The 57,671-nt window shown below is 62.0% G+C and carries 45 protein-coding genes and 1 riboswitch (2 of these 46 cut by a window edge); of the genes, 25 read left to right on the top strand and 20 right to left on the bottom strand.

The window, feature by feature from the left end; all coding sequences use genetic code 11:
- The 7 genes from AB7828_RS11430 to AB7828_RS11400 all read left to right on the top strand — a co-directional run.
- Positions 1 to 942, top strand: partial view of a circularly permuted type 2 ATP-grasp protein gene (locus AB7828_RS11430; RefSeq protein ID WP_441230192.1) — the final stretch only. 1,566 nt of this gene lie to the left of the window's left edge; only the last 942 of its 2,508 coding nucleotides appear in the window; the start codon falls outside the window, past its left edge; it ends in the stop codon at positions 940 to 942.
- Positions 939 to 1,817, top strand: coding sequence for a transglutaminase family protein (locus tag AB7828_RS11425; protein WP_441230191.1), 879 nt, complete (start codon positions 939 to 941; stop codon positions 1,815 to 1,817). Before AB7828_RS11430 ends, AB7828_RS11425 begins: the two co-directional genes overlap by 4 nt.
- Positions 1,814 to 3,013: an NAD(P)/FAD-dependent oxidoreductase gene (locus AB7828_RS11420; protein WP_441230190.1), complete on the top strand. Its 1,200-nt coding sequence runs from the start codon at positions 1,814 to 1,816 to the stop codon at positions 3,011 to 3,013. The genes AB7828_RS11425 and AB7828_RS11420 overlap by 4 nt, the downstream gene beginning before the upstream one ends.
- 32 nt (positions 3,014 to 3,045) lie before the next feature.
- A complete protein-coding gene (locus AB7828_RS11415; RefSeq protein ID WP_441230189.1) occupies positions 3,046 to 4,428 on the top strand; it encodes an ethanolamine ammonia-lyase subunit EutB in 1,383 nt (460 codons plus the stop codon).
- Between the two features lie 225 nt (positions 4,429 to 4,653).
- Positions 4,654 to 6,237, top strand: a complete 1,584-nt coding sequence (locus AB7828_RS11410) for a B12-binding domain-containing radical SAM protein (RefSeq protein WP_089265078.1) — start codon at positions 4,654 to 4,656, stop codon at positions 6,235 to 6,237.
- 16 nt (positions 6,238 to 6,253) lie between these two features.
- Positions 6,254 to 7,039, top strand: coding sequence for an ethanolamine ammonia-lyase subunit EutC (gene eutC, locus AB7828_RS11405; RefSeq protein ID WP_441230188.1), 786 nt, complete (start codon positions 6,254 to 6,256; stop codon positions 7,037 to 7,039).
- 247 nt (positions 7,040 to 7,286) lie between these two features.
- Positions 7,287 to 9,626, top strand: coding sequence for an efflux RND transporter permease subunit (locus AB7828_RS11400; protein WP_231079997.1), 2,340 nt, complete (start codon positions 7,287 to 7,289; stop codon positions 9,624 to 9,626).
- Between the two features lie 23 nt (positions 9,627 to 9,649).
- Here AB7828_RS11400 and AB7828_RS11395 read toward each other — a convergent pair whose 3' ends face one another.
- Positions 9,650 to 10,549, bottom strand: a complete 900-nt coding sequence (locus AB7828_RS11395; protein WP_093756533.1) for a LysR family transcriptional regulator — start codon at positions 10,547 to 10,549, stop codon at positions 9,650 to 9,652.
- Between the two features lie 139 nt (positions 10,550 to 10,688).
- Between AB7828_RS11395 and AB7828_RS11390 the strand changes: the two genes are divergently transcribed.
- The 4 genes from AB7828_RS11390 to AB7828_RS11375 are packed head-to-tail and all read left to right on the top strand — an operon-like array spanning position 10,689 to position 14,733.
- A complete protein-coding gene (locus AB7828_RS11390; protein WP_439072398.1) occupies positions 10,689 to 11,669 on the top strand; it encodes an ABC transporter substrate-binding protein in 981 nt (326 codons plus the stop codon).
- The gene (locus AB7828_RS11385; protein WP_309948884.1) at positions 11,666 to 12,433 is read left to right on the top strand and encodes an ABC transporter ATP-binding protein; all 768 of its coding nucleotides are present in this window, start codon (positions 11,666 to 11,668) and stop codon (positions 12,431 to 12,433) included. Before AB7828_RS11390 ends, AB7828_RS11385 begins: the two co-directional genes overlap by 4 nt.
- The gene (locus tag AB7828_RS11380) at positions 12,423 to 13,214 is read left to right on the top strand and encodes an ABC transporter permease (RefSeq protein WP_309948883.1); all 792 of its coding nucleotides are present in this window, start codon (positions 12,423 to 12,425) and stop codon (positions 13,212 to 13,214) included. Before AB7828_RS11385 ends, AB7828_RS11380 begins: the two co-directional genes overlap by 11 nt.
- Before the next feature lie 10 nt (positions 13,215 to 13,224).
- On the top strand, positions 13,225 to 14,733 hold the full coding sequence (locus tag AB7828_RS11375; RefSeq protein WP_439072395.1) for an amidohydrolase family protein: 1,509 nt from the start codon (positions 13,225 to 13,227) through the stop codon (positions 14,731 to 14,733).
- 51 nt (positions 14,734 to 14,784) lie between these two features.
- Here AB7828_RS11375 and AB7828_RS11370 read toward each other — a convergent pair whose 3' ends face one another.
- Positions 14,785 to 15,285: a hypothetical protein gene (locus tag AB7828_RS11370; RefSeq protein WP_184518503.1), complete on the bottom strand. Its 501-nt coding sequence runs from the start codon at positions 15,283 to 15,285 to the stop codon at positions 14,785 to 14,787.
- Positions 15,286 to 15,724: 439 nt separating this feature from the next.
- Here AB7828_RS11370 and AB7828_RS11365 point away from each other — a divergent pair, with 439 nt between their 5' ends.
- The 6 genes from AB7828_RS11365 (at position 15,725) to AB7828_RS11340 (ending at position 21,928) form a co-directional block, all read left to right on the top strand.
- Positions 15,725 to 15,967, top strand: a complete 243-nt coding sequence (locus tag AB7828_RS11365; protein ID WP_068735855.1) for a cysteine rich repeat-containing protein — start codon at positions 15,725 to 15,727, stop codon at positions 15,965 to 15,967.
- Between the two features lie 231 nt (positions 15,968 to 16,198).
- Complete coding sequence (gene hpnC / locus AB7828_RS11360; RefSeq protein WP_441230187.1) at positions 16,199 to 17,080, top strand: squalene synthase HpnC; 882 nt, start codon at positions 16,199 to 16,201, stop codon at positions 17,078 to 17,080.
- Positions 17,077 to 17,931 carry a presqualene diphosphate synthase HpnD gene (gene hpnD, locus AB7828_RS11355; RefSeq protein WP_441230186.1) on the top strand — a complete coding sequence of 285 codons (855 nt, stop codon included), beginning with the start codon at positions 17,077 to 17,079 and terminating at the stop codon, positions 17,929 to 17,931. Before hpnC ends, hpnD begins: the two co-directional genes overlap by 4 nt.
- Entirely contained in the window at positions 17,931 to 19,181 is a 1,251-nt protein-coding gene (hpnE, locus tag AB7828_RS11350; protein WP_439077754.1) for a hydroxysqualene dehydroxylase HpnE, read from the top strand. Before hpnD ends, hpnE begins: the two co-directional genes overlap by 1 nt.
- Positions 19,182 to 19,235: 54 nt before the next feature.
- Complete coding sequence (shc, locus tag AB7828_RS11345; protein WP_441232230.1) at positions 19,236 to 21,197, top strand: squalene--hopene cyclase; 1,962 nt, start codon at positions 19,236 to 19,238, stop codon at positions 21,195 to 21,197.
- Positions 21,194 to 21,928, top strand: coding sequence for a phosphorylase (locus AB7828_RS11340; protein ID WP_175367948.1), 735 nt, complete (start codon positions 21,194 to 21,196; stop codon positions 21,926 to 21,928). Before shc ends, AB7828_RS11340 begins: the two co-directional genes overlap by 4 nt.
- Positions 21,929 to 22,032: 104 nt before the next feature.
- On the opposite strand, the gene hpnH is transcribed toward AB7828_RS11340, so the two are convergent.
- Both hpnH and ispH read right to left on the bottom strand, forming a co-directional pair.
- Positions 22,033 to 23,202, bottom strand: a complete 1,170-nt coding sequence (hpnH, locus tag AB7828_RS11335; protein WP_068735862.1) for an adenosyl-hopene transferase HpnH — start codon at positions 23,200 to 23,202, stop codon at positions 22,033 to 22,035.
- A gap of 21 nt (positions 23,203 to 23,223) precedes the next feature.
- A complete protein-coding gene (gene ispH / locus AB7828_RS11330) occupies positions 23,224 to 24,189 on the bottom strand; it encodes a 4-hydroxy-3-methylbut-2-enyl diphosphate reductase (protein WP_441230185.1) in 966 nt (321 codons plus the stop codon).
- Positions 24,190 to 24,583: 394 nt separating this feature from the next.
- Between ispH and AB7828_RS11325 the strand changes: the two genes are divergently transcribed.
- Positions 24,584 to 27,172, top strand: a complete 2,589-nt coding sequence (locus AB7828_RS11325) for an MMPL family transporter (RefSeq protein ID WP_441230184.1) — start codon at positions 24,584 to 24,586, stop codon at positions 27,170 to 27,172.
- Here the strand turns inward: AB7828_RS11325 and AB7828_RS11320 are convergent.
- Complete coding sequence (locus tag AB7828_RS11320; protein ID WP_441230183.1) at positions 27,162 to 27,872, bottom strand: DUF2147 domain-containing protein; 711 nt, start codon at positions 27,870 to 27,872, stop codon at positions 27,162 to 27,164. The genes AB7828_RS11325 and AB7828_RS11320 overlap by 11 nt on opposite strands.
- Before the next feature lie 99 nt (positions 27,873 to 27,971).
- Between AB7828_RS11320 and hpnO the strand changes: the two genes are divergently transcribed.
- Positions 27,972 to 29,363, top strand: a complete 1,392-nt coding sequence (gene hpnO, locus AB7828_RS11315; RefSeq protein WP_089265067.1) for an aminobacteriohopanetriol synthase HpnO — start codon at positions 27,972 to 27,974, stop codon at positions 29,361 to 29,363.
- A gap of 3 nt (positions 29,364 to 29,366) precedes the next feature.
- Here hpnO and AB7828_RS11310 read toward each other — a convergent pair whose 3' ends face one another.
- The 5 genes from AB7828_RS11310 to AB7828_RS11290 form a co-directional block, all read right to left on the bottom strand.
- Positions 29,367 to 30,119: an anti-sigma factor family protein gene (locus AB7828_RS11310; protein ID WP_441230182.1), complete on the bottom strand. Its 753-nt coding sequence runs from the start codon at positions 30,117 to 30,119 to the stop codon at positions 29,367 to 29,369.
- Positions 30,116 to 30,679, bottom strand: a complete 564-nt coding sequence (locus tag AB7828_RS11305) for a sigma-70 family RNA polymerase sigma factor (RefSeq protein WP_441230181.1) — start codon at positions 30,677 to 30,679, stop codon at positions 30,116 to 30,118. The genes AB7828_RS11310 and AB7828_RS11305 overlap by 4 nt, the downstream gene beginning before the upstream one ends.
- Before the next feature lie 79 nt (positions 30,680 to 30,758).
- A complete protein-coding gene (locus tag AB7828_RS11300) occupies positions 30,759 to 31,088 on the bottom strand; it encodes a cupredoxin domain-containing protein (RefSeq protein WP_441230180.1) in 330 nt (109 codons plus the stop codon).
- A 12-nt stretch (positions 31,089 to 31,100) separates the two neighbouring features.
- Complete coding sequence (locus AB7828_RS11295; protein WP_441230179.1) at positions 31,101 to 32,051, bottom strand: metallophosphoesterase family protein; 951 nt, start codon at positions 32,049 to 32,051, stop codon at positions 31,101 to 31,103.
- A 77-nt stretch (positions 32,052 to 32,128) separates the two neighbouring features.
- The gene (locus AB7828_RS11290) at positions 32,129 to 33,748 is read right to left on the bottom strand and encodes a GMC family oxidoreductase (protein ID WP_441230178.1); all 1,620 of its coding nucleotides are present in this window, start codon (positions 33,746 to 33,748) and stop codon (positions 32,129 to 32,131) included.
- 165 nt (positions 33,749 to 33,913) lie between these two features.
- On the opposite strand from AB7828_RS11290, the gene AB7828_RS11285 reads away from it, so the two are divergent.
- Positions 33,914 to 35,086: a M20 aminoacylase family protein gene (locus tag AB7828_RS11285; RefSeq protein ID WP_093756520.1), complete on the top strand. Its 1,173-nt coding sequence runs from the start codon at positions 33,914 to 33,916 to the stop codon at positions 35,084 to 35,086.
- Positions 35,087 to 35,199: 113 nt separating this feature from the next.
- Entirely contained in the window at positions 35,200 to 35,697 is a 498-nt protein-coding gene (locus tag AB7828_RS11280; RefSeq protein WP_184518476.1) for a YciE/YciF ferroxidase family protein, read from the top strand.
- 201 nt (positions 35,698 to 35,898) lie between these two features.
- Here the strand turns inward: AB7828_RS11280 and gcvP are convergent, their stop codons facing one another.
- From gcvP to gcvT, 3 genes are all read right to left on the bottom strand, one after another.
- A complete protein-coding gene (gene gcvP, locus AB7828_RS11275; RefSeq protein ID WP_441230177.1) occupies positions 35,899 to 38,763 on the bottom strand; it encodes an aminomethyl-transferring glycine dehydrogenase in 2,865 nt (954 codons plus the stop codon).
- Positions 38,764 to 38,824: 61 nt separating this feature from the next.
- On the bottom strand, positions 38,825 to 39,190 hold the full coding sequence (gene gcvH / locus AB7828_RS11270) for a glycine cleavage system protein GcvH (protein WP_116663020.1): 366 nt from the start codon (positions 39,188 to 39,190) through the stop codon (positions 38,825 to 38,827).
- An 11-nt stretch (positions 39,191 to 39,201) separates the two neighbouring features.
- The gene (gene gcvT, locus AB7828_RS11265) at positions 39,202 to 40,350 is read right to left on the bottom strand and encodes a glycine cleavage system aminomethyltransferase GcvT (RefSeq protein WP_441230176.1); all 1,149 of its coding nucleotides are present in this window, start codon (positions 40,348 to 40,350) and stop codon (positions 39,202 to 39,204) included.
- 141 nt (positions 40,351 to 40,491) lie between these two features.
- A riboswitch (glycine riboswitch) is annotated at positions 40,492 to 40,586 on the bottom strand.
- A 272-nt stretch (positions 40,587 to 40,858) separates the two neighbouring features.
- On the opposite strand from gcvT, the gene alaS reads away from it, so the two are divergent.
- Entirely contained in the window at positions 40,859 to 43,537 is a 2,679-nt protein-coding gene (alaS, locus tag AB7828_RS11260; RefSeq protein ID WP_441230175.1) for an alanine--tRNA ligase, read from the top strand.
- Positions 43,538 to 43,796: 259 nt separating this feature from the next.
- Complete coding sequence (ybaL, locus tag AB7828_RS11255) at positions 43,797 to 45,488, top strand: YbaL family putative K(+) efflux transporter (RefSeq protein WP_439059152.1); 1,692 nt, start codon at positions 43,797 to 43,799, stop codon at positions 45,486 to 45,488.
- Between the two features lie 22 nt (positions 45,489 to 45,510).
- On the opposite strand, the gene AB7828_RS11250 is transcribed toward ybaL, so the two are convergent.
- The 6 genes from AB7828_RS11250 to AB7828_RS11225 form a co-directional block, all read right to left on the bottom strand.
- On the bottom strand, positions 45,511 to 46,215 hold the full coding sequence (locus tag AB7828_RS11250; protein ID WP_309948854.1) for an SDR family oxidoreductase: 705 nt from the start codon (positions 46,213 to 46,215) through the stop codon (positions 45,511 to 45,513).
- A 139-nt stretch (positions 46,216 to 46,354) separates the two neighbouring features.
- Positions 46,355 to 46,837, bottom strand: coding sequence for a DUF3455 domain-containing protein (locus AB7828_RS11245; protein ID WP_441232229.1), 483 nt, complete (start codon positions 46,835 to 46,837; stop codon positions 46,355 to 46,357).
- A gap of 90 nt (positions 46,838 to 46,927) precedes the next feature.
- A complete protein-coding gene (locus AB7828_RS11240) occupies positions 46,928 to 48,994 on the bottom strand; it encodes a prolyl oligopeptidase family serine peptidase (RefSeq protein ID WP_441230174.1) in 2,067 nt (688 codons plus the stop codon).
- 94 nt (positions 48,995 to 49,088) lie between these two features.
- Positions 49,089 to 50,303, bottom strand: a complete 1,215-nt coding sequence (locus AB7828_RS11235) for an NADP-dependent isocitrate dehydrogenase (protein ID WP_068735892.1) — start codon at positions 50,301 to 50,303, stop codon at positions 49,089 to 49,091.
- A gap of 206 nt (positions 50,304 to 50,509) precedes the next feature.
- Positions 50,510 to 52,234 (bottom strand): carbamoyltransferase C-terminal domain-containing protein, encoded by a 1,725-nt coding sequence (locus AB7828_RS11230; protein WP_441230173.1) that lies wholly within the window; start codon positions 52,232 to 52,234, stop codon positions 50,510 to 50,512.
- Between the two features lie 248 nt (positions 52,235 to 52,482).
- A complete protein-coding gene (locus AB7828_RS11225) occupies positions 52,483 to 54,213 on the bottom strand; it encodes an alpha/beta hydrolase family protein (protein WP_441230172.1) in 1,731 nt (576 codons plus the stop codon).
- Between the two features lie 290 nt (positions 54,214 to 54,503).
- On the opposite strand from AB7828_RS11225, the gene AB7828_RS11220 reads away from it, so the two are divergent.
- The gene (locus AB7828_RS11220) at positions 54,504 to 55,718 is read left to right on the top strand and encodes a TrmJ/YjtD family RNA methyltransferase (protein ID WP_441232228.1); all 1,215 of its coding nucleotides are present in this window, start codon (positions 54,504 to 54,506) and stop codon (positions 55,716 to 55,718) included.
- A gap of 203 nt (positions 55,719 to 55,921) precedes the next feature.
- Complete coding sequence (locus AB7828_RS11215) at positions 55,922 to 56,740, top strand: isocitrate lyase/PEP mutase family protein (protein ID WP_441230171.1); 819 nt, start codon at positions 55,922 to 55,924, stop codon at positions 56,738 to 56,740.
- Positions 56,741 to 56,779: 39 nt separating this feature from the next.
- Here the strand turns inward: AB7828_RS11215 and AB7828_RS11210 are convergent, their stop codons facing one another.
- Positions 56,780 to 57,671: the 3' portion of a DUF2971 domain-containing protein gene (locus AB7828_RS11210; RefSeq protein WP_441230170.1), read on the bottom strand. It continues 224 nt past the right edge of the window; only the last 892 of its 1,116 coding nucleotides appear in the window; its start codon lies off the right edge, out of view; its stop codon occupies positions 56,780 to 56,782.

Below are 57,671 nucleotides of genomic sequence, written 5' to 3'. Positions count from 1 at the left end.
GTGCCGAGCCGTGCCGCCGACAATCTGTTCTGGCTCGGGCGCTATCTCGAACGCGCCGAATCCACACTGCGTCTGATCCGTGCACTCAGCGTGCCGCAGCGCGATCCCGGCAAGGGCGGCGCCACTGGGCAGCAATCGATCGAGCGCATCCAGCGCATGCTGATGACCTGGGGCGCGACATCGCTGACATCACGTTCGCAACCGGCGAAGGTCGCCGCGCAAGCCTTGCAGAGCGAGGAGCAGTTTGGCTCGGCGCTATCGCTGGTGCGCGCTGCATTGCGGACCGCCACCTCGCTGCGCGAACGGCTGTCCCCCGACGCCTGGCAGGTCATCACCGAAATGGCCGAGCGGCTTGCGCATGAAGTCGAAGATGACGATGACGTCGTCAGTGCGGCCGAGCTGACCTTGCAGGAACTGGCGAGCTTCGCCGGTCTCGCGCAGGAAAACATGAACCGTGCCGCCGGCTGGCGTTTCCTCGAAATGGGGCGCCGTGCCGAACGCGCCATCAATACCACGCGCTTTGCGCGGCAATTCGCATCCGACGAGGCGACGAGTGACGATCTCGATATCCTGCTGACGCTGGTGGATTGCCAGATCACCTATCGCTCGCGCTATCTGGTCGGCCCGCTACTCGCGCCGGTGCGCGATCTCGTGGTGCTCGATCCCTATAATCCGCGCTCGGTGGCATTCCAGGTCTCGGCACTGAACGATCACATCGCCAGCCTGCCGACGCTGAAGGAGAACGGCCTGATGGAACGGCCGCAGCGGCTGGCAGTGGCGCTGCGCTCGTCGCTCGTCACCGGCGAGGCATCCGAAATCCACACCAAGTCACTGTTTGCGCTGGAGCAGGATCTGCTGACGCTGGCGGATTCGATCGGCCTGCATTACTTCCCGCACGGCGCCAGCGCATCGCGTCCTGAAAAGCTCACGGGGCTGGCGTGATCTACGAAATCCGCCATGTCACGACCTATAGCTATGAAAGCTCGGTGAGCTATGCGCGCTGCTCGCTGCGGCTGCAACCCAATAGCAGCGCTGGTCAGCAACTGGTCTCGCATAGCGTCGATATCAAGCCGCTGCCGGCGGCCCGCGCCATGCGGACGGATTTCTTCGGCACGCCGACGGAAAGCGTGTTGATCGAAACCCCGCACAAGATGCTGCGCATCGATAGCCGGTCGAGGGTCTATGTCGAGCGTTTCGCACCGGGGCGCGGCGACGTTAGCCCTTCCTGGGAGAGCGTCCGCGAGGCGTCGTTCGATTCCAGCGATCTCAGCGGTGCGTCGCCGATCGGCTACGTCTTCGCCAGCCCGCTCGTGCCGATCATCGATGCCGTCACGGACTATGCAGCGGTGAGCTTTACCGAAGGCCGCGGCATTCTCGCCGGGGCCGTCGATCTGATGCATCGCATTCGCACCGAGTTCAAATATGATCCGAAGGCCACGGTGATTTCGACCCCGTTGCAGGAGGTGCTGGATAAGCGCCACGGCGTCTGTCAGGATTTTGCGCATATCATGATTGCGGGCATGCGCGGCATCGGTCTGCCTGCCGCTTATGTCAGCGGATATCTGCGCACCATTCCCCCGCCGGGCAAGGAACGCCTGCAGGGCGCCGACGCGACCCATGCCTGGGTGTCGGTCTGGTGCGGCGAGGAACTCGGCTGGATCGGCTTCGATCCGACCAACGATATCCTGGTCGAGAACGATCACATCGTGCTGGCGATCGGCCGCGACTTCTCCGACGTGTCGCCGGTCGATGGTGTGATCGTCGGGGCGCGCAAGCAGAAGCTCGCCGTTGCCGTCGATGTGCTGCTGCTGGAATGACCATCGTTCGTCGCGCGCATAACACGGCCGACATCGTCATTCTCGGTGCCGGTGCGGCCGGCCTGATGTGCGCCGGTATTGCGGGGCAACGCGGTCGCTCGGTGATGCTGCTTGAGCAGGCGAGGGCGCCGGGCGAGAAGATCCGCATCTCGGGCGGTGGCCGCTGCAATTTCACCAACCTGCATACGACGCCGGCGAATTTCCTGTCGCAGAATCCGCAATTCTGCAAATCCGCACTGAAGGGGTTTACTCAGCAGGACTTCATCGCGCTGGTCGAAAAATATCGCATCGCCTATCACGAAAAGACGCGCGGGCAATTGTTCTGCGATGGTTCGTCCCAGCAGATCATCGACATGCTGCTGGACGAAAACCGCCGGGGCGATGCGCAGATGCGGCTTGGCGTCGGCATTCTCGGCGTGACGAAGAACGACAGCGGCTTTGTCGTCGCCACCGATCAGGGCGAGTACCGGTGTCAGTCGCTGGTTGTCGCCACCGGCGGGCCCTCGATCCCTAAAATGGGCGCCAGTGCCTTCGGCTACAAACTGGCGCAACAATTCGGGCTGAGGATGATCGCGCCGCGGGCCGCGCTGGTGCCGCTGACCTTCGACGTTGCGGCGCTTGCGCAATTCAAGGATCTGGCGGGAGTGGCTGTCGATGCCGTGGTCAGCGTCGGCAAGACCAAATTCGACGAGGCGCTGCTGTTTACCCATCGCGGTCTCAGCGGTCCGGCGATCCTGCAGATTTCATCCTATTGGCGCGACGGGCTCGATGTCGTCATCGACATGGCACCGACGCGCGATGTGCTCGTCGCCTTGAAGGAGGCACGCCGCGAACGTCCGCGGCAGGAACTGGCGACCGTGCTTGGCGACCTCCTGCCCAAGCGACTGGCCCAGATGATCGCCGACAAGATCGCCGGCCCGCCGCGGCTGGCGGATTTTTCGGACAAGCTTCTGGGGACGGTGGCGGCGGCGGTGAAGGAGTGGCGCGTGCGGCCGAACGGCACCGAAGGTTATCGCACGGCCGAGGTAACCCTTGGCGGTGTGGACACCACAGAACTGTCATCGAAAACGTTCGAAGCGACATCGGTGCCGGGGCTGTATTTCATCGGCGAGGTCGTCGACGTCACCGGCCATCTCGGCGGCTTCAATTTCCAATGGGCGTGGTCCTCCGGCGTTGCCGCGGGGCGGCACGTCTAGACAGCCTCCGGCGAATATCCAACAATCCGGCCATGATCTATCGCCATGCCATCGGTGACCATACGCATGTCTTCGCGGATCTGCGCGACCTCATGGCCAAGGCGACGCCGCCGCGATCCGGTGATCGGCTGGCCGGGATTGTAGCCGAGACCGCCGAGCAGATGATCGCGGCGCGGATGGCGCTCGCCGACGTGCCGCTCAGGCAATTCCTGCAGGAAATGGTCGTGCCCTACGAGGACGATGAGGTGACGCGTCTTATCGTCGATACGCATGATGCCGCCGCATTCTCCACGATCTCGTCGCTGACCGTCGGCGGCTTTCGTGACTGGTTGCTGTCAGACGCGGCCACGCCGCAAGCCCTTCAGACCGTCGCCCGCGGCATCACTCCGGAAATGGCCGCCGCGGTCTCGAAGCTGATGCGCAATCAGGACCTGATCCTGGTGGCCAGGAAGTGCGAGGTGATCACGCGCTTTCGCAACACGATCGGTATGCGCGGGTGCATGAGCGTGCGGTTGCAGCCGAACCACCCGTTCGACGATATCAGGGGCATCACGGCATCCATTCTCGACGGGCTGATGCTCGGCTCCGGCGATGCCTGCATCGGCATCAATCCGGCAAGCGACGATCCTGCGGTGCTGGGCGGGTTGGTGCGGCTGCTCGACGATGTCATCACCAAGCTGGATATTCCGACCCAGAGTTGCGTGCTCACCCATGTGACGACCAGCCTTGATCTGATCAATCAGGGTGCCCCGGTCGATCTGGTGTTTCAGTCGATCGCCGGGACCGAAGCCGCCAATAAAAGTTTCGGCATCGATCTGGCAATCTTGAAAGAAGCTCATGCCGCCGGGCTCTCGCTGAAACGTGGCTCGCTCGGCCAGAACGTCATGTATTTTGAGACCGGGCAGGGCTCGGCACTGTCGGCCAACGCCCATCACGGCGTCGATCAGCAGACTTTGGAAGCGCGGGCCTATGCCGTGGCCCGGGCGTTCGACCCATTGCTGGTGAACAGCGTCGTCGGCTTCATTGGGCCGGAATATTTGTATGACGGCAAGGAGATCATCCGCGCCGGGCTGGAGGATCATTTCTGCGGCAAGCTGCTTGGCCTGCCGCTGGGCGTCGACGTCTGTTACACCAACCATGCCGAAGCCGATCAGGACGACATGGACAATCTGCTGACGCTGCTGGCCGCGGCCGGTGTGACTTTCGTGATGGGTGTCCCCGGCGCTGACGACGTGATGCTGAACTACCAGTCGACGTCATTTCACGATGCGCTCTATATCCGCGACCTGTTTGGGCTCAAACGCGCACCGGAGTTCGACGACTGGCTGCAACGGGTCGGGCTCTCCGGAGCGGACCTTCGCATCCGCGATCAGGAAGGCCTGCTGCCCGATCTGGCCGCGCGTCTGATCGCCTGACGTCAATAAACCGTCATAAGGCTTGGCGCTTTGTGCGCACTTGTGCGGAGCTGGTCACGACCTTGTCACCGCCCGCCACAATCTTGAAGAAATTCTGGCCCAGATTCGGACGCCGTGATTAGATCGCTCAAAGTATTCGGCAGGAGTGGAACGGTTTTATCTCGGCGACGTTATTGAAGGTTCAGCGCTTATGGGGACCGCTGATGCATTCACAGAGGAATTTTGATGAGAGCTGAGGGCAGGCAGACGGTCCGGCGCATCCTGTGCGTCTTTCCGCGATACACGTCTTCATTTGGCACGTTTGAATATTCATACCCTCTGACCGACGGCGTTCAGGCCTTCATGCCTCCCCAGGGCTTGCTGCTGATTGCCGCCTACATGCCCGAGAACTGGGAAGTCCGTTTTATCGACGAGAACATTCGCGCCGCCACGCCCAATGATTTCCTGTGGGCCGAAGTGGTGCTGGTGTCAGGCATGCACATCCAGCGTACGCAGATGAACGACATCTGCTACCGCGCGCATTCCTACGATCTTCCGGTGGCGATCGGAGGGCCGTCGGTCTCGTCATGCCCCGATTACTACCCGGCTTTCGACTATCTCCATATCGGCGAACTCGGTGATGCCACCGATCAACTGATCGATATCCTGGAAAAGGATACGTCGCGCCCCGACCAGCAGGTCGTGCTGAAGACCACCGACCGTCTGGACATGACCAGGTTTCCGATTCCGGCCTATGAACTGGCCGATATTCCGCGCTACTTCCTGGGCAGCATCCAGTATTCTTCGGGCTGTCCATATCAGTGCGAGTTCTGCGATATCCCCGGTCTGTACGGTCGTAATCCGCGCCTGAAGTCGCCGGAGCAGATCACCGCCGAACTCGACAAGCTGCTCGAATGCGGCATCATGGGCTCAGTCTATTTCGTCGACGACAACTTCATCGGCAATCGCAAGGCCGCACTCGATCTGCTGCCGCATCTCGTCGAGTGGCAGAAGAGGACCGGTTTTGTCTTGCGCCTGTCCTGCGAGGCGACGCTGAACATCGCCAAGCGGCCGGAGATCCTTTCGCTGATGCGCGAAGCCTGGTTCGGCACGATCTTCTGCGGCATCGAGACGCCCGATCCCGTCGCCCTCAAGGCGATGAAGAAGGATCACAACATGATGGTCCCCATCATGGAGGCGATCGAGACGCTGAACAGCTTTGGCATGGAAGTCGTGTCCGGCATCATCCTCGGCCTCGATACCGACAAGCCCGAGACCGGCCAGCATTTGCTCGAGTTCGTGGAAACGTCGCAGATTCCGCTTCTGACCATCAACCTGCTGCAGGCGCTGCCGCAGACGCCACTGTGGGATAGGTTGAAGAAGGAAGGACGCCTGAACGAGGACGAGGGCCGCGATTCCAACGTCGACTTCCTGTTGCCGTATGAGGACGTGGTGAAAAGCTGGCGGCGCGCCATGGGCAGTGCCTATGTGCCGGAGAAGCTGCTCGAGCGCTTCGAGTACCAGATCCGCCATACCTATCCCAACCGGATCAAGCCGCCGATCGGCGCCATGCTCACCTGGAAAAGCATCCGGCTCGGGCTGGTGATGCTGCGCAACATCTTCTGGAAGGTCGGTGTGCTCGGCGATTACAAGCGGGCGTTCTGGAAATTCGCGCTCCGTCGGCTGGCCCGTGGCGAGATCGAATATCTCATCAGCGGGATCATGGTGGCGCACCACCTGATCAACTTTGCCCGCGATGCGTCCGGTGGTCAGACCAACGCGTCCTATTATTCGTTGAAGCTGCAGGACGCTGCCGTTCCGGCCGAATGAGCGATAGGCTGGCGTCATGACAGATCGGAATGATGTGACGCCGCCGGTGCCGCAGCGCTCCCTCGCGGAGTTGCGGGCGCTGACCCCGGCGCGTGTGGGGCTCGGCCGGGCCGGAGCCAGTCTGACCACGCAGGCCCTGCTTGATTTCACGCTCGACCATGCCCGCGCACGTGACGCGGTCCATGCGCCCTTCGAGGCCGAAGCCATCGCGGCCGCGCTGGCCGGGCTGGGGACGAGCGCGCTGGTGGTGACGAGCCAGGTCGCGGATCGTGCCGACTATCTCAAGCGTCCTGATCTCGGCCGCCGACTGTCTCGCGAGTCACAGGAGTTGCTTGAAGGGCGCGACAGCGCCGCGTGCGATCTGGTGATCGTGATTGCGGATGGCCTGTCTCCGGCTGCGGTCAATGCGCATGCGCTTGGCCTGCTGGGCGCGTTAATGCCCAAATTGGCGGGGGGCGGGATCGGCGCTGTCGTGGTTGCCGGCGGCGCCAGGGTCGCGCTCGGCGACGAGATCGGTGCATTATTGAGGGCCCGGATGACGATCATGCTGATCGGCGAACGTCCTGGTCTGTCCGCGCCGCAGAGTCTCGGCGCCTACCTGACCTTCGCACCGCAGCCGGGTCTGACGGACGCTGCGCGCAACTGCGTGTCGAACATCCAGGCGGCCGGCCTGTCCTTCGAGGAGGCAGCGAGCAAGATTGCCTGGCTGGCGCGCGAAGGGCTGAATCGCAACATCACCGGTGTGGCTCTGAAAGACGAAAGCGGTCTGCAACTGGTAGCACCGCTCGTTGCACCAGCATGAAACAACAGCCTCTGCGCTCCATTTTGTGACCTGAAACGCAACCTCGGCGCGCGCGCCGCCTTGCGATATGTCATACAGACCTGCTACATCTGCCCGCGGCAAATTTACCGCATGTTTTCAAGGGCTAGCGCTGTTCGGTCTCGCCGATTCCAGCCTTACTACTGCCCGCGACGCTTGCTAGGCAGACGCCGCTGACGACAGGACTGGATAGGGTATGCACGATACGGTTCCCCCCCACGACGCGGATATGAATAAATTGCGCAAGGGGCCGATCAGCATCGCCTTCGGGCTCGAGCGCATCGGTCTGATCGCGGTGAAGGCACCGGTGCTGTCTTGCGTGATCCTGCTCGCGCTGGTGATCGGTGCGATCTTTGGCATCCAGCGCATCAAGATCGACGATTCGCTGAGCCAGCTATTTCGTTCTGACAGCAAGGAATACAAGCAATACGAGGAAGTGACGAAGCGCTTCCCGTCCACCGAGTTCGACGTGCTCGTGGTGCTCGAAGGCAAGACGCTGCTTGCGCGCGACAATCTTGGAAAGATGCGCGACCTCGTCACCGACCTGCAATTGGTCGATGGCGTGCGGGGGCTGATCTCGATCTTCTCGGCGCGCCAGACGCCGGCCCCCGGCAAGTTGCCGGCAGCGCTGTTTCCCAACGATCTTCCTGAAGGCGCCGACTACGACAAGTTCATCGAGACGGTGAAGCAGAACGAGCTGATCCGCGGCAAGCTTTTGTCCGACGATGGAACTCTGGCGCTGGTGGTGCTGTCGCTCGACCCGGCCGTGGTCAGCAACAGCAAGCTCAGCACCGTGGTTGCCGATATCCGCAAGACCATGAATGAGGACCTGGCCAATAGCGGTCTGACCAAGGAATTGTCGGGCGTGCCGGTGATGCAGCTCGAAATCCGCAATGCGGTCGAGCGCGACGGCCTGATCTATAACATCGCCGGTATTCTCGCCGGCTGCGTCATTGCGATCATCTTCTTCCGCAAGATCTCGTTCATGATCATCGCGGCGTTTCCGCCGCTGCTGGCGATCCTGTTGTCGCTCGGCGCGCTCGGCTGGGCCGGCTTCAGCCTTAACATGTTCCTCAATGTGATGACGCCGCTGATCATGGTGATCAGTTTTGCCGACTCGATGCAGCTCACTTTCGCGGCGCGTGACCGGTTGATTGCAGGCGAGGACAAGTATTCAGCATTTACGAATGCCGTTCGTGTCGTGGGTCCGGCCTGCGTCCTCACCCATGGCACCGCCGGCATTTCGTTCCTGGCGTTGCAGTTCTCCGACTCGGACCTGATCCGCGCCTTCGGCGAGGCCGGTCTCACCGCGACCATCATCGCGCTGGTCGCGGTGCTGTCGCTGGTGCCGGTGTTCGGCGTGCTGCTGGTGCGTAACGAGAAGATTTTTGCTGCCAAGTTCCAGACCGCCGATGCCGGCGTGCAGGCGCTGCGCGCCTTCTGCTACTGGATTGCGGTGCGCATGGTCGGCCGTCCTGGCCTGTTCAGCCTGATCTCGCTCGTCGTCGTCGTTGGTCTCGGGATCGTTTACGCCAATCTCGAGCCGCGCTATCGGCTGGCCGATCAGGTGCCGGACAAGGAGCAGGCGGTTGCGGCCAGTGGACGGCTCGACGCCAAGCTGACCGGCGCCAATCCGATCGACGTGCTGATCGAATTTCCGAAGGGCGCGGATCTTTATTCGCCGGACACGTTGGCAACCATCGCCGAAGTCCACGCCATGGTCGAGAAGCAGGCGGGTGTCGGCAATGTCTGGTCGTTGGAAACGCTGCGGCGCTGGCTGGCGGAAAAGGCCGGTTCGTCGGATGTCGCGACGCTGAAGGAATATGTCAGCGTGATACCCGAACATCTGGTGCGCCGCTTCATCTCGGCGGATCAGACGGCGGTGGTGGTGTCCGGCCGTGTGCCCGACAGCGATTCGAGCAAGATCCTGCCGGTGGTCGACAAGCTCGACAATGCGCTGAACGCCGTTCGCACCAAGCATCCCGGCTATGAGATCGCGGTGACTGGTCTCTCGGCCATCGCGGCGCGCAACAGCGCCGGGATGATCGAGAAGCTCAATCACGGCCTGACCATTGAGTTCGGATTGGTCGCCGTCTTCATCGGCCTCGCGTTCCGCTCGTGGGTGGTGATGCTGGCCTGTATCCTGCCGGGCATCTTCCCTGTGGTGCTGGCCGGTTTTGTGTTGTGGCTGCTCGGGGAGGGGCTGCAATTCGCCAGTGTGGTGGCACTCACGGTGTCATTCGGCCTCGGCCTCAGCGCGACGATTCACTTCCTCAACCGCTTGCGTCTGGAAGACACGCCGGGCACCGATCCCGCGATCGCCGTCGAGCGTGCGACTGTGCTCGTTGGTCCCGCGCTGATCCTGACGACGGTGGTGCTGGCCTGCGGCCTCGTGGTGACGGTATTCTCAGATCTGCCGTCGCTGCGGCTGTTCGGCTGGCTCAGTGCCTTCTCGATGGTCGCGGCACTGGTGGCCGATCTGTTCATCCTGCGCCCGACCGCGATGTGGCTGATCAATCTGCAGCAGCGCCTTACGGGCAGTTCGGTTCTGGCGAAGCAAGAGAAGTAGTCAGCCGGCGCTGCATCCGCCGCTCAGCTACGTCTGACGGCGGAAAACATGTCGCGATTGCGCGCTATGAACTTGACCAGGAAGTCGGCAACCGCACGCGACCTGGCCAGCTTGCTCTGGGTCGGATGGGTGATCAGGTAGATGCCCTCGCGGGGCGCCGCAGGACCCATCTCGATACGCGTGACGCCAGGCAGGGCATCGCCCACGTAGCAGGGAAGCACTCCGACGCCCAGGCCAGAGGCCACCGCCGCGCGCAGCGAAACGGTCGAGCTGGCTTCCACCGCCGGTGCACGCCCCTTGGCGAGACTGACCATCCACTTCCGCTCCGGCATCTCGCGGCTTGCGTTGGAGAGAAGGATAAAAGGCATCTCCGCCAACGTGGCACCCTCACGCAGGCGGAGCGCCAGATCATCACGGGCGTAAAGGGCGAAGCGGTAGTCGCAGAGCCGGCGGATTCCGAGTTCGTTGGGAACCGCAAGACTGATCCGCAGTGCGACGTCGGCGTGGCCGCGCCGGAATTCGTCGAACTGCATGTCGGCGCATAGTGCGATCCGGATCGAAGGGTGCGTGTTGCGGAAATCGGCGAAGGCATCGGTCAGCGCGTGACAGATCAATGCGTGGGGCGCGGCAACGCGAACGACCCCTTCCAGCTCTGAATGAGGGCCATCGATCAGTTGCGGAAGCGCGTCGAGGGCTTCCGCAATTGATCGTGCCTTCGCGATCAGCGCGGCCGCGGGCGGGCTCACAATCAGGCGGCCCTCACTGCGCCGGAACAGTTTGGTGTCCAGCGCGAGCTCGAGCGTTGCCAGCCGGCGCAGGACCGTGCTGTGGCTGACATCCAGCTGCTTGGCAGCGCCAAGCGCCGTGCCGCTGGACTCGATGGCCAGCACCACGCGCAGGTCGTCCCATGTAAACGCGGCCATCTTTGCTGCCCCGCCACTGTCTATAATTGAAAATCATACTTTCATTTTTGGACAATGCCAGCCGGTATCTCGGCATCAGTGTTGCTTGGGAATGGAGGAGAACGGCGGCAGCCGGACTGCAACATTCACGAGGTTGTTCATGAGCATGAAGCGTTTACTGCTGGCGGTTGTATTGGCCGCAGGCCTGTCGCAAGGCGCATACGCCGAGGACAAGGCCATATTGCAGCTCGACTGGATCCCGACAGGGGAGCACGCGGCGTATTTTGCGGGCCAGCAGCGCGGATTTTTCAAGGACGCTGGTATCGATCTCACCATCGTCAGGGGTTATGGATCGGGCGACACGGTGAACAAGGTGGCGGCAGGCGCGGCCAAGTTCGGCGTTGCCGACGTCGGCGCGGTGCTCGCGGGACGCGCGCAACAGTCAGTACCGGTCAAATCGATTGTGGCGGTCTATACCTATTCGCCGCACTCGCTGTTCATTCTGAAATCGTCAGCAATCAAGGGCTTCAAGGATCTTGCCGGCAAGAAAATCGCCGTGAGCCCGGGCAACAGTCACCGGATCTATTTTCCGGAAGTCGCACGCCGGGTCGGAATCGACCCGGAGAGCGTAACCTGGGTCACGACGGACGCATCGGCAATGGCGGCGATGTTGATTGCCAAGCGCGTCGATGCGGCACCATTCTACTCCATCCATCAATACTATCAGAACAAGGCAGCCACGCAGGCCGGCGAGGAAATCGTAGCGCTGCCCTTCGTCTCCGCGGGCTTTGCGATCTATGCGTCATCGTTGATCGCCACCGATGAGACGATCAAGACCAATCCGGATCTCGTGAGGCGTTTCGTCGGTGCCGCTGTGAAGAGTTACGCGTGGGCGCGCGACAATCCGGTCGAGACCTGCAAGCTCCATGTGCAGAAAAATCCGGAAGTCCTGCAAGACGAATGCGAAGCGTCGCAGAAGGCCACCATGGGCTTCATCTTCAACGATCACCAGCGTGCAACAGGGCAGGGGCACTTCGCAAAAGATCGCCTGGCAGATACGTGGAAGGCCGTGGCCGAGAGCCTCAAACTCGATGCGTCGTGGAATCCGGCCCAGGCCATCGACGACAGTTTCGTCCCGTGATCTCGCTTGCCCGGGTCGGCAAGACCTTCAAGACCCGCCGCGGCGGCCATGTGCAGGCGCTGGACGACGTCACGATCTCCATAGGGCCGGGGGAGTTCGTTGCCATCGTCGGTGCCTCCGGCTGCGGCAAGTCGACGTTGCTGCGCATGGTGGCCGGATTGGTGCTGCCCGATATCGGGCATCTCACGCTCGACGGCAAACTGGTCACAGGGGCGACGAAAGGCACGGCGATGGTGTTCCAATCGCCGACCCTGCTGCCGTGGATGAATGTGGAGCGCAACGTTGCATTTCCATTGAGTCTGTCTGGCGGTGATGGGCCCGAAGCGCGCGAGCGCGCTCGCGTGCTGCTGCATTCGGCGGGTCTCGCGGGCTTCGAGCATCGGATGCCGCGAGAACTCTCTGGCGGTATGCAGCAACGCGTCGCGATCTGCCGCGGCCTTGTGCAACAGCCGCGCATCCTGCTCATGGATGAACCATTCGGCGCACTCGATGCTCTGACGCGCGAGGAGATGAGTCTGTCCCTGCTCGCGTTGTGGCAGGCAAATCCGATGGCGGTGCTGTTCGTGACTCATTCGATTTCCGAAGCCGTGCTGCTTGCGGATCGGGTCGTGGTGATGTCGCCGCGGCCGGGCCGTGTCGCGGAGATCGTGGAGGTCAATCTGCCTCGCCCGCGATCGTTCGACCAGGAAGCCAGCGCGGAATTCCACCGCTGCTCGAAACTGATCCGCGACCGGATCTATGGCGGAGCGGCCCATGCTCACTAATGCTGCAGACTGGGGCCGCCGCAACCTGCCGGTCATCGTGTCGACCCTGACATTCCTGCTCGGCTGGGAACTGCTCTGCCGAGGGTTTGGCATCAGGCCGTTCCTGTTGCCGTCGCCGAGCGCGATCTGGACAGCGATAGTACCGGTCTGGCCCAACATCGCCATGCATACGGTGACTACGCTGCGGACCGTTCTGCTCGGGCTCGCGGCTTCCATTGCGATCAGCCTGCCGCTTGCCATGCTGATTGCGAGCTCGCGCACGATGTCGGCGGCAATCTATCCACTGCTGGTGCTCACCCAGTCGGTGCCCAAGGTGGCACTGGCGCCGATTCTTCTGGTGGCACTCGGGGCCAACGAGTTTTCAAGGGTGATCATTACCTTCCTCGTCGCGTTCTTCCCGCTCGTGGTGAGTTCTGTCGCGGGACTCTTGGCCGCGCCGCCCGAACTGATCGAACTCGGACGTTCGTGCCGCGCTACCCGTGTCCAGGAATTGCTGCGCATCCGTCTGCCATACGCTTTGCCTTTCGTGTTCGGCGGATTGCGCGTCGCGGCTGCCCTTTGCGTAGTGGGTGCCGTGGTGGCCGAATTCGTCGGCGCGGATTCCGGCCTCGGCTATCTGATCCAGACCTCGATGGCGTTCTTCCGCACACCGGTCGCGTTCGGCGCGGTGGTGATTCTCGCCATCATGGGCATCGCGCTGTTCCAACTGGTCGAGGTCATCGAGCGCCTGCTCGTGCCGTGGTCGAGCAATCTGGACAGCAACTCCAACGACAACAACTAGGTCAGGTGCAATGGCAAAGAACTATCCGGGATATGTACTGATCCGTGACGCTTTGATCTCCGACGCGGGGTCCCGCCGCGGCGTGAAGGGCGATATTCTGATCAAAGACGGGATCATTGCGGAAATGGGGCTTGATCTTGCCGCGCCAGACGGCGCGAACATCGTGGATGCCTCCGGCATGCTGGTTCATGCCGGCCTCGTCAACGCCCATACCCATGGCCATGGTGGCCTCGGCCGCGGGCAGGGCGATCGCTGGACGCTGGAGGTACTGCTGGCTGCCGCCCCGTGGATTAGCGGTAGCCGCTCGCTGCAGGACAAGAAGCTCACGACCCAGATCTGCGCTGCCGAAATGGTGCTGAAAGGCTGCACCGCGGCCTATGATCTGTACTACGAATATCCGGCACCGAGCATCGACGGCATGGATGCCGTCGCTGAGGCCTATGCGGAAGTCGGCATGCGTGCCGTCATCGCGCCGATGGTCGCGGATCACAGTTTCTACGAAGCCATTCCCGGACTGCGCGATGCGCTTCCGGAAGATCTTCAGCACCAGGTCGATCGGCTACGGCTGGGGCCGGGCGATCGGACTATTTCGGCCATCGGATCGATTCTCGAACGCTGGAAATGGTCTTCACATGACATCCGACCTGCGGTGGCGCCGACCATTCCGATCCATTGCAGCGACAGTTTCATGTGCGGCTGCGCCAAGCTGGCACGCGACCATGGCATTCCCCTGCAGAGCCATGTCGGCGAGAGCAAGGTGCAGGCGGTGGTCGGCAAGGAACGTTACGGTAAGACGCTGATTGCGCATCTCGACGAACTAGGCCTGATCAACGAACAATTCTCCGCGGCTCATGCGGTCTGGCTCGATGATGATGATTTTCGGCTGATGGCCGACCGTGGCGCCTCGCTGGCGCATAACGCTGGCAGCAACATGCGGCTGGGCAACGGCCTGTTCAGGATGCGCCGTGCGCTCGACCTCGGCGTCAATGTCGGCATCGGGACAGACGGTGCGAACTGCTCCGACAATCAAAACATGTATGAGGCGATGCGCTACGCATCGATGGCCTCCAAGGTACAAGGGCCCGACCCACGCAAATGGGCTGCGGTCGAGGAGATTTATTATGCTGCCACGGCCGGCTCGGCGCGGGCGCTCGGGCTGTCGCATACCGGCGTATTGGCGCCGGGCTACAAGGCCGACATCGTGTTCCTGGATCTCGGGGCGATCAACTGGATCCCGCACAACTGGAGCGTCAACCAACTGGTTCATACCGAAGATGCGACCTCGGTGCGCCACGTGATGATCGGCGGCAGCTTTGTGGTTCGCGACGGCCGCTTGCTGACGCTGGACATGGCCAGACTGGCACGGGAAGCGGAGGCCGCGCGAGATCGGCTCGAGATACTCAATGCGGAATGGCGTGGTCTGTTCGAGCGCCTGGAGCCTGTGGTGGCATCGTTCTGTCCGGGACTGGCAGCGCGTCCCTACCAGATCAATCGCTATCTATGCGACGAGGTCGAATGAATTTCTGCGGCGCGAAGCCTGTGGCTTCGCACCTGATGCACGGGTCACGTCTCAGCTCTTGACCATATTGATCGAAACGCCGCGAATTTCGCCCTTGGAGCTGATCGATACCGACTGCTTGTTGCCGCGGGTCGTCAGCGTGATGTTGGCCGCAAAGCCCGCGGCCTCGACGAAGACGTCGATCTGGCCGCCGCCCGCCTTGCCGACCAGATTGCCGTAGACGTTGCGGCTGGCTTCGCTCCAGCTGCCCGAAACATTGTTGCCCTGGCTGGTGACATTGCTGGAGAGGTCGAACTTGTAGCTGTCGCTGGCGCAGCGCAGCGTCTGCGCCAGGGCGCTGCCGCCGCCATCCACCTTGTAGGTCGCCCGGCAGCGAATGCGCTCCGAGGAGCCGTCCGACATGGAGACCGTTCCGGTACCGCTCCAGGCCCCGTCGAAGCCGGCGAACGGTCCGGACTGGGCATGGCCTGCGGATACCGACAGCAGCAGGATCGCGCCAGCGCCAGCGGCCTTGAAGGCGTGCCCGAACCGCTTTGCAGAATGGAATGTCATGTAAGTTTTCCCAAAATAGCGCTGTGTAACCGAGTTATGCCGCGCCTCATCGAAGCTTAAGTGTCGCTGCACATCTTTAGGTTCAATAGAGCGATCATAATTGGACGATTGTAAAAGTAACATGTCACCGCCCACAAGCGCGAAGGTTCCCGGAGCGGAACGGGTGGAGGTGATGTGCGTCTGAACAATTGTCCTAAAACCTTATCTTGTCCTGCGGGGGTGGCATCGGCCGGTCCTGCAGCCAGTGCGGCCATGTGTGCAAGTTTTCGCCGCATTTATTCGTGCCTGTGGTGGCGGGAATGTTCTGTGTCCTGATTGCATCCATCGCCGCGAATTCGCCGATGTGCCTGAAGATAAAGCCTTCCCGGCGATGCGAATGTTTCAGTTTATGCTATGCACCACACGGGCTGTGATCTCGTCACCATACTGAAGGAAGACAATGCGTAAATTTCTCCTGGTACTGTCCGTGCTTTCCGCATCTGCCTCGACCGGCGCATTGGCCCAGCAAAACCAGCCCCGCAGCGGCACCGACGCGGAGCAGAAGGCCTGCACCCGCGACGTGCAGAAGCTCTGCCGCGCCGTCATGGATCAGGGCGACCTCGTTGTTCTGTCCTGCCTGAAGGAAAACCGCCCCAAGATCAGCAAGGCCTGCAACGACGTGCTGGTCAGCCACGGCCAATAACCCCGCCCCAATGCGAGATTCCGGGCTCGTGGCGCCGTTTTGGTCTCGCCGCGAGCCCGCCAAGACGTGATCCGGCCCGGCACTGGCTGCGGCCGAAAGTGGCATATTGGCATTGGTCTCACGGGCCAATTTGCCCTATATGGGGGCTCGCGGCCGACCCCGCCTGCCGGTATTACCGGACCTTGGCGGCCCCCGAGCCACCCTGTTCAAATCCAACGTAGCCAGTTCTGGATGACCCCTGCGAGCGAACTGCGATCCGGCAAGACCGATCGTGACGAGAATTTTCCTGTCGCGTCGTGGATTATCCATCCGCGCCACCGGGCGCTGATTCTTGCCTTCTATAATTTCGTCCGGACCGCAGACGACATTGCCGATCACGCGCTGCTCGATGCGCCTGCAAAACTGGCCCTGCTCGACGAGCTGGAGGCCGACCTGCTCGGTCAGGGTGACGGCCAGGCCGAAGCCGTTGTCCTGCGCGAGGCGCTCCAGATGCGCGAGATGCCCCCGCGTCATGCGCTCGACGTCCTGACAGCCTTCCGGATGGACGTGACCAAGCTGCGCTACGCCGACTGGGATGAGCTCATTCATTATTGTTCGTTCTCGGCGATGCCGGTCGGACGTTTCATGCTCGACGTGCACGGCGAAAGCAAAGCCACCTGGCCGGCGTCGGATGCGCTGTGCGCGGCCTTGCAGATCAACAATCACCTGCAGGATTGCGGCAACGACTATCGCGATCTCGATCGGGTCTACATTCCGCAGGACACGCTGGACCGGCACGGCGCCTCGGTGGAAGATCTCAAGCAGGCGAAGGCGTCGCCGGCGCTGCTGGCCTGTATTCGCGAGCTGGTCGCCAAGACCGAGACCCTGATGCATGAGAGCGAGACACTGACGGTCCATATCGCCGACGTCCGGCTGGGCTGTGATGTCGCCGTCATCGAGACCTTTGCCTGGCAGATCCTGAAGATGCTGAAGACGCGCGATCCGCTGAGTGAGAAGGTTCATCTCTCGAAGACCAGCATGGCAGGCTACGCGCTGGCCGGCATTGCCGGCGGACTGTGGCGCCGCGCCACCACCAGCGCGCCGATGCCTCGTTCGACGACGCCGGGCGCATGAACCAGATGACAAGCCAGGTGAATAATAGCGAATCTCAGAGCGAGGTTCAGGGCGTTGCTGCCGGCAGTTCGTTCTATGCCGCGATGCGCATTCTGCCGCGCGCCCAGCGCGATGCGATGTTCCAGATCTACAGCTTCTGCCGTCAGGTTGACGATATCGCGGATTCCGCTGGTCCGCGCGACGTCAGGCTCGCTGACATGCAGCAGTGGCGCGCAGATATCGATGCGCTCTATGCAGGTAATCCGCCGGCGCGGGTGCGCGACTATGTCGGGCCGATCAAGCAGTTCGGCATGCGCAAGGAGGATTTCATCGCCGTCATCGACGGCATGGAGATGGATATCCCTGCAGATATCCGTGCGCCCGATGACGCAACGCTCGATCTGTATTGCGATCGTGTTGCCAGTGCCGTCGGCCGCCTGTCGGTGAAGGTGTTCGGCATGCCGGACGAAGATGGCATTCTGCTTGCGCATCATCTCGGTCGTGCGCTGCAGATCACCAATATCCTGCGCGATATCGACGAAGACGCCGGTATCGGTCGTCTCTATCTGCCGCGTGAGCTGCTCTATCACGCCGGCATCACGTCGAGCGATCCCGACGTGGTGCGCGCCAGCCCGGCATTGCCGAAGGTCTGTGCGCCGCTGGTGAAGCGGGCGCAGGCGCATTTCGAAAAGTCCGACGAGATCATGGCGCGTAACAAGCGCCGCATGGTGCGCGCGCCGCGGATCATGTCGAAATATTATCACGCCATCCTGGAATTGCTGGTGGCGCGCGGCTTTGCTTTGCCGCGCGACCCCGTTCGTCTCGGCAAGGCCTCCAAGATAGCGATCCTGCTGCGATACGCGATCATCTGATGCAAAAGACCGCTCATATCATTGGTGCCGGCGTTTCCGGCCTGTCGGCCGCCGTGCGTCTCGTCAATGCCGGCTTCAAGGTCCACGTCCATGAGGCGACGCAGCAGGCCGGTGGCCGCTGCCGGTCGTATTTCGACGCGCAGACCCAGCTCCAGATCGACAACGGCAACCACCTGGTTCTGTCGGGCAACAGCCATGTCGTCGCTTATGCAAAGTCGATCGGCACCGAAGCCGGGCTCGTTGGTCCGCAGCGGGCACAATTCGCATTTGCCGATGCCAAGACTGGCAAGCGCTGGCAGCTCGATCTCGGCGATGGCAAGATCCCGACATGGTTGTTCGACAAGACGCGCCGCGTCCCGGACACATCAGTCGCCGATTATCTTGCGCTGTCGCCGCTGATCTGGTCATCGAATAGTCGCCTGGTCGGCGATGCCATTCGCTGTGAAGGCGTCCTCTACGATCGTCTGGTACAGCCACTGTTGCTGGCCGCGCTCAATGTCGATCCGCCGGAAGGTTCGGCTGGTCTGGCCGGCGCCATCGTGCGCGAAACGCTGCTGGCAGGCGGCCAAGCGTGCCGCCCGTTGATCGCGCGCGCTGGTCTTAGCGATGTTCTGGTCGAGCCTGCGATCGAATTGCTGCGCGCCAAGGGCGCCGGCGTTCATTTTGGCCATGAGCTGCGCGGTTACACCATGAGTGGTGATCGCGTCACCGAGCTGAAGTTTGGCGCTGAAGACGTCATCACGCTTAGCGCGGACGATGTCGTCGTGATGGCGGTTCCGCCATGGGCCGCGAAGTCGCTATTGCCTGGTGTGAAGACGCCGACCGAATTCCGCGCGATCGTGAATGCGCATTTCAATTATGTTCCGCCAGCAGGCCACGCGCCGCTGATTGGCGTTGTCGGCGGTGTGGTGGAATGGCTGTTTGCTTTCCACAATCGCCTGTCGATCACGATCAGCAATGGCGATCGTTTCGTGAACACACCGCGCGAACAGTTTGCGCAACAGATCTGGGACGAGATCTGCAAGATTTCGAATATCCAGGCGCCGCTGCCCGCCTGGCAGATCGTGCGCGAGCGCCGTGCTACTTTTGCGGCTACGCCTGCCCAAGATGCCCTGCGTCCGGGCACGCGCACCGATTTCAAGAACCTGTTTCTTGCAGGCGATTGGACCGATACCGGTCTGCCGGCGACTATTGAGGGATCGGTGCGGTCGGGTGACCGCGCGGCCGATCTCGTTCTGGCGATGCGCTGACCGTTGCGCAGCCAGACGATCATTCACGACGACTACGGAGATATGGCGAGCGAGATGCATTCGGTCAGTCCAGAGATCACAATTCAAAACGCGGCGCTCGAGACGAGCATCGCTTCGGCGAAGCAGGGCCTGCTGAAGTTCCGGCAGCCTGACGGCCATTGGGTATTTGAGCTCGAAGCCGACGGCACGATCCCGTCAGAATACGTGTTGTTGCGGCACTACCTCGGCGAGCCCGTCGATGCCGAGCTTGAAGGCAAGATCGCCAACTATCTGCGCCGCACCCAGGGCAAGCATGGCGGTTGGGCGCTGGTACAGGACGGCGACTTCGACATGAGCGCCAGCGTGAAAGTGTATTTCGCGCTGAAGATGATCGGCGATTCGACCGACGCGCCGCATATGGTCCGCGCCCGCGAAGCAATCCTCTCGCGCGGCGGCGCTGTCAACGTCAACGTCTTCACGCGCTTCCTGCTCGCGATGTTCGGCATCCTCTCATGGCGCGCCACTCCTGTGCTGCCGGTCGAGATCATGCTGCTGCCGATGTGGTTTCCGTTCCACCTCAACAAGATGTCCTACTGGGCGCGCACCACGATCGTGCCGCTCATGGTGCTCGCAGCGCTGAAGCCGCGTGCGCAGAACAAGAAGGGCGTCGGCATCGACGAGTTGTTCCTGGAAGATCCATCCAGGATCGGTGGCATTAAACGCGCGCCGCATCAGAGTCGCGCGATGTTCGCCTTCTTCACCGGTATCGATATTCTGCTCCGCGCCGCCGAACCGTATTTCCCAAAGAAACTCCGCGCCCATTCGATCGCGAAAGCCGTCGAGTTCTGCGAGGAGCGCCTGAACGGCGAGGATGGTCTCGGTGCGATCTATCCGCCGATGGCCAATATGGTCATGATGTATGAAGTGCTCGGCTTCCCCGCCGACTATCCGCCCCGCGCCATCCAGCGCCGCGGTATCGACAAACTTCTGATTGTCGGTGAGGTCGAAGCCTATTGCCAGCCTTGCGTATCGCCAGTGTGGGACACCGCGCTGACCGCGCATGCGATGCTGGAGACCGGCGGCGATGAAGCGTTCGGTCCGGCGAAAGAAGGGCTCGACTGGCTGGCGACGAAGCAGGTGCTCGACGTGAAGGGCGACTGGGCGGTGAAGCGGCCGGACCTGCGTCCGGGCGGCTGGGCGTTCCAGTACAACAACGCGTATTACCCGGATCTCGACGACACGGCCGTGGTGATGATGGCGATGGACCGCGCGCGCCGTCAGACCGGCGGCAAGGAATACGACGTTGCGCTCGATCGCGGCCGGGAGTGGATCCTGGGCATGCAGAGCAGCGACGGCGGCTTCGCAGCGTTCGAGGTCGATAACCTCGAATACTACCTCAACAACATCCCGTTCTCGGACCATGGCGCACTGCTCGATCCGCCGACGGAGGACGTCACCGCGCGCTGCGTCTCGATGCTGGCGCAGCTTGGCGACACGGTCGAGACCTCGAAGCCGCTGGCAGACGGTGTGGAATATCTGCGCCGTACCCAGCTCGCGGAGGGCTCCTGGTATGGCCGCTGGGGCCTGAACTACATCTACGGCACCTGGTCGGTGCTGTGTGCGCTGAATGCTGTTGGCATTGACCACCAGGACCCGGCGTTCCGCAAGGCGGTGGCCTGGCTGCTGTCGATCCAGAACGAGGACGGCGGCTGGGGCGAAGATGCGGTCAGCTACCGACTCGACTACAAGGGATTCGAGGCGGCCCCGAGCACGTCGTCGCAAACGGCATGGGCTTTGCTTGCCCTGATGGCGGCAGGCGAGGTCGATAATCCGGCTGTCGCCCGTGGAACGCGGTACCTGATGGACACACAGACGGAAAAAGGACTCTGGGACGAGGCCCGTTACACGGCTACCGGCTTCCCCCGCGTGTTTTATCTGCGTTATCATGGCTACTCGAAATTCTTCCCGCTCTGGGCGTTGGCGCGGTTCCGGAATTTGAAGAGCACCAACAGCAAGACCGTAGGGGTTGGGATGTGATTTTGGGCGATGGGGGCATTTCGACCGCGGGCGATACAACCGACCCGCGGCCGGTATTGATCGTCACGGGGCTGGTCCAGGAAGCGAAGATCGCTGCCGGGCCGGGAATGACCGTCATTTGCAGCTCAAGCGACCCCGTCCAGCTCCGCAGCCTGCTGGCTGACTTCGACCCCACGACCATCCGCGGCGTCATCAGCTTCGGCGTCGCCGGCGGCCTCGATCCCGATCTCAAATCAGGCGCTGTCGTTGTGGCCACGGAAGTGGTAGCCGGCAACAGCCGTTGGTCAGCGTCTGAGGTCCTTAGCGACGAACTGATCGCCGGTGCTGGCGTCGGCCGCCAGAAGGTGTTTCGCGGTGGTCTGGTTGGTGTCGAGAAGGTCGTGACAGGGCAGGCCGGCAAGGCCGCACTGCGCTCGGAATTCGGCGCCGCTGCCGTCGATATGGAAAGCCACATCGCCGCGGAATTTGCCGCCATGGCCGGACTGCCGTTCGCCGCACTGCGCGTCGTCAGCGATCCCGCCCATCGCGCCCTGCCGGAAATCGCCACCACTGCGATCAAACCCAATGGTGATGTCGATCTGCGCAAGGTGCTGCGCGGCATCGCCCGCAATCCGCTGGTGATTCGGGCGCTGGTTTCGACCGGGCGCGACTTCAATCGCGCGCTACGCAGCCTGCGCGACTGCCGCAGCTATCTGCTGGGTCACACCAATCTGGTTTCCGCGGACGTCTGAGCGCTGCTCTGGCGGTGTTTGCCGGGCGTCTCGCGAATTCAATCTTTCAAAGAAAAAGGGCGCGATTTGCATCGCGCCCTTTTTTATATTCAGCTCGAAATCGCTCAGGCGGCGGTCGAAGCCTTCTGGGCCTTTTCCTCGGCCTTTGCGGCAGCGGCGACAGCTTCTTCCTTGCGGATGTCCGACAGGCGCTTCTGAACTTCCGACGAGAACACGTACTGTGCCGGACGCTGCTTGGTAAGGTCGATTTCCGGCGCCATCGGACCCGACGTTTTCACGCCGCGCATCGCCACCCACATGGCCTTGAACGGGTTGCTGATGGCTTCGTCCGCGGCGGTCGGCTCGTAGCCGCAATGGGCCATACAGTCGGCGCACTTCTCGTACTTGCCGGTGCCGTAGGTGTCCCAATCGGTGGTGTCCATCAATTCCTTGAAGGTCTTGGTGTAGCCTTCACCGAGCAGGTAGCAGGGCTTCTGCCAGCCGAAGATGTTGCGCGCGGGCATGCCCCACGGCTTGCACTCGTATTCCTGGTTGCCGGCGAGGAAGTCCAGGAACAGGCCGGAATGCATGATGTTCCACTTCTTGCCCTTGCCGAGCGCAAAGACGTCGCGGAACAGTTTCTTGGTCTTGGTGCGGTTCAGGAAGTGCTCCTGATCCGGTGCACGCTCATAAGCGTAGCCCGGCGACATCGAGACGCCGACGCCGAGCTCCACGGTGTAGTCGAGGAACTTGGCGATGTCCTCGGCGGCATGGCCGTCGAAGATGGTCGCGTTGACGTTGACGGCGAAGCCCTTGGCCTTGGCGGCCTTGATCGCGGAGACGGCGCGGTCGAACACGCCTTCCTGCGACACGGCCTTGTCGTGATGATCCTTGAGGCCGTCGAGATGCACCGAGAAGAACAGGTAGGGCGATGGGGTGAACAGGTCGAGCTTCTTCTCGAGCAGCAGCGCGTTGGTGCAGAGCGAGACGAACTTCTTGCGCTCGACCAGGCCGCGCACGATCTCGCCGATTTCTTTGTGGATCAGCGGCTCGCCGCCAGGGATCGCAACCATCGGCGCGCCGCACTCATCGGCGGCATCCCAGCATTCCTGCGCCGACATGCGGCGGTTGAGGATAGCGTTCGGATAGTCGATCTTGCCACAGCCGACACAGGCCAGGTTGCAGCGGAAAAGTGGCTCCAGCATCAGCACCAGCGGATAGCGCTTCTGGCCAGTCAGCTTCTTCTTCAACAGATAGGAGCCGATCTTCATTTCTTTAAAAAACGGAATGGCCATTTCGAATTTTCTCTCTGCGCATCACATCGTGACGAAGGTGGATCGAACCGCGGTCAGTTCGGCGGGTAGCTTGAATTCGATATTCTCTTCACGTCCGGGCAACACCGACACCGCAACCGGTCCGATCCGCCGTAAGGTCTCGATCACGTCATCTACAAGCACTTCTGGCGCGGATGCGCCAGCCGTGATGCCTACGGCACGCGCATCCTTCAACCAGGCGGGGTTGAGTTCGCTGCCATCGGCAATGAGGTAACTTGCGACACCGACTTCGGTGCCGATTTCGCGTAACCGGTTCGAGTTGGAACTGTTGGTCGCCCCGACGACCAGGATGACGTCCACAAGTTTGCTGAGGTCTCTTACCGCAGATTGGCGGTTTTGTGTTGCATAGCAGATATCGCGGGTATCGGGGCCCTCAATGTCACTGAAACGCTGTTCCAGGGCCAAAATGATGTTCTTGGTGTCATCCACGCTAAGGGTCGTCTGGGTGATATAGGCGACCGGTTCCTGCGGTGGCAGCGTCAGTGCCTTGACGTCCTCAACGCTCTGAACAAGGTAAACCGGGCCGGGCACCTGTCCCATGGTACCGTCGACCTCCGGATGGCCTGCGTGGCCGATCAGGATGACCTTACGGCCCTTGGACATGTACCGCTTGCCCTGGTTGTGGACCTTGGTGACAAGCGGACAAGTTGCATCCAGAACAGGCAGGCCACGGGTTGCCGCTTCTTCCTCGACGCTTCTGGCGACACCATGGGCGCTGAAGACGGTCATGGCATTCGGAGGTACTTCGGAGAGTTCCTCGACGAAAATGGCGCCCTTGGCCTTCAGGCTCTCGACCACGTATTTGTTATGGACGATCTCATGGCGGACATAGACCGGCGCCCCGTAGCGCTCGAGAGCACGCTCGACGATCTCGATGGCACGCACGACGCCCGCGCAGAAGCCGCGCGGCTGAGCCAGAAAGATTTCAAGGGGACGACGATCAAGCACGTGGTACAAAGTCCATAATCGATTCCGGTATAATCCTTAATTCTGTACCACAATCAGGCACATATCCAGCCCAGCTGGATATTTGAGCCGTTCTGTGTGACAAAAATCACTCAGTATGCAATCACGAACCGAAAACGTGGTTTGCGACAACTGGCCGGGTTGCGGTAATATCTTGCGGTTGCGCCCCAAGAACCTGAAAACTCTCACTTGTTCGTCACTTTACGGCGCGACGAGGCGTCGCTAACACGGCCGTTGCTACGGTGATCAGCACGTTTTATGCCATCCCATCACATTGCTGAAAGCAAAGCGCATCCAATGCGAAAGTAATGGTTTGCGGAACACTCCTACGTGAACTGCATTCTTTGCGAGCCCTGCCCAAATAGAAAGAAAAAGCGTGCTGACAAGAGTTGTCGTCTCGATCGTGAACTTCTGCACCCGGTTTGCCCTGCCGGTGGTGCTCGCTTGTGTGCTTCTTTCGATTGGCGCGAGCTATTACACGGCGAAGAATTTCTCGATCAATACAGACATCAACAAGCTGATCTCGCCCAATCTCGATTGGCGTCAGCGCGACATTGCCTTCGACAAGGCGTTCGACCAGGAGCGTCTGATCATCGCGGTGGTTGAGGCGCCCACACCTGAATTCGCCAATGCCGCAGCCAATGCGATGGAAGCGAAGCTGGTGACCAACAAGACGGATTTCGACTCGGTTCGCCGATTGGATGGCGGAGCGTTCTTCGAGAAGAACGGCTTGCTGTTCCTGCCGACCAAGGAAGTTGCGCAACTGACGGGCCAGTTCCAGCAGGCTGCTCCCCTGATCGAAATCATGGCCGGCGACCCCAGTCTGCGCGGTCTCACCGGCGCGCTGGAGACCGGTCTTACCGGCATTCGCCGCGGGCAGCTTCAGCTCGACGCTGCAGCGCCGACCTTCAACGCCGTTTCGCAAACCATCGAGGACGTGCTGAAAAACGGCAAGGGCACCTTCTCATGGCGGGGGCTGGTCAGCGACAAGCCTCTGACGGATGGCGACAAGCGTGGCTTCATCGAAATCAAGCCTATCCTCGACTTCAACGCGCTTGAGCCCGGCAAGACCGCGACAGATGCGATCCGGCAGGCTGCCATCGACCTGAACATCGCCGGCGAATACGGCGCACGCGTGCGGTTGACCGGCCCGGTCCCCATCGCAAACGAGGAATTCTCCACCGTGCAGGATGGAGCCATCGTCAACGGGATCGGTACGGTTTTGATCGTGCTGGTCATCCTCTGGATGGCGCTGCACTCGGCCAAGATCATCGGTGCCGTGTTCGCAACGCTATTCGTGGGCCTCGCCACAACGACCGCCGTCGGTCTCATGATGGTGGGTTCGCTGAACCTGCTGTCGATTGCATTTGCCGTGTTGTTCGTCGGCTTGGGTGTCGATTTCGGCATCCAGTTCAGCGTGCGTTACCGCTCCGAGCGTTACAAGAACGACAACCTGCCGCTGGCTTTGACGAAGGCCGCCGAATATTGCGCCGTGCCGCTGTCGCTCGCCGCTTTCGCAACGGCTGCCGGCTTTCTGTCGTTCCTGCCGACCGATTACAAAGGCGTGTCTGAACTCGGCAAGATCGCCGGCGCCGGCATGATGATCGCGTTCCTGACCAGCATCACCGTTCTGCCGGCATTGCTCGACCTCTTGAATCCCGCGGGCGAAAAGGAGCCCGTCGGTTATGCGTTCCTGGCACCTGTCGACCGTTTCCTGGAAGAGAAGCGCTTCTGGATTATCGGCATCACATTGGCGCTCACGATCGCCGGTCTGCCGTTGCTCTACTTCCTGAAGTTCGACTTCAATCCGATCAACCTGCGCAATCCGAACGTCGAGTCGATCGCGACTTTCCTCGATCTGCGCAAGGATCCGAACACCGGGGCCAATGCCGTCAACATCATGGCGCCGAACGAGGCCGCTGCGAAACAGGTTGAAGAGCGTCTCTCGAAGGTCCCGGAAGTGGCTCGTACGATTTCGCTCGGCAGCTTCGTGCCTGAGGATCAGCCCGCCAAGCTGAAGGCGATCCAGGAGGGTGCGAAGATTCTCGAGCCGGTTTTGAACCCTGAGTCGATCGACAAGGCGCCAACCGATGCGGAAAATGTCACTTCTCTGAAGGACTCCGCGGCGAGCCTGCGCAAACTTGCGGGAACGCAGACCAGTCCCGGCGCCGTCGCCGCCAAGCGTCTGGCGGATGCATTGGCCAAGACCGCTGATGCTAGCCAGCCTGTGCGCGATCAGGTGCAGGCGACCTTTGTGGTGCCGCTTAAGCTCGCGCTGGGGCAATTGCGTAATCTGATGCAGGCGAGCCCGATCAGTTTGCAGACCTTGCCGCCCGAACTGGTGAATTCGTGGAAGACCAAGGATGGCCAGATCCGCGTCGAGGCGCAGCCCAACGGCGATCCGAATGATAACGACACGTTGCGCCAGTTCGCCGACGCCGTGCTGAAGTCCGAGCCGCTTGCCGTCGGTGGTCCAATCTCGATCCTGAAGTCGGGCGACACCATTGTGACCGCCTTCATTCATGCGGGCATCTGGGCGCTGCTTTCGATCTCGTTGTTGCTGTGGCTGGCTTTGCGGCGCATCAGCGACGTGCTGCTGACTATCGTTCCCTTGCTAGTGGCGGGAACGGTTACGCTGGAGATCTGTGTGTTGATCGGCTTGCCGCTGAACTTCGCCAACATCATCGCGCTGCCGTTGCTGCTCGGCGTCGGCGTGGCGTTCAAGATCTACTATGTGACGGCGTGGCGGGCAGGCTACAAGAACCTGCTGCAGTCATCACTGACACGCGCGATTTTCTTTAGCGCGCTGACGACTGCCACGGCGTTCGGCAGCCTGTGGCTGTCGAACCATCCAGGCACCGCGAGCATGGGTAAACTGCTCGCGATGTCCTTTGTCGTGACGCTGGCGGCCGTGCTGCTATTCCAGCCGGCTCTCATGGGTAAGCCGCGCGAGACTAGTGAGTGACCTTGTTGATCTCGGGCAGCAGGCAGATATCGCCGATATCGGCCGGCTGTCCCGGCGCCGTTGCTGCAGCGGTTTTCTGACCGGCTGGAGCGGTGGCCTTGGGTGCACCAGCCGCAGGAGCCGGTGCAGCCTTGGGTGCAGCAGCAGAAGCCGTCGGAGTAGCCGCTGGGGCCATCTTGCCGCCGGTGGCAGCGCCCGCCTTGGGCAGGGCACCCTTGGCGGTGAGGTTCGAGGGGCTCGACGGAATCGACGGGCCTACGCGCGTCCAGGTCTGACCGCCGCACAGGAAACCAAGGACGCATCCTTCGATTTCAAGTTCGTCAGCAGTATCACCGAGCCTGATCGTCGATTTATAGAATTTTCCGTCCTTGGCATTGTAGACCTGACCCGCCCATTTGTCGTTTGCGGCATTCTTTTTCATGTCCAGCAATGTCACGATGCCCAGAGTGGGGCGCGCCTTCTTGGTGGCATCGGGATTGTTCTTGTCGATCCCGCCGGGGGTCTTTTCCCAGGCTACGGCCCCCCACATACTGCCACCGCATTCAGCAACACGAATATGCGCGACGCCGTCCTCGACCTTCCAATCGCCGGTCGGATCAGCTGCAAATGCGGGAGCCAGCCCTGCCGAAAACAAGCCTGCCGAAAAAAGGATTCCGCAATATGTAAGAGTACGCGTAGTAATGCGTGGGCGCTGCAACATGTTTAGACCTATGCTTAAGTAGCGGTTCTCGGCGAAGTCAAATCGCCGCATTTACGGTTTTCAGTTGACGAAGCGACCATCAACCGACGTATGTAACTCATGGTATATCCGAATCTAGACGTTTCCGAGATGTTTGTTGAACGGGAGGCGCAGCGTAGCTCGATGCATACGCGCCATCTTAATGAACAGCTCGTTCGAGTCCTCAAGACCATCGGATATGACGTTGGCTTTCAGCGAGGCATCGGCCAGTATTTGTTCGACCGGGACGGCGCCCGTTATCTCGATCTACTGAGCGGATTTGGCGTTTTTGCGATTGGCCGGAACCATCCGGTGATGCGGAATGCGCTCAAAAGCGTGCTCGACGCCGACATGCCCAATTTGGTGCAAATGGATGTTTCCACACTCGCAGGTATCCTCTCAGAGAAGCTGCTGGAAAACGTCCCCTATATGGACAAGGTGTTTTTCGCGAACTCGGGCGCGGAAACCGTCGAGGCGGCGATCAAATTTGCTCGCAATGCGACCGGCCGCGACGGGATCGTATATTGCGATCACGCCTATCACGGACTGACCTATGGCGCGCTGTCGCTGACCGACGACACCAATTTCCGCACCGGCTTCGGTCCACTGCTCTCGGGCTGCACCACGGTGCCGTTCAACGACCTCGAAGCGCTGGAGAAGGCGCTGTCGTCGAAACAGGTCGCGGGCTTCATCGTCGAGCCGATCCAGGGCAAGGGCGTCAACCTGCCCACCGATGAATTCCTCTCGGGCGCCGCTGCGCTGTGCCGCAAATACGGCACGCTGTTCATCGCCGATGAAATCCAGACCGGCCTCGGACGCACCGGAAAATTTCTGGCGATCGAGCACTGGAATGTCGAACCCGACATGATCCTTCTCGCAAAGGCCTTGTCGGGAGGTCATGTTCCTGTTGGCGCGCTGCTGACGCGAAAAAGCATCTTCGACAAGATCTTCAACCGGATGGATCGCTCGCTGGTCCATGGTTCGACCTTCGGCAAGAACGATCTGGCGATGGCCGCCGGTATCGCCACGCTGGAGATCATGAAGCATGAGAAGCTGGTCGAGAACGCGGCCAAGCGTGGTGCCGAATTGCGGCTCGCTCTGCAGAACATGATTCCCGAATTCGAGCTTCTGAAGGAAGTACGCGGTAAGGGCCTGATGATCGGTGTCGAATTCGGCCCGCCGAAGTCGCTGCGCCTCAAGGCATCGTGGAACATCTTGGAGTCGGCCAGCAAAGGCCTGTTCTGCCAGTTGATCACCGTACCACTGTTCAAGGAGCAGAAGATCCTGACCCAGGTCTCCGGACACGGCAGTCACACGATCAAGCTGCTGCCGCCGCTGGTGGTCACCGAGGACGATGGAAAGTGGATCGAGAACTCGTTCCGTACGGTGATCGCCGATAGCCATAAGGTTCCTGGTGCGATCTGGTCGCTCGGCAAGACGCTGGTCGACAACGCCGTGCGGAAGTCAGCCTAGGTTTCAGCTCGCCCCCGTTGCAAGTTCAACCTTGCTGCCGAAATCAGCAAGTTCATCGGCGTTCAAATCGCTGACCGCCCAGTAGGTCAGGCCGCGCTCGCTCCAGTAGCGAATGTTGAAGCCCTGAACGGTCTCGATCCTGGCCGCGCGTGATTCTGCATTTGTCGTCTGTGCAACGAACAGATTGATCACATGGGTGCGCCGCCGATAGACGATGGCACCGATCGTTCGTCCATTGACATAATCAAGCCGCCCGCCGATGAGCGTGAAACCTTGCGCGGTGAGATCGACAACCGGCGGCGCCACGTCAAGCCGACCGTTGAACCAGGGCTTCACCGTGTGCTGATCGGTGGAGAGCACATCGGTGAGGTGTCCGGCCTGCAGCGCGCGCAGATGCGCCGACACCACCTCCGAAAGAATGCGCTGCTCGTCTTCATGGCGAAGTACGACGACGACGAGGCCGGTCGCAGCTAAAGCGGACAACACCGATCCCATCGCGAAGCCTTTCAGCACGGCGCGACGATTTGGCGTGTGAGCCTTGGGGAGCGCCGCCTCGATGCGCTGGCGTAGCTGTGGAGGCGCCGTAAAATGCAGATCGCTGGTGGCCATTGCGGATCGCATGTCGCGATAGGCGTTCAGTTGAGCAGCGCAGCGCTGGCACGTGGCAATGTGCGCCTCGACCTCAAGGACATGCCCGGCGTCGAGCTCGTCATCGAGCAATGCGTGAAGAAGAATCTCGGCCTCGTCGCAGGTCATTTGTGCGGCTCCTCTTCAGCGATCCATGCGATCCGGAGCATCGCGCGTGCGCGGGCGAGGCGTGACATCACGGTGCCGATGGGTGCGCCGACGATGTCGGAAATCTCGCGATAAGACAGGCTTAGCATTTCTCGCAGCACGAGGATTTCCCTGAACGGTTCGGCAAGCGTGCTCACAAGACGTTGGATCGTCGTGGCATCGCGACGTCGAAGCAATTCGGCTTCCGGTGAAGCTTCTGCCTCATGCCAGAGCGGCGGCGCTTCCTGCGACTCTGCCTCGGCGATTTCGGCGATCGCGGTTGGTGAGTTCATGCGACGGGCGAACTCCGCATGGCAGATATTGCGCAGGATGGCGAACAGCCATGGTTTGATTGCAGGGCCACGATAGCTGTCGAAATGTTTCAGCGCGCGCAGATAGCATTCCTGGACGGCGTCTTCGGCGGCGTCGGCATCGCGCAGCAGATAGCGGGCCAGCGTATAGACGTCGTCGAGGCATGGCAGCGCGGCGTCGCGAAAACGGCGCGTCCTTTCGCCATCGTCGTCAGCTCCGTGCGCTGGCATCGACTTGTCCTTGCCGGCCGATGCCCGGCTGCCGGGTTTCCAGAGGCCGGGCATCGTTGTGATGCCTTGGTTTTGGCGGTTACTCAACCTTGATCATCCCCGTCATATGCCGATGCAGCGAGCAAAAATACGCGTAGTCACCTGGTGACGTGAACGTGAAGGAATAGCTGTCGTCATTGTCGAGCGTTTTCGACCTGAATTTTCCGGCTGAGACCACGGCGTGCGGGATGTCGTCTCGGTTCTTCCAGGTGACGGTCGTGCCGACCTTGATGGTGAGCCGCGCCGGCTCGAAGGTGAAGTTGTCGATCATCACCGCGAGGTCTTCGCACCGCGCCGCTGTCATGCAAGCGGTCATGACGGCAAGAACGGCGACACGGACGCAGATGTTGCGTAAGGCGACGGATGTCATGTTGCGATGCCCTCAGCCTTGCAACGGGGTATCGATGATGGCGAGGCGTTCATCGCCGGGTTTGAAGATGATGCTGGCGATGCCCAGCGGGCCGCGTAATTTGTCGTCGGCCACCTTCATGGGGCCGGGTGAGGGCGCTGTCCCCGGTGCCGGTTGTGGAAACGCAGTAGAGCGTGCGGTGTGGAACGTGACGTTGCCTTCCACTTTCTGCATCACCTGATGGATATGGCCGTTCAGCACCGTGACCGAACCGAAGCCCTTGAGGTAGTCCAGCGCGCGCGCACCGTCTTCGGTGCCCCATCCCCAGGTCGGATAAACGGTCCAGAGTGGAATATGCGCAAACACCACGATAGGTGTCGATTTTGATCGGCCGCGAAGATCGTCTTCCAGCCACGCGAGTTGTTCGGCGCCGAGGTTTCCAAGTCCGCCCGCTTTGAGATCGACGACGTTCACAAGCCCGATGAAGTGTACGCCGCTTGCGTCGAAGGAATACCAGCCGGAGCCCTTGGTCCCACGTCCGTAGCGCTCGCGGTAGAGCTTGACCTCCTCGTCGATGAAATCATGTTCTCCCGGAACGTAATGCACATCGAGCCGCGCCTGCGAGATGATGCGGTCGGCATCGTCGAATTCGGAGGCCTTGGAGAGGTGGCTGATATCGCCGGTATGGATCATAAACGACGGCTTCACCGGCATGGCTTTGATCCGGCCGATGGCTTCCTCGAGCGTGCCGATGGCATTGGGATTGGCGGGCTTGTCGAAGCCAATATGGCTGTCGCTAATCTGCAGGAACGTCAGGCCGGTGGGCTCTGCCGCTTGTGCCGAATCAATCAGCCCAAGGGCGTGCGGAACGCCGCCGGCGATGCTCCAGAGCACACCTGTGCCAACCCACGTCATGCATTCCAATACCTTTCGACGGCTAAGTCTCGGGTCGTCCTGGGAATGATCGTGATCGAATGCACTCATCGCCAATCTCCATCGCCCTGAATTGGGCTGTAGGGACTGGATCGGAGATGGCGGATGTTTATTCCCGCGAAATGAGGTTATCGCGAATCCGTGATGATCATCGACGCGCCTTTTTCCGCGATCATTGCGGTCGGCGTGTTGGTATTGCCTGACGTGATCGTTGGCATGACCGAGGCGTCCACGACGCGCAATCCGGCGATCCCGTAAAAGCGCAGCCGTTCGTCCACCACGGCCATCCGGTCCGAGGCCGTGCCCATTTTCGCGGTCCCGACGGGATGGAAGATGGTGGTGCCAATATCGCCGGCGGCCTTGGCCAGCGATGCCGCATCGTCGCCAACCGATGGCCCCGGCAGATATTCTTCGGGACGATAAGGCGCCAGCGCGCTTTGCTTCATCAGTCTGCGCGTCACGCGGATTGCATCGGCGGCAACCTGACGGTCGTCGTCCGTCGAGAGGTAGTGAGGGGCGATGGCCGGGGCGTCATCGGGCTTCGCCGAGCGCAGTTTGATTTCGCCGCGCGATGTGGGCTGCAGATTGCAGGCAGCAATGGTGATCGCCGGAAAGCGATGCAGTGGATCGCCGAATTTGTCGAGTGAAAGCGGCTGCACGTGGAACTGGATATTGGCGCGTTCGCGATGGGCGTCGGAGCGCGTGAAGATGCCAAGCTGCGATGGCGCCATCGTCAAAGGCCCGCGGCGGCGGAACAGGTAGTCGATGCCCATCCAGCCACGGCGGAACAGATTGTAGTAGGTCTCATTCAGTGTGCGCACGCCGGAGACCTTGTAGATCGCACGCTGCTGCAGGTGGTCCTGCAGGTTGCGACCGACGCCCTGACGGTCAAGCGTGACGTCGACGCCAGCGGCGGACAGCCACTCCGCGGGTCCGATGCCGGAGCGCTGTAACAGATGCGGTGAGCCGACCGCGCCAGCACACAGGATGACTTCGCCCTTGGCACGTGCCTCCATCTCCTGGCCGTTCTGGATGAAACGCACGCCGACCGCGCGGCCGTTTTCGACGATCAGGCGATCGACCATCACCTTGGTTTCAAGCCGCAGGTTCGGGCGGTGCAGTGCGGGCTTGAGAAAGCCGCGAGCCGACGACCAGCGCCGACCGCGCTTCTGGTTGACGTGAAAATAGCCGATGCCTTCGTTGTCGCCGGTGTTGAAATCGGCGGTCTTGCGAATGCCCATTTCGGCCGCAGCATTGCCGACGGCGTCGAGCACTTCCCACGACAGCCGTGGTTCTTCGATGCGCCAGCCGCCGCCTGCGCCGTGATGTTCGCTGGCCCCAAGGAAATGATCTTCCAATGTCTTGAACGCCGGGAGCACATCGTCATAGCCCCAGCCATTGAGGCCGAGCTGGCGCCAGTGATCGTAGTCGGCCGCCTGGCCGCGCATCGAGATCATGGCATTGATCGCGGAGGAGCCACCGATCACCTTGCCGCGCGGATAGGCCAGCGCGCGGCCATTGAGGCCGGGCTCCGGCTCGGTGCGAAACATCCAGTCGGAGCGGGGATTGCCGATGGCAAAGAGGTAGCCCACCGGAATGTGAAACCAGATCCAGTTGTCGTTGCCGCCGGCCTCCAGGATGAGGACGCGCTTGCTGGGATCTGCCGAAAGGCGATTGGCGACGATGCAACCGGCGGTACCCGCACCAACTACGATATAATCGAAATCACCCTCGAACCGTGTCGTCATCGTTTCCCTGCCGCATCCGTTTCACGGTCTCACCTGCCGTGCCGAAAGGGATTAACGAGGCGGCGGGCGTCTGTACAGCGTGTGATGGGGCCGGTGGGGTGGGCCGTTGGCACGCGACATGCTAGACAAGGATATCGCCGTTCCACCGCATCGAGACCTTGACCCATGCCCATCATCAATCGTGTCGCCGATCTGCAACCGGAAATCATGGCCTGGCGCCGTGACCTGCATGCCCATCCCGAGCTGATGTATGACGTGCACCGGACCGCGGGTTTCGTGGCGGAGCGGTTGAAGGAGTTCGGTTGCGACGAAGTTGTGACGGGCTTGGGACGGACCGGTGTCGTCGGCGTCATCAGGGGCCGCAAGCCGGCCTCGGGCGAGCACAAGGTCATCGGGCTGCGCGCCGACATGGACGCGCTGCCGATCGAGGAAGAGACCAATCTGCCTTACGCCTCGAAGACCCCCGGCAAGATGCATGCCTGCGGTCACGATGGCCACACGTCCATGCTCCTGGGAGCGGCGCAATATCTCGCCGAAACACGCAATTTCGCGGGCGATGCCGTCGTCATCTTCCAGCCGGCCGAAGAGGGCGGTGCGGGCGCGGCGGCGATGATCAAGGACGGCCTGATGGACCGTTTCAAGATCGATCAGGTCTATGGCATGCACAACAATCCCGGCATGCCGGTCGGCTCCTTCGCGCTGCGTCCGGGTCCGATCATGGCGGCGATGGACCGCATCTCGATCCAGATCGAGGGCAAGGGCGGCCATGCCGCCTATCCGCACAAGACCATCGATTCCGTGCTGGTCGGCTCGCAGCTCGTGATGGCGCTGCAGACGATCGTTTCCCGTACCGTCAATCCCCTGGAATCCGCGGTGCTGTCGATCTGTGAATTCCATGCCGGGCATGCCAGCAACGTCATCCCGGCTACCGCTGAACTGCGCGGCACCGTGCGGACGTTGAACGCCGAGGTGCGTGATCTCATGGAGAAGCGCATGAACGAGGTGGTCAACGGCGTCGCGCTGCAGACCGGCGCGAAGATCGTGCTCGACTATGACCGCGGCTATCCCGTGGTGGTCAACCATCGCGCAGAGACCGACATGGCGGTGCGGGTCGCAAGCGAAATCTCCGGGGCTGAGAAGGTCAATATCGACATGCCGCCGGTGATGGGCGCCGAAGACTTCGCCTATATGCTGGAAGCGCGCCCCGGCGCCTTCATCTTCTGCGGAAACGGCGACAGCGCCGGGCTGCACCACCCCGCCTATAATTTCAACGACGACGCCATCGTCTACGGCACGTCCTATTGGGTGAAGCTGGTGGAGACCACGCTGGCGGCCTGACAGCGGGCGTCCACGCAATGATTTTTAATAGTTGCGTCACAACCTCAGGAACAAGACACAACAGGTGACGTTGAGCCGCGGGAAACAACCCCTGGCTTAACGGAGTGCGCGTCATGGCGACCAAAGACAAAGACCTCAACGATCTCTTTCTCGATACGCTCAAGGATATCTACTTCGCCGAGAAGCAGATCCTGAAAGCCCTGCCGAAGATGGCCAAGGCCGCAACCTCAGACAAACTGCGCGCCGCTTTCGAAAAGCACCACGACGAAACCGAAGGTCAGGTCGAGCGGCTGGAACAGATCTTCGAACTGCTCGACAAGCCCGCCCGCGGCAAGACCTGCGATGCCATCATGGGTATCCTCGACGAAGGCAAGGAGATCATGGACGAGTACAAGGGCACGAGTTCGCTCGATGCTGGCCTGCTTGCTGCGGCACAGGCTGTCGAACACTATGAGATCTCGCGCTATGGCACCTTGAAGACCTGGGCTACGGAACTCGGCATGAAGGACGCGGTGCGGCTACTCGACGAGACGCTCAATCAGGAAAAGAAGACCGATGAGTCATTGTCGGTGCTGGCGAAATCGGCAGTCAATCTGGCTGCTGCGGCGTAGACTAATTTGCATCGGTGGCGCTTGCTTAACCTCTCCCCGCTCTGCGCGGGGAGAGGTCGCCGCGTCTTCGCGGCGGGTGAGGGGCATGGCAAGGTGCTCACCTCGACTACACAATTCGCGGATCGCAAGAGCCCCTCACCCCAGCCCTCTCCCCGCAAGAGCGGGGCGAGGGTGCTTGAGGTCGTCGCTTGGCGTTGAACTTTACTCTGCGGCCTGTGCGTAGTCTTCCATCGGCGGACACGAACAGACGAGGTTGCGATCACCATAGACGTTGTCGACGCGGCCGACCGGGCACCAGTATTTGTCGGTGCGTGAGGTCCCAGCCGGGAAGCAGCCTTCGGCGCGTGTATAAACGCGCTTCCAGTCGTCATCCGCGATATCGTGCACTGTATGCGGTGCATGACGCAGCGGCGACGCCTCGACGTTCCAGCGGCCACTCTCGATATCCGTGATCTCCTTGCGGATCGCGATCATCGCGTCACAGAACCGATCGAGTTCGAGTTTCGATTCCGATTCCGTCGGCTCGATCATCAGCGTTCCCACGACAGGAAAGCTCATGGTCGGCGCGTGGAAACCGTAGTCGATCAGGCGCTTGGCGATGTCGTCGACGGTGACGCCGGCGGACGTCTTGAATGCGCGCGGATCGATGATGCATTCATGCGCCACGCGTCCCTTTTCGTTGCGATACAGCACCGGGAAATGCGGATGCAGCCGTGTGGCAATGTAGTTCGCATTGAGGATCGCAAGCTCGGTGGCCGAGGTGAGACCCGCGCCGCCCATCATCAGGATGTAAATGTAGGAGATGGTCAGGATCGACGCCGAACCGTAGGGCGCGGCCGAGACCGGCCCCACCGGCACATCGCCGTTGGCCGAGGGATGACCGGGCAGGTAGGGCGCCAGATGCGCCTTGACGCCGATCGGGCCCATGCCGGGGCCGCCGCCGCCATGCGGGATGCAGAACGTCTTGTGCAGGTTGAGATGGCTCACGTCTGCGCCGTAGTCACCGGGCCGCGACAGGCCGACCTGCGCATTCATGTTGGCGCCGTCGAGATAGACCTGACCGCCATTGGCGTGGACGATCTCGCAGATCTCCCGAATATGCTCCTCGAACACGCCGTGGGTCGACGGATAGGTGATCATGATTGCCGCGAGATTGGCAGCGTGTTTCTCGGCCTTGATGCGCAGGTCGTTGACGTCCACGTCACCGCGCTTGTCGCAGGCGACGACAACCACATCCATATTGACCATGCTGGCCGAGGCAGGATTGGTGCCGTGTGCCGATGACGGGATCAGGCAGATATTGCGATGGCCGTCGCCGCGCGCCGCGTGATAGGCGCGGATCGCGAGCAGGCCGGCATATTCGCCTTGCGCGCCGGAATTGGGCTGCAGCGATACAGCGTCGTAGCCGGTGATGTCGCACAGCCACTTTTCCAGTGTTGCGAAAAGCTGGTGATACCCGGCGGCCTGTTCGCGGGGCACGAACGGATGCAGCGAGCCCCAAGCGGGCCAGGTCAACGGCATCATCTCTGTGGTGGCGTTCAGCTTCATGGTGCAGGAACCGAGCGGGATCATCGCGCGGTCGAGCGCCAGGTCGCGGTCCGAGAGCTTCCGCATGTAACGGAGGAGTTCGGTCTCGGAGCGGTGGCTGTGGAAGACGGGATGAGTGAGGAAGGCCGAGCTGCGCTTCAGCGAGGCGGGCAGGGCGTCGCTGACGCCATGCTCGACGTCTGAATAGCCAAGCTTGCCGCCGAAGGCGCGCCAGATCGCTTCGACGGTTTCCGGCGTCGTGGTTTCATCGAGCGCGATGCCGATCGTGCCGTCACCGATGCGGAGATTGATCTTCTCGGCCTGGGCTGCGGCAATGATGCCGTCGCGCTTGTCACCGACGGTCACGGTCAGCGTATCGAAGAACGCTTCGCTCTCAGGCGCGAAGCCGAGCTTCTTGAGGCCGGCGGCCAGCACCAGTGTGCGGCGATGCACCGTGCGGGCGATGTGTTTGAGGCCCTCGGGGCCATGATAGACCGCATACATCGACGCGATGACGGCGAGCAGTACCTGCGCGGTGCAGATATTCGACGTCGCCTTTTCGCGGCGGATATGCTGTTCGCGGGTCTGTAGCGCCAGACGATAGGCGGGCTCGCCGCGGGAATCGATGGAGAGGCCGACGAGCCGGCCCGGGATCGAGCGCTTGATCGCGTCGCGCACCGACATGTAGCCCGCATGCGGACCGCCATAGCCCATCGGCACGCCGAAGCGCTGCGCCGAGCCGATCGCGATGTCCGCGCCGAGTTCGCCTGGCGAGGCCAAAAGCGTCAGCGCCAGCAGGTCGGCGGCGACGAGGGCGAGCGCGCCCTTCGCTTTAAGGGCGGCGATGGCCGGCTTGAAATCGCGCACGATACCCGTCGTGCCGGGATATTGCAGGATCGCGCCGAAAACATCGGCTTTGTCGAGGTCAGTGAGCGGATTGCCGATCTGAAGCTTCCAGCCGAGCGGCTCGGCGCGGGTGCGCAGCACCGCGAGGGTCTGCGGATGAACTTCATGATCGACGAAGAAGGTTTTGGTCTGAACGTTTGAGGCACGCTCGGCCAGTGCCATGGCTTCCGCAGCGGCGGTCGCTTCATCGAGTAGCGACGCATTGGCGACGTCGAGGCCGGTGAGATCGCAGATCATGGTCTGGAAATTGAACAGCGCCTCGAGTCGGCCCTGACTGATCTCCGGCTGATACGGCGTATAGGCCGTGTACCAGGCCGGGTTCTCCAGGATGTTGCGCTGGATCACCGTCGGCAGAACCGTGCCGGAATAGCCCTGGCCGATCAGCGACGTGAACACCGCGTTCTTGGCCGCCATCTCGGTCATATGCGCCAGCGCCTCGGTTTCGCTGAGCGCGCGGCCGAGATCGAGCGGCGTCTTCTGGCGAATTGAGGCAGGGAGCGTCTCGCCCATCAGTGCGGACAGGCTTTTCGCGCCGACCGTTTCAAGCATCACACGAATATCGGCTTGCGAAGGGCCGATATGGCGGCGGACGAAATCGGTAGCGACGTCGCCGGAAGATTTGTTCAGGGTCATCTGTTGTTCCTCGAACGAATTTCAGAAGCTCGTCGTGCCCGGCATTCGCCGGGCATGACGACTAGGCGGTGTGGGCTTTGTAGGCGTCGGCATCCATCAGGCCTTCGAGCTCGCTCTTGTCAGCGAGTTTGAGCTTGAAGAACCACGCCTTGCCGTCGGCATCGGAATTCACCAGCGCAGGCTCGGCGGCGAGCGCGTCGTTGATCTCGACAACCTCGCCGGTGATCGGCGCATAGACGTCGGAGGCGGCCTTGACCGATTCGACCACGGCGGCGGCTTCGGCCTTCTTCAGTGCGCGGCCGACTTTGGGCAGTTCGACGAACACGACGTCGCCGAGCTGCGACTGTGCGTAATCGGTGATGCCGACAGTGACGACGTCGCCGTCAATCAGGAGCCATTCGTGGTCTTCGGTGTACAGGGTGGTCATGGATCAGTTCCTCAACGCTTGTAGCTGTGGGGGACGAAGGGCATGGGTGACACTTTCATCGGCATGCGCTGGCCGCGAAGCTCGGCATAGACGGTGGCTCCGTCGGCTGCCTGCGCGCTGGGCAGATAGCCCATTGCAATTGGCGCGCCGAGACTGGGGCCGAAGCCGCCCGAGGTGACGCTGCCGATCGATTCGGTGGAGGTCGCATCCGCGAACAGCAGCACACCTTCGCGCACTGGCGCGCGGCCTTCCGGCAGCAGACCGATGCGCTTGCGCGGTGCGCCGCCATCGAGCTGCGTCAGGATCTTGTCGCTGCCGAGAAAACCGCCGGCGCGGGCGCCGCCGGTGCGGCGGCTCTTCTGGATCGACCAGTTCAACCCGCCTTCGATGGGCGTGGTCGTCGTGTCGATGTCATGGCCGTAGAGGCAAAGCCCGGCTTCGAGACGCAGACTGTCGCGGGCGCCGAGGCCAATCGGCAGCACGTCGGGATGGTCGAGCAGGGCAGAGGTCAGCGCTTCGGCCTGATCGTTCGGGATCGAGATCTCGTAGCCGTCTTCACCCGTATAGCCGGAGCGCGAGACGAAACAGGCGATGCCGTTCACCTGATGCGGGCCCGCATCCATGAACTTCATCGCCGGCGCTTCCGGGCAGAATTTTGCCAGCACATCCGCGGCCTTTGGCCCTTGCAGGGCGATCAGTGCACGGTCGGGCAGGGTTTCGATAATGCAGCTGTCCGAGAGATGCGCGCGCAGATGCGCCTCGTCTTCATCCTTGCAGGCAGCGTTGACCACGAGAAACAAATGATCGCCGAAATTCGCCACCATCAGGTCGTCGAGAATGCCGCCGGCCTCATTGGTGAACTGGGCATAACGCTGGCGCCCCGGTGCCAGCGCCAGAATGTCCATCGGCACCAGCTTTTCGAGCGCCAAGGCCGCATCTTCGAGTTTGCCGGACTTCGCCCGCAACGTTAGCTGGCCCATATGGGAAACATCGAAAAGGCCGGCCGCAGCACGGGTGTGGAGATGCTCCTTCAGCACGCCGGTGGCGTATTGCACCGGCATGTCATAGCCGGCGAAGGGCACCATCTTGCCGCCACGGGCGACGTGGAGGGCGTGCAGCGGCGTTTGTTTCAAAGTTGAGGGTTTATCGGTCGCTAGCATGTTGACGGGTCCTCGCGGTTCCCCGGGACCATTCCCGGAGTGCCTGTACGAGCCCCATCTGTCGCTGTGCCTGAGAGTATTATCCCGTCGGCGGACGCCATCGGCCCATTCGGGCTCAAAGGCATCTCTTTCCAGATGCTAACCTGTCACGCGGTCCTTTTGCCTGAGAGTTTCCGGGGCGGTTGCTCCTTCGGCGCCGGCCCAAATGGGGGCCGGTCTCTCCCGACGTGACGTCTTTCAACGCCGGCACAAGAGCATGCGTTCCCTGAATCTGTCAACGCGGTTCCGGCACCTATCAACGGCCCTGTGCTGCTGCGGCAAGCCCCTGATCCGCTTGAATGATCCCTTGTCATCCCCTTGCACAGTTTCTGGACAGCCCTAGTCCCGCCGGTCTAAAAGCAACCGGTTGTGGCATTGGCCGGCGGCAAATCTTCAAACAATTTGGCCGTGGGCGATTTTTAGGCGCCAAGTCTTGAACGTAACAAGTCTTGGGCGCAATGGGACTGATATGAGCGGCGTTAACGAGATCAGGTCGGCATTTCTGAATTACTTCGCGGCGAATGGTCACGACATCGTGTCGTCGTCGCCGCTGGTGCCGCGCAACGACCCCACGCTGATGTTCACCAATGCCGGCATGGTGCAGTTCAAGAACGTTTTTACCGGCGTCGAGAAGCGGCCTTATCAGCGCGCGACGACGTCGCAGAAATGCGTCCGTGCCGGCGGCAAGCATAACGACCTCGACAATGTCGGCTATACCGCGCGCCATCACACGTTCTTCGAGATGCTCGGCAACTTCTCGTTTGGCGATTATTTCAAGGAACGCGCGATCGAGCTCGCCTGGAACCTGATCACCAAGGAGTACGGCCTCGCCAAGGACCGCCTGCTGGTCACTGTCTATTCCGAGGATGATGAAGCTTTTGCACTGTGGAAGAAGATCGGCCTGCCGGATTCCAAGATCATCCGCATCCCGACTTCGGACAATTTCTGGCAGATGGGCGACACCGGCCCGTGCGGTCCGTGTTCGGAAATCTTCTTCGACCATGGCGACAAGATTCCAGGTGGCCCTCCCGGTTCCCCCGATGAAGACGGCGACCGTTTCATCGAGATCTGGAATCTCGTTTTCATGCAGTTCGACCAGCTGGCGCCGGGCAACCGCATCTCGCTGCCGAAGCCGTCCATCGACACCGGCATGGGCCTCGAGCGCATCGCTGCGGTGCTGCAGGGCAAGCACGACAATTACGACATCGATCTGTTCGTCGCGCTGATCCGTGCCATCGCCGATCTTACCGGCGCCGATCCGCAGGGCCCGATGAAGGCCTCGCTGCGCGTCATCGCCGACCATCTGCGCGCCTCGTCGTTCCTGATTGCCGATGGCGTGCTGCCGTCGAATGAAGGCCGCGGCTATGTGCTGCGCCGGATCATGCGCCGCGCCATGCGTCACGGCCAGTTGCTCGGCGCCAAGGAGCCGCTGATGTGGCGCCTGGTGTGGGCGCTGGTGCGCGAGATGGGCCAGGCTTATCCGGAGTTGGTGCGCGCCGAGAGCCTGATCGAGGAAACGCTGCGGCTCGAAGAGACGCGCTTCCGCAAGACGCTGGATCGTGGTCTCGGCATTCTCGACGACAAGAGCGCGTCGCTGAAGAAGGGCGACATGTTCGACGGCGAGACTGCGTTCACGCTGTACGACACCTACGGTTTCCCGCTCGATCTGACCCAGGATGCGCTGCGCAACCGCGGCATCTCGGTCGATATCGCGTCCTTCACCGATGCGATGGAGAAGCAGAAACAGAAGGCCCGCGCGTCGCGCTTTTCCTCCGGCGAGACCGCGACTGAGGCCATCTGGTTCGAGTTGCGTGAAAAACTCGGTGCGACGGAATTTCTCGGCTACGAGACCGAGTCTGCGGAAGGCGTCGTACAGACGATAGTGCAGGGCGGCCCCGAGGTGACCGAGATAAAGCCCGGTAAGGGCGGCCAAGTGATCTTCAACCAGACGCCGTTCTATGCGGAGTCCGGCGGCCAAGTCGGTGATACCGGGTTACTCATGCGCGCATCAGACGGTGCCATCATTGGTGAAGTTCGTGAGACTCAAAAGAAGGCCGGCGATCTCTTCGTTCATCACGTCCATATAGAAAACTATGGCCTGAAGGTCGGCGACGCAGTTCGTCTGGTTGTGAATTCAACCAGACGGGGTGAAATTCGCCGCAATCATTCTGCGACCCATCTTCTGCATGAAGCGTTGCGTCAAGTGCTCGGCGATCACATCGCTCAGCGCGGCTCGCTGGTGGCGCCTGATCGTCTACGTTTCGACTTTGTGCATCAGAAGCCGATCACGGCGGAAGAGCTCCGCCGTGTCGAAGACATTGCTAATAAAGTCGTGCTCGAAAACGACGAAGTCACCACGCGCCTCATGGCGGTGGATGATGCCCGTGAGGCTGGTGCCCGTGCACTGTTCGGAGAAAAATATGGCGATGAAGTTCGGGTCGTCATAATGGGGCAGGGTGACGGTAACGCGCTCGGCTGGTCGGTCGAACTCTGCGGCGGCACCCATGTGCGGCGCACTGGCGACATCGGCATGATCTCGGTCACCGGCGAAAGTGCAGTGTCTTCCGGCGTGCGCCGCATCGAGGCGCTGACCGGTAATCATGCGCGTCATCACGCCAACGAGACGATGCAGCTCGCCAAGACCGCTGCGAACGAGCTCCGCACGACGCTCGACGACATGCCAGCGCGCATCGCTGCGCTGATGGACGAGCGCAAGAAGCTGGAGCGTGAGCTCTCCGAGGCGAAGAAGACCATCGCCATGGGCGGCGGTGCTGCCGCTGGCGCATCGGCCGCTGGTGGCGCGTCCGCAGACGTCAAGACTGTCGGCGACGTCAAGCTTATGGCCAAGAGTGTGTCGGGCATCGAGATGAAGGATCTCAAGAGCCTCGCCGATGCCGGCAAGAAGCAGCTCGGCTCCGGCGTGGTCGCGATCATCAATGTCGGTGAAGACGGCAAGGCCGGCGTCGTGGTCGGCGTGACCGAGGATCTGACCAAGCGTTTCAGCGCTGTCGATCTGGTGAAGCTCGCCTCTGAAGCCTTGGGCGGCAAAGGCGGCGGTGGGCGGGCGGACATGGCGCAGGCCGGCGGTCCGGACGGCGCCAAGGCCGATGCGGCGCTGGCGGCGATCGAAGCGGCGATCGGCAACTAATCTCGTCATTCCGGTGTCGCGAACGCCGCCAGGCGGGCGCGAACCCGGAATCCCGCAATGTGACTCTCACATCGAGATTCCCCGCCATTCCAACTGGAATGGCTGAGGTTCACGCTCTCAGCTTCGCTGAGATCGCGTCCCGAAATGGCAGTGTGGGTCACACAACCCCATCTCGCGATGACGTGACCGCTCGCGCCTGCGACCATGAGTAGCCCTCGTTAAGGGTGGCATCCCACGCGCCCATGCGGCAAAAAGCGGCATGGAGCATAACACCCCGCTGATTTCCACCGTCGTCGTTGGCCTCGTACTGGCATTCATCCTCGGCCTGATCGCACAGCGTATTCGCGTGTCGCCGCTGGTCGGCTATCTGCTCGCCGGCGTCTTCATGGGTCCATTTACGCCCGGCTATGTGGCGGACCAGAATATCGCCAATGAACTCGCGGAAATCGGCATCATCCTGCTGATGTTTGGCGTAGGCCTGCATTTCTCGCTGAAGGATTTGCTGTCGGTCAAGAATATCGCGATCCCCGGGGCCATCGTGCAGATCGCCGTGGCTACGCTGCTCGGCATCGGTCTCGGCGAGGCGCTGGGCTGGTCGTTCGGTGGCGGCCTTGTGTTCGGCCTCGCGCTGTCGGTGGCTTCGACGGTGGTGCTGCTTCGCGCGCTGCAGGAACGACGCCTGGTGGACAGCGAACGCGGCCGCATCGCCATCGGTTGGCTGATCGTCGAGGATCTCGCAATGGTGCTGACGCTGGTGCTGCTTCCGGCGATCGCTGGCCTGCTTAAAGGCGAGGGCAATGGTGCCAGCATGTCGTCGTTGGCTATGCCGGTGCTGATCACGCTCGGTAAGGTCGCGGGCTTCGTCATCTTCATGCTGGTGGTCGGCCGCCGCGTCATCCCGATGCTGCTGCACTATGTGGCGCATACCGGATCGCGCGAGTTGTTTCGTCTTGCGGTGTTCGCGATCTCGCTCGGGGTCGCCTTCGGCGCAGCTCTCATATTCGACGTGTCATTCGCGCTCGGTGCGTTCTTTGCGGGCATGATCCTCAGCGAATCCGAACTCAGCCAGCGCGCCGCCAATGAGACGCTGCCGCTGCGCGACGCGTTTGCGGTGTTGTTTTTCGTTTCGGTCGGTATGCTCGTCGATCCGGCGATCATCCTGCGCGAACCGCTGCCGCTGCTCGCCACCGTGTTCATCATCCTGTTCGGCAAGTCGGCGGCTGCCTTCGGCATCGTCCGGCTGTTCGGGTATCCGACCTCGACGGCGCTGACGATCTCCGCCTCGCTGGCGCAGATCGGCGAGTTCTCCTTCATTCTCGTCAGCCTCGGTGTGGGCCTCGGTCTGCTGCCCGATCGCGGTCGCGATCTTGTGCTCGCCGGCGCGATCATCTCGATCATGCTCAATCCGCTGTTCTTCGCGTTGCTCGATCGCTTACTGGCCGACAAGGACGCGAAAGCAGCGGCAGCGAGTGAAGCCGCTGCTGCGGACAGCAAGGAGAAGGCGGTCCCGCGCGTCCCGTTGCCGGACACCCAGCTCAAGGACCACGTCGTGCTGGTCGGACACGGCCGCGTTGGCAGCGTCGTCAGCAGGGCGCTGCGCCTGAACAACACGCCGCTGCTGGTGATCGAGGACACGCCAGGTGTCGTCGAGCGCCTGCAGAGTCTCGGTGTCGAAGTGATCACCGGCAATGCCGCGGCGCCGGACATGTTGCAGGCTGCGAATGTGATGGGCGCCAGGGGATTGCTCGTCGCCATCCCGGACGCCTTCGAAGGCGGTCAGATCGTCGCCAAGGCCCGTGCGCTCAACCCTACGCTTCCAATCATCGCCCGCGCCCATTCCGAAGAAGAGATCGCGCATCTCAAGCATCACGGCGCCAATGTCGTGATCATGGGCGAGCAGGAAATCGCCAAGGCGATGCTGCTGCAGATCGGCGCGACGGCGGCCGTTTAGTCGCGCCGTTGCGATCAGGTCATCACACCGACCGCGTCATGCCGCCATCGACGCGAATGTTCTGGCCGGTGATATAGCCAGCGCCATCCGATGCGAGGAATGCGACCGTGGCCGCGATCTCCTCGCTTTTGCCATAGCGTTGCATCGGGACGCTCTGGCGGCGTTCTTCGGTGGCGGGCAGGCTGTCGATCCAGCCGGGCAGCACATTGTTCATCCGTACATTGTCGGCGGCAAAACTATCTGCGAACAATTTTGTGTAAGAGGCGAGACCGGCGCGGAACACGGCGGAAGTCGGAAACATCGCTGAGGGCTCGAATGCCCATGCGGTGGAGATGTTGATGATCGCACCGGATTTTTGCTTCTGCATGATCGGCGTCACCAGTCGCGTTGGCCGGATCACGTTCATCAGGTAGACATCCATGCCGGTGTGCCACTGCTCGTCGGTGATATCGAGCAGCGGCGCACGCGGGCCATGACCGGCGCTGTTTACCAGCGCGTCGATCCGGCCCCATTTCTCCAGCGTGCCATCCACCAACCGCTTCAAATCGTCGCTCGACTGGTTGGAGCCGGTGACGCCAATGCCGCCGAGCTCTTGCGCGAGCGCTTCACCTTTGCCGGACGACGACAGGATCGCAACCTTGAACCCGTCAGCGGCAAGGCGGCGCGCCGATGCGGCGCCCATGCCGCTTCCACCGGCCGTGATGATGGCGACTTTGCTAGATGACATGAGGCGGTCTCCCTGAATGTTTTTCTGGTCGTCTTGCTCTAGCGGCAAATCGTTCGGCGTAGAAACGCAAACCCAGCGCCTGGCTCTGTGCCTGCTTGGTATTCTCCACCGCGCCGGAGTGTCCGCCGGCGAAATGTCCTTAGCCCTTGCGCAGGAACACGTAGTCGGCCGAATAGGGCTCGCTCTGTAAAGTGCCGGCGCCGCTGCAGGTGCCGCCGAGCGTGCCGCCAACGGTGTTGATGCGCTGTACCGTGGTCACGCCGCTCAACATGCCGCTGCCGCGATGCGAGGCGGCTTCGAGACGGAGCCACGGAATGTCCTTGGCAGTGGTGCCTGGTGCGTTGCCGGTCACCTTACCGACCACGGCGCTGCCATCGCTGTATTCCCAGTTCGGTCCGGCATAGTGCCGCCCCACGGTCTTGCCATCGGCCATCAGCGTGGCGATCGGCTCGCGGAACGTCCATGTCAGCTTTCCTGAAGCGTCGGCGTTGCACTCATAGACCTGCGCGCCTTCAGCATGCAGCTTGGCGATCTGCGTCTCGCCGGGGGCTGCAATCGCATCCGGCACCTGCGCCGAAGCAGAGAATAGGCCCGCGTCACTGAGCGAGAGCGCGACAATCATGGTCAGGATCGGGCGTTTGAAAACATGGGGCGTATTGCAGGTCATGTGAACCCTCTCTTGCTCTGGTTGGTAGTTGCTCTGTCGTTCGTTTTACGCAGCTCCAATCGTCCGCCGTAGAAACGCAAATCCCAGAGCCTGGCTCTGTGCCTGCTTGGTATTGTCGACGGCGCCGGAGTGTCCGCCCGCCACCGTCTCGTTGAACCAGACGGGATAGCCAAGCTCTTCGAGCTTCGCCGCCATCTTGCGGGCGTGGCCGGGATGGACGCGGTCGTCGGTGCGGTTGGTGGTGATGAAGATCGGTGGATAGGTCTGGCCTGCAGCGGCGAGATGATAGGGCGAGTATTTCTGCAGATAGGCCCACTCATCGGGGATTTCCGGATCGCCATATTCGGCGATCCAGCTCGCGCCGGCGAGCAGTTTGGTATAGCGCGCCATGTCGAGCAGCGGCACGCTGCACCAGATGGCGCCGAACAGTTCCGGATAGCGCGTCAGCATGTTGCCGACGAGCAGGCCGCCATTACTGCCGCCGTGGCAGGCGAGTTTCTGCGCCGTTGTGATACCTGATGCAGCGAGATCTCGCGCCACAGTCGCGAAGTCGTCATGGGCCACATGCTTGGTGATCTTGCGCGAAGCCAGATGCCACGCCGGGCCGAACTCACCACCACCGCGGATATTGGCGATGGCGTAGAGATGACCTTGTTCGAGCCATAGCTTGCCGGCGATGCCCATATAGGCGGGTGTCAGCGATATCTCGAAGCCGCCATAGCCATAGAGAATCGTCGGCCGGGGCGGGGCGTCGGCAGAAAGATTCTTGCCGATCAGGAAGTAGGGAATCCTGGTGCCATCAGCGGCCACTGCATGGCGTTGCTGCACCTCGATGCCCTCGGGATCGAAATTGGGCGGCGAGCTCTTCAGCGGCTCGGGCACGCCTTGGCCATTCCACAGCGCTGTCGTTGTCGGCCGGTCGAAGCCCGTGACGGTGAAGAGCATGTCGGTGCCGAGATCGGGATCGTCCTCGCCGCCGAAATTCTGCGCCGAGATCGTGGCGTTATCGGGCAATCCCGGAAGTGCCGTCTCGCGCCAGCCAGCCTCGCTCCGCTGCAGCAGAGCGAGGCGACCGCGGACGTTATCGAGGATTTCGAGCACGATGCCGTGCCGGGTCTCCGACCATGACTGCAGCGCGCGGGTCGGTGTCGGCATGAAGACGATCTCGAAATCGCGTGCGCCAGACAGGAAGCGATCGAGGTCGATGACGGCGAGTGCGCCGGTCGGGATCGTCTGGTCGCCGACGGTCCAGTCCTGTTTCGGGCTGACCAGAAGATCATTGGCTTCGGCCGAGACCGAGATCTCCTCCGGCAGTTCGAGGCGCAGGCGCTTTCCGGCATGCGGGCCATGCTTGCGCTCGACGAAGATATGCGAGCGCGTGAAATCCAGCGCGCGCCAGTACATCACGCCTTCATGGCTCGGTCGGCGGTTGACGCCGAACCAGGCGGCCACGTCCTGCTTCTCGACCTCGAAGACGGTTTCAGCCGCAGCCAACGGTGTGCCGCGCGTCCATTTGCGTACGGTGCGGGTATAGCCGGCCTCGGTGCTGTCCTCGGGCGTCTGCGCGCTGCCGAGCAGCAGCGTGTCCTGATCGACCCAGCTCACCTGCGTCTTGGCCTTTGGGATGATGAAGCCGTCGGCAACGAAGCTCTTGCTGGGAATATCGAACTCACGGATCTCGATGGCGTCAGTGCCGTTGAACGACAGGCTGATCAACGCGCGGGTCTTATCTGGGGAACGCGCAGCACCTGCGAAGGCCCAGGAGATGCCTTCCGCTTGGTTCAGTGCGTCGATGTCGAGCAGCACGTCCCATTCAGGCGTATCGGTCTTGTAGCTCTCCAGCGTCGTGCGGCGCCAAAGCCCGCGCGGATGAGCGGCGTCTTTCCAGAAATTATAGAGATAGTTGCCAGACTTTCCGACGAAGGGAATGCGATCGTCGGCGTCGAGGATCTTCATGACTGCGTCGAAGTCGCGCTGGTAGGCATCGCTGCAGAGGAAGCCGTCGGTGCGCGCATTCTGTGCCTCGACCCATGCCACGGCTTTCTCGCCCTCGATTTCTTCGAGCCAGACATATGGATCATTGCTGCCGTCGGCGGGATTTGGCGTAGTCATGGGTCACCTCGGAAACGTGTCGTCTCAAAAAGAAAGTCCGGGGTGCCTGAGGCAACCCGGACTTTCGGATGGTGCAGTCAGGAGAGGGCGGAAATCAGGCCGCCAGTTCCTTGGTCAGGTTTTCCGCGACCTTGTCGAGGAAGCCCGTGGTCGAGAGCCAGCGCTGATCGGCGCCGACCAGCAGCGCGAGATCCTTGGTCATGTAGCCGGCTTCGACAGTGTCGACGCAGACCTTTTCGAGGGTCTTGGCGAACTTCGCCAGTTCGGCATTGTTGTCGAGCTTGGCGCGGTGGGCGAGGCCCTGGGTCCAGGCGAAGATCGACGCGATCGAGTTGGTCGAGGTTTCCTTGCCCTTCTGGTGCTCGCGGTAGTGACGGGTCACGGTGCCGTGGGCGGCTTCGGCTTCCACTACCGAACCGTCCGGCGTCAGCAGCACCGAGGTCATCAGGCCGAGTGAACCGTAGCCCTGGGCCACGGTGTCGGACTGCACGTCGCCGTCGTAGTTCTTACAGGCCCAGACGTAACCGCCGGACCACTTCATGGCAGCAGCCACCATGTCGTCGATCAGGCGATGCTCATAGGTGATCTTCGCGGCTTCGAACTTGGTCTTGAATTCGGCGTCGAAGATTTCCTGGAAGATGTCCTTGAAGCGACCGTCATAGACCTTGAGGATGGTGTTCTTGGTCGACAGGTAGACCGGAACGCCGCGCGACAGGCCGTAGTTCAGCGATGCGCGGGCGAAGTCGCGGATCGAGTCGTCGAGGTTGTACATGGCCAGCGCGACGCCGGCGCCGGGGGACTGGAACACTTCGCGCTCGATCACGGCGCCGTCTTCGCCGACGAATTTCATCGTCAGGGTGCCCTTGCCCGGGAACTTGAAGTCGGTGGCGCGGTATTGGTCGCCGAAAGCGTGACGGCCGATGATGATCGGCTTGGTCCAGCCGGGGACCAGGCGCGGCACGTTGCTGCAGATGATCGGTTCGCGGAAGATCACGCCGCCGAGGATGTTGCGGATGGTGCCGTTCGGCGACTTCCACATCTGCTTGAGGCCGAATTCCTTCACGCGCGCTTCATCGGGGGTGATGGTGGCGCACTTCACGCCGACGCCGTATTTCTTGATCGCGTGGGCGGCGTCAATGGTGACCTGATCGTCGGTCTTGTCGCGGTATTCCATCCCGAGGTCGAAATACATCAGGTTGACGTCAAGGAAGGGGTTGATCAGCTTGTCCTTGATGTACTGCCAGATGATCCGGGTCATCTCATCGCCGTCGAGTTCGACGACGGGGTTGGCTACCTTGATTTTTGCCATGGTGGTTCGGGCCTTTAGCGCGTTGCGGGAGGGATGATTTGTAGGGGGGCTATAGCACCGCGCAGGACCCGGCGAAAGCCGGGGCGTCATGCAGTTTCGGCGCAATTTTCAGCCCAAAACGCAGGCTGTTTTTGCTCAAAATGCAGCCTGCGCCGCGGTGCCCGCCACCACGTACCAGCTCGCCGGCGGGCTGCCGTGCCGCGCCGTTACGCCGCGTCGCGCCGGTACAGGCCGCCTGTGGTCACCAGGAAATCGATCCGCCCGTCGAGCAGCGCCCGCAGCGCTTCGTCCGGGCTGTTGACGATGGGCTCCTCGTGGACGTTGAAGCTGGTGTTGACCAGCACCGGCAATCCGCTGGCCTCTGCAAACCCCTCGACAATGTCATAATAGAGCGGATTGTCCGGACGCGCGATCACCTGCGGCCGCGCGGATCCATCGACATGAACCACGGCGGAGATGCGGTCCCGCCATTCCGGCCTCACGTCGCAGGCTATGGTCATGTAGCGGCAGGCGCGCGCATTGACGGGATTGACGTCGAACACGTCCGCGGCACGCTCAGTGGTGATGACGGGGGCGAACGGCATGAATTCGGAACGGCTCAGCCGTTCGTTCAAGAGGTCGTGGGTGCCGCGCCGGGCCGAATTGGCGAGGATGGTCCGGGCGCCGAGCGCGCGGGGGCCGTATTCCATCCGGCCATTGAAGATCGCGCCGATCTCGCCCGCCACCAGCCGCTTCACCGCGCCATCGACCGGCGCCTCGTCGACACGGTGAATCCCCGGGGTGGCTGCGATGCCGGCGTCGAGCCCGGCCTGAAAATCGCGGCCGAGATAGACATCCCCGAGATCGCGGCGGCGATCGAGCCATGGCACGAGGCCGTCGCGCCGCATCAGGTAGGACAGCGCCCCGCCGATCGGCAGGCCGTCGTCGCCCATCGCCGGGAAAATGAACAGTTCATCGATCGGCAATTGCTCCGCGAGCAGGCGGTTGAGCTTGACGTTGGCGAACACGCCGCCGGACAGGCCGAGATGTCGCGCCGGATGCCGCTGCAAAAGGCGCTGCAGCGACAGCAGCATGGTGTCTTCCAGCACCTTCTGGATCGACGCCGCAAAATCCTCGCGCCCGGCCTGTTTGGCCAGCCGGCGCATCAAGGCGTTCATCTGGTGATAGCTGCGAAAGCCGGACTGGATACGTCCATCCGGGGTGACCGAAAAATACCCGGCGATCGTCTCAGCCGCTGTCGGTTGTCCCATGGCGGCGAGCCCGGTCAGCTTGCCCTCGTGCCGGTTGGGTCGAAATCCGAGCGACTTGGTCGCCGCGCTGTAGGCACGGCCCAGGCTGTCGACGGGATTGGGCAGGAACAGACAGGCGTCGTCGCCGTAGAGCGTCGTCAGGCGGCCTTCGGCGAAGTGCCGGTAGCTGTAATTGACATTGTCGCCGCCGCCATCGGCCGTCACCAGCAGGGCATCCGGCCACGGGCTGTAGAACAAGGTGGGCAGCGCATGTGCTTCGTGGTGGTTGTAGAAATGGATCGCGGCATCGTCGCGGAAGCCGCCGTCGCGCCGCCATGCCGCGGCGTCGAAGACGTCCTCTGCCCGCGGCGCGCGGTAGCGATGCTGCTCGGCGCCGAGCAGCAGGCGGTCCTTGCCGACCCGGCTGCGATACTGCTCGCGCAGCCAGCGGAGGCCGCCGAGGCGGGGGAAATAGGCCTTGGGAAACATCGCGCGGCTGGAGGCGACGACGTCGACATCGCGCCGGGTGGCGCCGGCGATCGACAGCACCTCGTCGATGGCCGCATCGGGGTGAGTGCTGCCATCGCTCTTGCGCCGGGTCAGTCGCTCCAGCGCGATGGCGGCCTTCAGATCGTAATCTTCGAAAATGGCGACGGCGGCGTCATGGACGCCGGAGTGAACGCTGAGGATAAGCTGAGGCATGAAGGCTGCAAGGTCGTTCCCGGGGGGCGCACATTACCTACGCCCCGCTACGACCGGCAAATCACGAGCGCTTGGCCGGGAACTCGCCTTCATCCGGATTGTCAGGGCAGGCAGGCCGCGAACACGGCAAGGCATCGTCGCCGCATGAGAGCGGCACGGTCCGCGGCCTCGCACGCCTGCCCCGGCGAAAGCCGGGGCGTTATGCGGTTTCAGCCCAATTTTGAACCCAAAACGCAGGTTGTTCGTGCTTAAAATGCAGCCTGCGTCGCTGTGCCCGCCACCACGTACCAGGTCACCAGCAGGCTGCAGATCAGGGCGCCCGGCAGGCTCGATCCGGTGCGCCGCCAGGTGAAGGTGGCAATGACCGCCACAATCGCCATCAGGGGCACGAACTGGATTGCCACGATGGTGTTCAGCGGCACCGAGGTGATCACCGCGGGTGCCGGGTCGATCAACTGGCCGTTCAGGAACAGGGCGCCGTACTGGATGCCCAGCAAGAGAGCGAAGCCAAAGGCCAGCGCGGTCATGTTGGTGAGGTAGACGGCGGACCGGCTGGCGCTGAGCGTCGAGAAATTCCGGTGCATCACGTGCAGGGCGATCACGAAGAACAGGGTGATCGGGGCGAGGTAAATCAGCGCCATCAGGGCCTGCTTGGCGCTGAGCAGCTTGACCGCCACAATCCAGAACCGGAAATCGACGGTGAAGATCAGGTCGGCCAGCCAGAGCGCGAGATAGCCGGAGGCGACGGTTGCGAGTGCGATGGCGATCGACAGGCCGACAATGCCACGCCTGCTGGCGCGCTTCGGCGCGAACGGCATCAGCACCAGTGCGATGGCGGCGTTGATCAGCGCCCAGACCACGATCTGATTGGTGATCGCCTGTGGCAGCCAGGGCTGCGCCTTCAGGTAATTCCCAGCCAGCGTGAAGGCCGGATAATAGGTCAGGGCCGGGATCAGGATCGACAGGACGAGCGCCATCAGCCAGCGCCCGCGGTTGACAGGGGTCTCGACGGGCTTCGAGCCGTCGGCCGGTTTGGGCAGGATCAGCCGGGAAAACATCCGGGCTTCCAGCAGGCCGTCGAACATGCCGATCAGGAATGCGACAAAGCCGAGCAAAGCGAGGCCGGTGCCGATCTCCTTGCGAAACCAGATCTGGTCGGAGGCGGGAAGCGGCTTGCCGCCGGTGAGGGTCTTGCCGAACCAGTCGAGGGCATAGCCGATCGCCTCATGGGAGATGTGCTCGGCGGGGTGGGTGATGGCCGGGGTATAGAGCACCCGGGCGGTACCCGCCGCGAGGTCGCCATAGACCTTGCCGGGTTCGACCGCCGCTGATGTTCCAAACAGCGCCCACAGCTTCGGGCTGGTGACCACGTCGCGGGCCTTCGGCACGCCCCACATTAGCGGGGAGAATTCTTCGTACTGGGCGAACACCAGCGCCAGGTTGCGCGGCCAGGAGGGCGTGCCGTCGGCAGCGAAGGGCTTGCCGGTGGAGGAGCCTTCGAGGACCATGGCCTTGTAGTCGTTCGGCATGGCGGTGGCAGCGGCCAGCACGGTCCAGCCGCCCATCGAGTGACCCTCGAGGCCGATATTGTTTTTGTCGACGATGGCAAGACTGCGCAGATGCGCCAGTCCGTCCGGTCCGCCGAACCCGTTTGCGAAAGCGGGCCCGTCACTGTAGCCGTGGCCGGCCTGGTCGAGCGCGAGGACGACATAACCGCGGCGGGCGAATTCGATGGCGAAGCCGTCCTGGGTCTCGCGGGAATTGATGTAGCCGTGGACCGCGAGGATGCCCGGCGCCGGGGTCTGCGGGGTGGCATTCGCAGGGGTGTAGAGCAGGGCGCTCATGGTGTTGCCCTTGGCGCCCTTGAAGCGGATGTCCTCGATCTTGATGCCGCCCGAGGTCTGCGTGAAATGCGCCAGCAGGCTGCCGGCGACCATCATCACGGCACCCGCTATTGCCAATGTCCATCTTGCGCGCATCGCATTCCTCCCATAATCCGGCGCCTGGCGTTGCTGGCGGTCGGTTTCGCTTTAAGTTTCGTTTTTCTGTCTCTGGAACGGGTAACCGAAAGCGGACGCAAAGCAAACGGAGTGCACGGGCACGCCGGACGGTTTATGGGGAAATCTCGCCAAGCCCTGCCAAGCCGTTCAACCGGCTGGTAAAAACGGGCTCACTTAAAGTGGCCTGTAGCGCCCCGGATGAGGTGTTGAATCAAAACCTTCACGGGTTGATTCAAGACCTTCAGAGATTGAATCAGAAAGTGAAGTGTATGTCCGGTTCAGGCACCGACTCTACCAAGGCGCATACCGACCTCGTCGGCCCCGTTGTCATCCTCGTCGAACCGCAGCTCGGCGAGAACATCGGCATGTGCGCGCGGGCCATGGGCAATTTCGGCCTGACCCGGCTGCGCATCGTCAATCCGCGTGACGGCTGGCCGAACGTCCATGCCCGCCGGGCAGCGTCGGGCGCCGATCACATCCTCGACAAGGTCGAGCTGTTCGACACCGTCGAGCAGGCAGTGGCCGACTGTACGCTGCTGTTCGCCACCACCGCCCGCGCCCACGATCAGGCCAAGCCGGTGGTCGCGCCCGAGGCCGCCGCCGCCGAGACCATCGCCCATGTCGCGACCGGGGCCACCGCCGGCATCCTGTTCGGTAGGGAGCGCTACGGGCTGCAGAACGAGGAGGTCGCGCTGGCCAACCGGATCATCACCTTCCCGGTCAACCCGGCCTTCGCCTCGCTCAACCTTGCCCAGGCGGTTCTCCTCTGTGGCTATGAATGGTTCAAGCAGGCCACCGCCAACGCGCTGCCTTACGCCATGCCCGAGCGCTCCGAGCCGGCCTCGCAGCACCAGATGAGTGCGTTCTTCGACAACCTTGTCGGCGAACTCGACAAGGTCGAGTTCCTGCGCCCGCCGGAAAAGCGCGACACCATGCTGGTCAACCTGCGCAACATCTTCACCCGGATGGAGCCGACCAAGCAGGACATGCACACGCTGCACGGCGTGGTCATGGCCATCGCCGAGGGCCGCAAGGGCCCTGCCAAGGGCGGCGTGCTCGACGGCGAACAGGCGACCCGGCTGCGCGCGCTTCTGGCCGAACATGGACAGGGCGCGCAGGCGCATGAGAGCGGCACGGTCCGCGGCCTCGCGCGCATGCTCCGCCGCAATCCGACCGATGCCGAGCGCCTGCTGTGGGACCAGCTCCGCGCCGACCGCCGCTTCGCCGGCCAGTTCAAGCGCCAGACCCCGGTGGGCCGTCACATCCCGGATTTCGTCTCCTTCCCGGAGCGGATCGCCATCGAACTGGTCAATCCCGGCGAGACCGAGGTGATCGTCAGCGACCGCGCCGCCCGGAAGGCCTGGCTGGAAGAGCGCGGCTACCGGGTGATTGCGATGCGGGCGGAGGACGTGACAACAGACATCGCGCCGGAGCTGGATCGGCTCGAGGCGCTGCTCGCCAGTGGAATGCCGGGGCAGGGGTGATCTGAAATCGGGTGGCGCTTCGCGCGATCCGGGCTACGAACCTGAATAGCCGTCATTGCGAGGAGCCTCTTGGCGACGAAGCAATCCAGACCTTACCTTGTGGCTTCTGGATTGCTTCGTCGCTGCGCTCCTCGCAATGACGGCTGAGAGGTTCGTCCGGACCGCGAGCAACGCGATCCGAACTAAAAACAAAGGGAGGCACCATGCCCATCTCCACCGCCGAGAAGCGCGCCAACTTCCGCAAGCTCCACGAGACCGGCTGCTTCGTGCTGCCCAATCCCTGGGATGTCGGCAGCGCCCGCTATCTCGCCCATCTCGGCTTCAAGGCGCTGGCCTCGACGTCAGCCGGCTATGCCTGGTCCACCGGCCGCCCCGACAACAAGGTCACTGCAGACGACGTCATCGAGCATCTCGCGCTGCTGTCTGCCGCCACCGATCTCCCCGTGAATGCCGATTTCGAGGCCGGTTTTGCCGATGACCCCGAAGGCGTCGCCGCCAATGTCGCCCGCGCGGTGAAGAGCGGCATTGCCGGCCTCTCCATCGAGAACTCCACCGGAAAGTCCGACAAGCCGCTCTACGACGACGCGCTCGCCGTGGAGCGCATCAAGGCCGCCCGCGCCGCCATCGACAGCGTCGATCCCGCGGTGATGCTGGTCGCGCGCTGCGAAGGTTTTCTGCATGGCGAGCGCGACCTCAAGAAGACCACGGCGCGGCTCATAGCCTTTGCGGAGGCCGGCGCCGATTGCCTCTATGCGCCGGGCGTCGCTTCGGACGAGGAGATCACCACGCTGGTGAAGGCGCTAGGTCCCAAGCCGCTCAATGTCCTCACGGTGCAGCCGACCATGACCGTGCAGCATCTCGCCCACCTCGGCGTCCGCCGCATCAGCGTCGGCGGCGCGCTGGCGCGCGTGGCCTGGGCTGGGTTCATGCAGGCCTCACAGGAGATTGCCGGACAGGGGACGTTTACGGCGTTTGCGCAGGGGGCGAAGGGCGGGGAGCTGAACAAGCTGTTTGGTAGCTGAGGCACGCGGCGCTGCCTTAGGGCAGCACCAACAGAAGGATTAGAGGTTGCGAAACGTAAGTCCCGACCTGCGCACCTCTATGCCGGGAGCATATTGCTCAAGGAGTAGTTCGATGGCTTCTTCTTGATGGTCCTGGTTCGAGTGAGGGCCAACCAGAATCGATTTGATAGGTAGAGGCTCATTCAAATCGGAGAAAAGCTCGATGTACGGAGTCACAATACCGGTGCCAGCATTTGATCTGAAATGGACCTTTTTGAATGTTTTGCCATCGGGCACATCGCTAGTGCGAGGTCGATCCGCGAGGGCAGCGATGCGATATTCGTTCTCGGCCGAGAACCCCGGATGTTTTAGGAACGGTAGCGGTCCGAGATAGGCCTTTACGTATTCCGCATCGAATTGATGCGGACCAAATATATCATCATAGACTTGCCCGCTTCTTTCGAACAATTTTCGATTAACGGCGGAGGCGATCCCTTTGAGATTGTCTAGTTTAGCGCGTGCCTTGTGGTCGTAATACTCTACGGCGTCAGTTAGCACGCCTTGGTAGTGGTGCTTTTGGCCTTCAAGGAAGGCCAAGCGGTCAATCTTAAGTTCGTCAAATTCGATTGCGAATCCGTTTCCATACCCACGCCATTGGCTAAGTAGCCCATGGTCGTATTCCGCGGAACCTTCCGTGTGATGGCAGAACGAGCATATGTATATTGGTGAGATGTTTCGCTGTGCTCCCTGAAGTGCATTCAGCGCTGCCTGCGCTTGCTGATCTGCAATGTCGCGTTGTGTGCGAACATCTTCTCGCAGCAGTTTACGCTCGATTAGTTTTTCAATAAGGACTTCGGTCTCTTCCGCAATCTGTGGCTTCAATACTTCCGCCATTATTTGGCATTCGGCAGCGTCGTTCGTAAAGTTCGAGTGGGTCGCCCATAAAGAACCA

Origin of the sequence: Tardiphaga sp. 215_C5_N2_1, from assembly GCF_052076055.1 — a bacterium.
Taxonomy (GTDB): domain Bacteria; phylum Pseudomonadota; class Alphaproteobacteria; order Rhizobiales; family Xanthobacteraceae; genus Tardiphaga; species Tardiphaga robiniae.
This window is presented reverse-complemented; position numbering and strand designations above follow the sequence as displayed.

Coding starts and splice junctions, on each gene's coding strand:
- AB7828_RS11320 (WP_441230183.1), bottom strand. CDS start 27,872: ATGTTGCAGCGCCCACGCATTACTACGCGTACTCTTACATATTGCGGA.
- AB7828_RS11215 (WP_441230171.1), top strand. CDS start 55,922: ATGCCCATCTCCACCGCCGAGAAGCGCGCCAACTTCCGCAAGCTCCAC.
- hpnC (WP_441230187.1), top strand. CDS start 16,199: ATGACCCCTGCGAGCGAACTGCGATCCGGCAAGACCGATCGTGACGAG.
- gcvH (WP_116663020.1), bottom strand. CDS start 39,190: ATGACCACCCTGTACACCGAAGACCACGAATGGCTCCTGATTGACGGC.
- AB7828_RS11280 (WP_184518476.1), top strand. CDS start 35,200: ATGGCGACCAAAGACAAAGACCTCAACGATCTCTTTCTCGATACGCTC.
- AB7828_RS11300 (WP_441230180.1), bottom strand. CDS start 31,088: ATGACATCCGTCGCCTTACGCAACATCTGCGTCCGTGTCGCCGTTCTT.
- AB7828_RS11415 (WP_441230189.1), top strand. CDS start 3,046: ATGATCTATCGCCATGCCATCGGTGACCATACGCATGTCTTCGCGGAT.
- AB7828_RS11220 (WP_441232228.1), top strand. CDS start 54,504: ATGTCCGGTTCAGGCACCGACTCTACCAAGGCGCATACCGACCTCGTC.
- hpnO (WP_089265067.1), top strand. CDS start 27,972: ATGGTATATCCGAATCTAGACGTTTCCGAGATGTTTGTTGAACGGGAG.
- gcvT (WP_441230176.1), bottom strand. CDS start 40,350: ATGCTAGCGACCGATAAACCCTCAACTTTGAAACAAACGCCGCTGCAC.
- AB7828_RS11310 (WP_441230182.1), bottom strand. CDS start 30,119: ATGACCTGCGACGAGGCCGAGATTCTTCTTCACGCATTGCTCGATGAC.
- AB7828_RS11305 (WP_441230181.1), bottom strand. CDS start 30,679: ATGCCAGCGCACGGAGCTGACGACGATGGCGAAAGGACGCGCCGTTTT.
- AB7828_RS11420 (WP_441230190.1), top strand. CDS start 1,814: ATGACCATCGTTCGTCGCGCGCATAACACGGCCGACATCGTCATTCTC.
- AB7828_RS11230 (WP_441230173.1), bottom strand. CDS start 52,234: ATGCCTCAGCTTATCCTCAGCGTTCACTCCGGCGTCCATGACGCCGCC.
- shc (WP_441232230.1), top strand. CDS start 19,236: ATGCATTCGGTCAGTCCAGAGATCACAATTCAAAACGCGGCGCTCGAG.
- AB7828_RS11400 (WP_231079997.1), top strand. CDS start 7,287: ATGAATAAATTGCGCAAGGGGCCGATCAGCATCGCCTTCGGGCTCGAG.
- AB7828_RS11245 (WP_441232229.1), bottom strand. CDS start 46,837: ATGATTGTCGCGCTCTCGCTCAGTGACGCGGGCCTATTCTCTGCTTCG.
- AB7828_RS11390 (WP_439072398.1), top strand. CDS start 10,689: ATGAGCATGAAGCGTTTACTGCTGGCGGTTGTATTGGCCGCAGGCCTG.
- AB7828_RS11295 (WP_441230179.1), bottom strand. CDS start 32,051: ATGAGTGCATTCGATCACGATCATTCCCAGGACGACCCGAGACTTAGC.
- AB7828_RS11410 (WP_089265078.1), top strand. CDS start 4,654: ATGAGAGCTGAGGGCAGGCAGACGGTCCGGCGCATCCTGTGCGTCTTT.
- hpnE (WP_439077754.1), top strand. CDS start 17,931: ATGCAAAAGACCGCTCATATCATTGGTGCCGGCGTTTCCGGCCTGTCG.
- eutC (WP_441230188.1), top strand. CDS start 6,254: ATGACAGATCGGAATGATGTGACGCCGCCGGTGCCGCAGCGCTCCCTC.
- hpnD (WP_441230186.1), top strand. CDS start 17,077: ATGAACCAGATGACAAGCCAGGTGAATAATAGCGAATCTCAGAGCGAG.
- AB7828_RS11395 (WP_093756533.1), bottom strand. CDS start 10,549: ATGGCCGCGTTTACATGGGACGACCTGCGCGTGGTGCTGGCCATCGAG.
- AB7828_RS11380 (WP_309948883.1), top strand. CDS start 12,423: ATGCTCACTAATGCTGCAGACTGGGGCCGCCGCAACCTGCCGGTCATC.
- AB7828_RS11240 (WP_441230174.1), bottom strand. CDS start 48,994: ATGACTACGCCAAATCCCGCCGACGGCAGCAATGATCCATATGTCTGG.
- ybaL (WP_439059152.1), top strand. CDS start 43,797: ATGGAGCATAACACCCCGCTGATTTCCACCGTCGTCGTTGGCCTCGTA.
- gcvP (WP_441230177.1), bottom strand. CDS start 38,763: ATGACCCTGAACAAATCTTCCGGCGACGTCGCTACCGATTTCGTCCGC.
- AB7828_RS11365 (WP_068735855.1), top strand. CDS start 15,725: ATGCGTAAATTTCTCCTGGTACTGTCCGTGCTTTCCGCATCTGCCTCG.
- AB7828_RS11285 (WP_093756520.1), top strand. CDS start 33,914: ATGCCCATCATCAATCGTGTCGCCGATCTGCAACCGGAAATCATGGCC.
- AB7828_RS11225 (WP_441230172.1), bottom strand. CDS start 54,213: ATGCGCGCAAGATGGACATTGGCAATAGCGGGTGCCGTGATGATGGTC.
- AB7828_RS11370 (WP_184518503.1), bottom strand. CDS start 15,285: ATGACATTCCATTCTGCAAAGCGGTTCGGGCACGCCTTCAAGGCCGCT.
- AB7828_RS11290 (WP_441230178.1), bottom strand. CDS start 33,748: ATGACGACACGGTTCGAGGGTGATTTCGATTATATCGTAGTTGGTGCG.
- AB7828_RS11375 (WP_439072395.1), top strand. CDS start 13,225: ATGGCAAAGAACTATCCGGGATATGTACTGATCCGTGACGCTTTGATC.
- hpnH (WP_068735862.1), bottom strand. CDS start 23,202: ATGGCCATTCCGTTTTTTAAAGAAATGAAGATCGGCTCCTATCTGTTG.
- AB7828_RS11250 (WP_309948854.1), bottom strand. CDS start 46,215: ATGTCATCTAGCAAAGTCGCCATCATCACGGCCGGTGGAAGCGGCATG.
- AB7828_RS11235 (WP_068735892.1), bottom strand. CDS start 50,303: ATGGCAAAAATCAAGGTAGCCAACCCCGTCGTCGAACTCGACGGCGAT.
- alaS (WP_441230175.1), top strand. CDS start 40,859: ATGAGCGGCGTTAACGAGATCAGGTCGGCATTTCTGAATTACTTCGCG.